This is a genomic window from Anaerococcus porci, assembly GCF_034090325.1.
Classification (GTDB): domain Bacteria; phylum Bacillota; class Clostridia; order Tissierellales; family Peptoniphilaceae; genus Anaerococcus; species Anaerococcus porci.
Map to the genome: position 1 here is coordinate 1 of NZ_JAXDSU010000010.1, position 57,671 is coordinate 57,671.

Sequence of the window (57,671 nt, forward strand, 5' to 3'; positions counted from 1 at the left end):
CAAACAAACATCTAGAAGAAGCAGCCTTAGCAGGAAGTGATATAGCAACAATACCAGGGACATTATTTGAGAAAATGTGGACCCACCCACTAACAAGTCAAGGAATAGAAAATTTCAAAAAAGACTGGGATAGCTTTGTTAAAAGAGAAAAGTAGGAGAAAGATATGTTTGATAAAAATGATGCTTTAGCTGTCTCTGCAGTAAGAAGCCTATCAATAGCACAAATAGAAAAAGCCAATAGTGGTCATCCAGGCATAGTAATGGGAGCAGGACCAATGGCCTATGTTCTATGGAATAAAATCTTAAATGTAAACCCAAAAAACTCTTCATGGTTTAATAGAGATAGATTTGTTTTATCAGCAGGCCATGGCTCTGCCTTGCTATATTCACTACTTCACCTTTCAGGATATGACTTGAGCATAGACGACTTAAAAAATTTTAGACAAATAGGATCAAAAACTCCAGGTCATCCAGAAAGGATGCATACAGATGGAGTAGAAGTCACAACCGGTCCTCTAGGACAAGGAATTGCTAATGCTGTAGGAATGGCAATTGCTGAAAAACATATGGCTTCCTTATATAATAAGCCAGAATTTCCAATAATTGATCACTACACTTACGCCTTATGTGGAGATGGTGACTTGATGGAAGGAATATCCTATGAATCTATGAGCCTTGCAGGACATTTAAAACTTGATAAGTTGATAGTATTATATGATTCTAATAATATATGCCTAGATGGAGATCTATCAACATCTTTCTCAGAAGACATAGAAAAAAGAATGGAATCTATTAACTGGAACTACATCAAAGTTGAAAATGGAGAAAATCTAGAGGATATATACAAGGCAATTGAAGATGCAAAAAAAGAAAATAAGCCAAGCCTAATAGAGATAAAAACAATAATTGGCTATGGTTCTCAAAATCAAGGTACAAATAAAGTTCATGGGGCACCCATAGGAAAAGAAGACTTTGACTTTGCAAAAAAATCTTATAAGTGGGAATATGAAGACTTCAAAATACCAAAAGAAGTATATAAAAAGTTTGAAGAAGAAATAATAAAAAGGGGAAAAGAAAAAAACAAAAAATGGAATGAACTTCTAAGCCAATATGAAATCTACTTCCCAGACAACTACAAATCACTAATAAATGGAATTGAAAGAAAAATTGATGAAAATCTATTTAGAAATGTAAAGAAATATGACTCAACAATGGATGCTCTAGCAAGTAGGGCATCAAGTGGACAAATAATTCAGGATATAGCCAAAAATGAAATAAACTTCTGGGGTGGAAGTGCAGATCTATTTTCATCTAATAAAACAGATATAAAGAAATCAAAATCTTTTAAAGATGATCCAAAAGGTAGAAATATTTGGTATGGGGTAAGAGAATTTGCAATGGCAGCTATTGGTAATGGAATAATAGCTCATGGGGGTAGCTTCCATCATGTATCTACATTTTTTGTATTTGCAGATTATCTAAAAGCTGCAATCAGATTGTCAGCCCTTTCAAAACTACCACTAACATATGTATTTACCCATGATTCTATAGCAGTTGGAGAAGATGGTCCTACGCATGAAGCAGTAGAGCAATTAGCTATGTTAAGATCTATTCCAAACACTATAGTATTAAGGCCTGCAGATGCGAATGAAGTAAGGCTATCATGGAAAATAGCTCTAGAGAGCAAAGAAAGTCCAGTAGTGATAGTTCTATCACGCCAAAATTTAAAGAACCTAAAAGAAACAGAGGAAATTGAAACAATCGAAAAGGGAGCCTATATAATAAAAGACAGTGAAAAAGTTGATGGAATACTTATAGCAACGGGTTCAGAAGTAGATCTTGCTCTAAAAGCACAAGAAAAATTAAAAGAAAAAGGCAAATATGTAAGAGTAGTAAGTATGCCTTCAATGGAATTATTTAGAAAACAAGATAAAGAATATAAGGAAAAAATCTTGCCATCAAATATTAAAAATAGGATAAGTATAGAAATGGCTTCATCATTTGGTTGGAGTGAATTTACGGGTGACAAAGGAATAAATGTTTCTATAAATGACTTTGGAATTTCAGGCAAAGGTGAGGAAGTTACTAAAGAGTTAGGATTTAATATAGATAATATAGTAAATCTATTTATTGAAAAATTTGATAATTAGTAAAACAAGCTAAAAATTGTAAAATAGTTTGTAGATGAAAAATGGGACTGTTGTAAAATTGTGAATTTCTAACACTCTATCATTACAAGTAAGCCATAGATAATTTGAAAATATGCTGAGTTCATTGAGAAAATTTTCGTTGTAATGATTTTAGAACAATTAATTCATTCTGCAACAGCCCCATTTTAATATTCCAAAAAAGCAGAAACAAAACAATATTTTCAAATAATTATATCCTAGAAAAAAGTAGAAAGTATATAAAATATCTGCAAATTTTCATAAATTTTGACGGCTTATTAGCTTAAGTAAAATTAAGCCAAGTTCTATTTCATGGGAATGGATAAAAATTGATACATAAAAATGTATTAACCCTTACCTTCTTATAAGGATTTAGGTTGATACACCAAACTTTTCATAGACTCTCACTATTTTGTTGTTTATTCTTTGTTAATTTCATTTAATTTTTTATTAATCTTTTGAACCTCCATTTTCTCCGTCCTATAGATTATATACCATATAAGTGCATATATAAGAGTGAAGCTTATTAATGACATTATAAGACTTGATATTGAAGTAAACCATTTTAGATATAAGCCTGTTATAGAAAAGTAAATGACCATACCTAGAAAGTGGATTATGGTATTTTTGGTTAAGTTTTCATAAGTGATTTTTTCTCCGAAAAATCTTGCCACTATTCCAAAACCACCATATAGTATTGTTTCAATTATTTTTGCCGTAAGAACTGAACTTTGACCATTTACAAATTCTGGTACACCCATTGTAAGTTTTCCTAGTATTATTGATACAAAAAGTTCAATCAAATTACCTATGCCAACTCCGATTACAAAAGAAATAATATATTTAAAAAATTTATTCATAATATCCTCCTAAAATCCTAAAATTTTTTTAAATTCTTTCAAATACCTTCTAGATACATATGAAACTTCTCCATTTTTAAATTCTATTGCTATAGTTCCTTTAAAGGATAGGTCTAGTCTTTTTACATATTCTATATTTATAATTTCATACCTAGATATCTTTAAAAAATACTTATTATCTACCCTTTCTTCTATTTGATAAAGTCTAAGCCTTGTCATAAATCTATTATCTAAAGTTTCTATATATATTTTCTTATCATTTGTAGTAAATCTTACTATGTCCTTATAATCAAGTATATAGACCTCACCATCTTTAAAACCCACTAGGACATTTTTATTTAAATTTTCAAGTGACTTTTGAATACTTTCTATATCTTTGGAATAGGAAGGTGTATATATTTTTACCAAGGTATCATCTAGTGACTTGTCTATGATTATCTCAACTTTCAAATTAACCTCCTTAAAATATTTGATATATATATCTTGATATTATTATAAGACCTATAATTTAATTTTCATCATATTTTGGACAAGTGGCAAAAATATTAGGATAAGTGGTCAAATAAAAAAAGGAAATGTTGCAGAATTATGAATTTCTAACGTTTAATAATTACAAGTTACTCATAGACAATTTGAGAATAGCCTGCCGGCTCATGGAGTCCAAATTGTTGTGGAGAAATTTGTAATAATTTTTAAACAATTAATTTATTCTGCAACAGTCCCTGTTTTGTCTCTATTTAAATAGGTCTTTAAATTTTTCTATAAAGTTTTTATCTTCTTTCTTTTCTTTAATACTTTCAGTTTTTTCTTCTTCTTTTTCGATTTTTTCTGTTTGGATTACAAATTGTAAACTTTTTATTTCACCATTTTTGTCTGATGAGAATGATTTGGTTGGAGTGTTTTTATCTCCTAAGGATTTTTTTATCTCATCAATTTTTTTATTTAGATCTTTGTCCATATCAGAAGTTTCATTATAGAATTCATTTATTCCATTATTAAGCTTACCAACACCATTGGTATATTGGTTTATACCTTCATTTAGCTTATTTGTACCATCTTTTAAGTCATTAGATCCTTTAACAAGTTTTGAATTTGCAGTAGATAGGTCTTCAACTCCTTTTAAGATTTGCATATTTCCTCTTTCTATCTTAGCAAGGGAAGATGTGTAGGATATGATTCCTTGATTTAAGAGCTTATAGTTAGCATTAAGCTTTCTTATAGCATCACTTAATCTTTGACTTTGGATTTTAAGTTCAGTTAATTTTGATGAAATATTTTGGATTTCCTTATCAAATTTCTCATAGTTTGTATTTAATATGTTTGCTCCATTTTTTATTTGAGAAAATGAATCGTTTACTCCTTTAAGATAGACATTTGTACCATCTATATTGGCGTTATTTGCTTGTAGAAGTTTTTTAGTATTTTCAAGCATATATATTTGTTGCCTTATCATATCAGCATTTTGATTTGAAGTTTTAATAGCAGTTATGGCCTTGGTTTTTTTATTTTCACTTTCTTTATTATTATCATCATTACTTTTTATATTGTCATCATTTTCGCCTGGTGTTTTTTCCTTTGCTTTATCTGTATCTTTATTTTCATCTTTTTGAGGACTTTGTTCTTTATTATTACCTGAATTAGGATTTTCACTTGGAATATTTTTGGTGTTATTTTCCTTATTTTGATTATTCTCTTTGTTTTCGGAAGTATTATTAAGTTCAGCTAAGGCTAATTGTTGTTTTAATAATTTTATAGTTTCATCTATCTCTCCAATTGCTTGATCGTTTGAAGCCCTTAGTTTTTCTTGGTCAAGTCTCTTACTTTTTAAAGTGTTTTGATAGCTTTTAGGATTTGTTGCATCAATTGCCAATGATAGAGATTCATCAAGTGTTTTTATCCCATCCCTTATATCGCTTGAAGCTTTTGATAATTCCCCAGTCCTATCTGAGTCTGTTGGCATATTATTTAAAGACTTTTCGATTTCATTTAGGGCATTTTGAACTTCATTTGATCCATTTACTAAAGATTCAGACTTATTATTAAGGCTTGTTAGCCCATTTTGAACTGTACTTATAGATTTATATAGTGTATCTACTCCTTTTGAAAAGTCGGCATTTCCCCTAGAAAGATTTTCCATGCCATCGTTTAGGGCTGATGAAGCTGATTTTAAGTCGTCTGATTTGTTATTTAAGTCATTAGATCCATCATTTAGCTGTTTTGTAGCATCAATTAGTTCGTTGATTTTACTATCTATATCACCCTTATCTATATCTACATCAAGTGAAAGTTTAACAGCATTTATTGAAAAACCAGGATAGGAAAAATCTTTAGCATCAAATGTAATCTCCTTATCAAGCCCCTTACCAGCAAGAGCAGTATAAGTTATTAATTTATTCGAGCCTTCATTTGCAAGTGTTGCTCCTTCTGCATTTATATTTTCTATTTTTTCTGTATCAAGCTTTGTATTTACTTGAAGGGCGTAATTATCAAAATAGTCATTTTTTACACTTGTATTTTTACTGATTTTTATTCTGATTTTAATTTTGCCATTTTTACCTTTTATATCTTTTGCATCTATTTCTTTATCATTTAAATAGTATTTTATAACTATATCCCAAGGAGATTGATTGTTTTTAAGTTCACCTTGGTAGTAGGTTCTTTCTTTATCAGCTTCAAACTTTATCTCTCCTTTATTATTTTCTATTTTTTTGTTGGAGTTTAGAAGTTTAACCTCATCATAATCTCCATAATCGACTACATTTCCTTTAGAAAATATATTTACAACATTCATTTTATCTACATCTCCATTCTCTTTAGTGTTAATGTAGACAACTTCTTCTTTTTTGTTTTCCTCACTTGCAATAGCTGGACTTATACTTGAGCCTACTATGGCAAGAGCTAGAGCAAGGGATGTTAATTTTTTGTTCATATGACCTCCTTAAAGTCTAAATCTTTTGATGTTTTTTGTATTATTTTATCAAATATGGATAAAAGTCCTGGTAAGACAAATAAAACTATTATTAGAGAAATTGAAGTACCAAAACCTAGAAAATATCCTAATTGGGATAAAATTCCATGACTTGATAACTTTCCAAGTAAGAAGCCTACAACTGTAAGGGTTGATGCTGATGTAAGAATTGATACTGTGGAAGATTTAATAGTTTCTATTATAGCTTCTTTTTTATTATAAATTTTTCTAGTTTCACAATATCTTTCAGTAAACAAAATAGCATAGTCAACAGTCGCTCCAAGTTGGATTGTTGATATTATAAGATAAGAGATATAAAACACTGTAGATGACATGAAATATGGGATAGATAGGTTTATAAATATAGCTGTTTCTATAGCAAGAACCAATATAACTGGTATAGATATACTTTTTTCTGTCAAAAGTAGGACTATAAATACTGCTACTATTGCTATTATATTAACCATTTTCATATCTTCTGTTATAGTTTTTCTCAAATCATCGGTAGAGATTCCTTCTCCAACTAGGTGGTAGTCATTTTTGTAATATTTACTTGTTTTACTTTGGATCTTTTCTATAAGTTTTGTTGTCTTTTCACCTTCAAAGTCTGCCTTAACAGATATAATCATTCTTGTGTAGTCCTTGGAGTTAAATTTCTCTTCTATATCCTTATCCAAAAACTCAGATGGGATGGTTTCTCCAACTGTATCAACATAAGAAAGAATCGTATCAACTTCACTTATTTTTTTTAATTCCTTGCTAAGTTCTTTTTCTTTTTCAAGCTCTCTTTTAGGAAGCAGTAAAACATAATTATCATTTTTTCCAAAGACATCATCTATTTCTTTAGTATCTTGTCCAAGTTTTGTTTCTTCATTAAAAATCCTACTTGATCCATAAAAATATGAGTTGGAATTTGATGCAAGATAGGATGGAATTACAAGGATGACAAAAATTGCAACAAATACATACATATGTTTGGTGACAAGTTTTCCAAACCTTTCAAATGAAGGAACAAATGATCTGTGTTCAGTTTTTTCTATTAGTTTATCCATATAAAGGATTAAAACTGGTGTTAGGGTAAAGACTGTTACAAGGGAGATTGTAATACCCTTCGCAAGGGCAAGTCCTAGGTCACGTCCTATACCAAAACGCATGAAACATAAGGCCAAAAATCCTATTATAGTAGTTGATGCTGATGAAATTATAGAAGAAAAAGAGTTGTTTAAGGCCTCATCCATCGCCTTTAAATGTTGCTTGTATTTTTTCTTCTCTTCCTTGTATCTGTGTAGGATAAATACCGAATAATCAAGAGATACTGCAAGTTGGAGTACATTTCCTGCAGCATTAGTTACAAAAGATATTTCTCCAAAAATAATATTAGTTCCTGCATTTATAATAACTGCAGAAAAAAGTCCTATTACTACAATAAGAGGTTCTATAAAAGATTCTGTAGTAAGTATTAATGCAAATATCATAAACATAACTCCAACAATAGTAATAATTCTTATTTCACTTACTGTAGATTCGGTAGCTACTGCGGTATTAACAGCAGAACCTGTCATATTATTATTTTCGCCGATGATTTTTCTAATCTCTTTTGTAGCAGAGATTGTTTCTTCTTCATCTATGCTTACATTTATAAGGGCGTTTTTATTTTTATAGTAGTTATCAATTAAGTTTTTATCATAAGTTTCTAAAGGTTTTTTAAGATCGATTATATCATCAAGCCAATTAATACTATTTACACCTTTTACATTTTCTATTTTTTCTATATAGGCTAAAGCCTCATTAATGCTAACATTTTTAATCATAATCCTAGCATTAGGAATGGGATCATCATATTCACTATTCATCTTATCAAGGGCAAGAGTTGAGTCACTATCTTCTGGCAGGTAATCATTAATATTGTAGTTTACCGAAATCTTGGGGTAAAAAAAGACAGATATGCCTATCATGAGAAGAAAAGATAGGATAACAGCCCTTGGATGTTTTATAATTTCTTTAAATATTTTTTTCATTAGATTAAACTACTCCTTTTATATTTATACATTTGTATTATAGGATTTTAAATCTCATTTAAAATGGTCAATTTATATACAAGTGAGTGATATGGGATAAAATTATATAAATTGACCATAAATTATTTTAGAAAAGATTTGGGATACTTGTATAATAAATAAAGGTGATAATATGAAAAATGAAGAAATATCTTATAATACAAAAAAGAAATTTGCTAAGGGACTTAAAAAACTTATGAAAGAAAAAAGTCTAAGTAAAATTTCTATATCAGAGATAGTAAGAGTTTGCGATGTAAATAGAAAAACTTTTTATTACCATTTTGAAAGTGTAGAAGACTTATTTAAGTGGATGTTGGAAGATGAGGCAGTACATGTAGTTAAAGAGTTTGACTTAAGCAAGGATTACAAGAAAGCCATATTTTTTGTAATGGACTATCTTGAAAATAATCAAGTTATCTTAAATTGTGCCTATGATTCCATTGGAAGTGAGGGTCTTAAGAAGTTTTTCTATGATGATTTTTTTGAAGTAACTTCTATATTGATAGAAAATATCGAAAAAAAGTTAGGTTATAATTGTCCAGATGATTATAAAAATTTTCTTTCTAAAATGTATGCTGGAGCTATAGCAAGTATAATTATTGACTATTTCTCCAATGATGAGATTTTGAGCAAAAATAAGCTTTCAAGCTACCTGTCCTTAATCCTATATTCATCTATTAGTGCATCTTTAGGAAATTTCAAAAACATATAAGCTCTTAATTTAACTTTTATAAGATTATTTATATATTTTTAATAAAAGATGTTTATGTGTGATATATTCGATTTATTTATGGTATACTTTTTATTATGAAAAAAGGGGTGATTATATGAGTGAAAATTTTGATAAGTACTCAGTTGTGCTTAAGGGAGTTTCAAAGTTTTATGATGATGATGAAATCCTTAAGTCTATTGATTTGGAGTTGGAAAAGGGAAAATTTTATACCCTTTTAGGGCCTTCAGGATGTGGAAAGACCACTATCCTTAACTTAATAGCAGGTTTCTTGGAACCTAATAAGGGAGAAGTTTATATTAATGGGAAAAATGTAGGTAATGTTCCTGCCAATAAGAGAACTGTAAATACTGTTTTTCAAAATTATTCTCTATTTCCCCATATGAATGTATATGACAATGTGGCATTTGGCCTTGAGGTAAAAAAGACCGACAAAAAAATCATAAGAGAAGAGGTAAAAAAAGCTCTTGATATGGTAAACCTATCCGGTTTTGAAAAGCGTGAGGTATCCCAGATGTCGGGAGGACAAATGCAAAGAGTTGCTATAGCTCGTGCTATAGTAAATAAGCCTGATGTGCTTCTTCTAGATGAACCACTTTCAGCGCTGGATATGAAACTTAGAAAGTCAATGCAAGTTCTACTTCGTGACCTTCAATGGGAGCTTGGAATAACTTTTGTTTTTGTAACTCATGACCAAGAAGAAGCTCTTGCTATGAGTGATTGGATTTTTGTAATGGATAAGGGAAAGATTGTCCAACAAGGCCCTCCTACAGATATCTATGATGAGCCAATAAATCGCTATGTAGCAGAGTTTATTGGAGAAAGTAATATCCTAAAAGCTAGGATGGTTGATGATTATAAGGTAGAATTTTCTGGAAAAGTTTTTGACTGTTCTGACGCAGGTATTGCAAAAGATGAAAGAGTAGAGGTTGTTATAAGACCTGAAGATATAAAAATAGTTTCTGTAAATGATGCTGATATAGTTGTAAATATTGATAATATCTTATTTCGCGGCGTTTTTAATGAGCTTATTTGTTTTGATTCATCTGATTTTAGGTGGAAGATTCACACAACTGAGGTTTTTGAAGAAGGTGATGATATAGGAATTTCTATAGAGGCAGATAATATACATGTTATGCGTTATAACGAAAGTGAAGATGACTTTGACAAGAGAATTGAGAAGTATGCACAAGGAGAAAGTGATGGCTAAAAAATACCAAAGATTATCGTTTATTTATTATATATGGATTTTGATATTTATAGTAGCACCTATACTTCTTCTTCTATACCAATCATTTTATGATATATATGGAAATTTAACTCTTGATAATTATAGGGCATATTTTTCAAACAAAAACTATATAATTATGACCCTCAATTCATTTTTGACAGCCTTTTTGATTACGGCTTTTACGCTTTTATGGGCCTATCCTTTTTCATATTTTTTGACAAAGGCCAAGCACAAAGATTTGATTCTACTTTTGGTAATACTTCCTACTTGGATAAATCTTGTTTTAAAGGCTTATGCCTTTATAGGACTTTTTAATAAAAATGGCAGCATAGCAGGTTTTTTGGGTCTTGCTAGTGAAGGAATCTTGTTTACAAATCCTGCCTTTATATTGGTTGCATCATATGTTGAACTTCCATTTATGATTCTTCCTATCTTTAGGTCTATTGATTCTATACCTAATGAATATATTATAGCTAGCGAAGACTTAGGTGCAAATAAGATTCAAACCTTTAGGAAAGTAATCTTGCCACTTTCTATGGATGGGATAGTTGCAGGAGTTCAGGCGGTTTTTATTCCGTCTTTATCGCTTTTTCTTATCACAAGAATAATCGGAGGAAATAAGATTATAACCTTGGGAACAGCAGTAGAACAACACTATCTTGTAACCCAAAATTGGGGCATGGGTTCAACTATAGGGCTTGTCTTAATATTTATGATGTTTGTAGTGATTTCTATCTTAAATAGGAGAGGGGTGGAAAATGAGAAATAAAAAAACTAAGTTTTCAAATATATATCTTGTATTTGTCTTTATAATAATGTATCTTCCCTTAGTCTATCTGATTTTCTACTCCTTTAATAGTGGTGGAAATATGACAAGCTTTGAAGGCTTTACCTTTGACCATTATATAAGTGTATTTGAAGATAAAAGACTTATAAATATAGTTTTTAATACTGCAATTCTCGCTCTTTTATCCTCTCTTATAGCAACTATTATAGGTACTCTTGGGGCGATTTCCATATATTATATGAGAAGCAACAAATTGAGAAAGAAAGTCTTGAGCTTAAATAGTGTCCTTATGGTTCTTCCTGATGTAATGATGGGGGCATCATTTCTAATATTATTTAGCTTTCTTTTAAAGATTCCTATGGGGTTTTTCTCTGTACTACTATCACATATTGCTTTTTCAATACCTATAGTCGTCCTTATGGTTCTTCCAAGATTATATGCCCTAAATCGTGATATGATGAAAGCTGCTGAGGACTTAGGGGCAAGTGATATGACAATTTTAAATAGGATAATTTTGCCTAACATAGCAAGTGGAATTTTTTCGGGGTTTTTTATGGCCCTAACATATTCTCTTGATGATTTTGCAGTAACATTTTTCGTTACAGGATCAGGTTTTTCAACTCTTTCAGTTGAAATTTATTCAAGAGTAAGAACAGGTATTTCTCTTGAGATAAATGCTTTATCATCCTTGATATTCCTTATATCCCTACTTATGGTTATTGGATATTATTTAATACAAAGAAAAGAAAAGAGGCTAAGCTATGAATAAGGTATATAAATTTATTATTGGAATCATCCTTTTACTTAGCCTACTTATTCTTGGACAAAATAGGTTAAATGCAAATAATGATGGGATAAGTTCGAAAAATATCTACTTTTATAATTGGGGAGATTATATCGACCCTGAGATTTTAAGGGATTTTGAGAAGGAAACAGGATATCATATAATATATGAAACTTTTGATTCAAATGAGGCCATGATGGCAAAGATTGAACAGGGTAAAACCTCTTATGATCTTGCCTTCCCATCAGAATATACAGTTGAGATGATGAGAGATAAGGGTATGCTCAAAGAACTTGATCATTCTAAAATTAAGGGTCTTTCAAACATAGATCAAAGATTTTTAAATCTTTCTTATGACCCTAACAATAAGTATTCTATTCCATATTTTTGGGGTTCCTTTGGTGTAATTTACAACAACAAAAAATATGATGAAAGTGACTTTGACTCATGGAAAAAGCTCTGGGATAAAAAATATGAGGGAGAAATTTTATCCTTTGACGGGGCAAGAGAAACCCTTGGAATTGGACTTTTGGCAAAGGGAAGAAGTTTAAATGAAAAAGATGAAAAGATATTAAGAGAGACAAAAAATGACCTAGTACCCTTTATGAAAAATGTAAAAGCCCTACTTGCAGATGAGATAAGGATGTATATGGCTCAAGAAGAGGCGGATATAGGAATAACATTCTCAGGTGAGGCTGCTATGGCACAGGAAATAAATGAAAACTTATCCTATACCATACCTAAGGAGGGGTCAAATATTTGGTTTGACAATATAGTTATTCCAAAAACAAGTAAAAATACTAAGGGAGCCTATGAGCTAATAAATTATCTTTTAAGACCTGATGTTGCAGCTAAAAATGCTGATTATGTTTGGTATTCTACTCCAAACAAAAAGGCAATGGAACTAATAAGTCCTGAGGCACGTGAGAATAAGACTCTTTATCCAGATGATGATATTATAAATAAGCTTGAAGTCTTTAAAGACTTGGGTAAAGAGACCACAATTTTATATAACGATTTATTTTTAGATCTTAAAATATCGCCTCAAGCAGAATAATCTTTATAAAGATAGACTCTTTTGTAAGCTTTGTTAGTTTCTTTGTAAAGGATTTTGAGAAAAAGTATCTTATAAAATTTTCTAATATAAAAATAAGTAAAGCTTTTGCAAGTTTCAATTAAGCCTGCAAAAGCTTTTTATTTATAATATTTTATATACTAAAATGTTATTTATAATATTTTATATACTAAAATGAAAAAATCAGTTTGAAATTTCATTATCTTCTATATTTATTTCTTTAGATAAATTAACTATAGTTTCTATAGTTGAAGTCCAATTTCTAACAAGGGACTTTTTAGACTTCTCTAGCTTACCCTCTTCTAAGGATTCTATTATTTTAAGATGCTCTATATAAGTTGTGAAGTTACTTTCAGAGTTTTCAAAAAAGTAAAGCTCCATTCTTTCTACCCTTCTTTTTAACTTTTGTAAAATGGGACCAATTTCTTCATTACCTGATAAGTTTGTTATGTAGTTATGAAACTCATTGTCTTTCTTTATTATCCCTAATTGGTCACTTTTGTCATGTAAGTCCTTTATTCTATCATTTATTTCCCTTAGTTTACTAATTTCTTTTGGGCCAATTTTATCAAAAGCTTCTTCTAAGGCTAGCTCTTCTAGGCTGTATATTATAGGATATATATTTAAAGCTTCTTTTGGATTGATTGGTGCGACAATTGTCCACCTATTGGCCTTAGTCAAAACAAGCCCCTCACTTTCAAGTTGAAGTAGAGCTTCTCTTACAGGAGTCCTTGAAATACCAAGTTCATCTGAAAGTTCCTTTACCCTAAGTCTTTGACAAGGTCTTAAATCTCCACTAATAATTTTTTGGGAAAGAAGATTATAAGTCTCATCCTTTATAAAAGTCCTATTTATTTTTCCGATTTTTGATTCTGTCTTAATTTTATTCATAATCCCCTCTTCTTTACTTCTTTATATATATAATAACATAATATGATAAATCAAGTTAAGAAAAACGTTTTATTGAACTTGGAAATGTAATATGTTATACTTTACTTATGGAAGGGGGATTTATGAATGTTGTTGTAGGTTTTGATACTACAAGTGAAGCTATTATAACAGAAGAATTTTTTAAGGATAAGGATTTAAAAGGAGAACTTATACCCATCCCTGATGAACTTGGAGCAGGGTGTGGTCTTTGTTATAAGTTCTTCACTGATAATGAAGAACAAATAAGAAAAATTATGGAAGAAAATGAACTCTCTTTTAGTATTATAAAAGTTATGGAGGTTTAGTACTTGTACTACGTAGGTATAGATATAGGCTCAACAGCTGCCAAGGTTTGTGTAAAAGGAGATGAAAATTTTATATTTTCTTTACCAACAGGCTGGTCTAGCAAGGAGACTAGTGAGCTTATATATAAAAATTTATTAAAAAAAAATATTGACTTAAAAAGTAAGGATACAAGGGTCCTTGCTACAGGTTATGGAAGAGTTGCAGTTGATTATGCTGACTTTACTGTAACGGAGATAAGCTGTCATGCTAGAGGTGGGAAATTTCTCTCTAAACAGGATGATATAGGTCTTATAGATGTTGGAGGCCAAGATACAAAAATAATAATTATAGAAAAAGGTATGGTTAAAGATTTTTTGATGAATGATAAGTGTTCTGCTGGTACTGGGAAATTTATAGAAATTATGGCAAATAGGCTTGGCCTATCTATAGATGAATTATTTAACTTATCTAAAAATGGAAAAATCTTACCAATCTCATCCTTATGTACAGTATTTGCTGAATCAGAGATTATAAATTACATAGGAGAAGGCCGCAAAAAAGAAGACATAGCGGCAGGAGTTGTAGATTCGGTTGCAGATAAGGTTAGCAAGATGTGCCTTAAAATGGAGCTTCCAAAAGATATTATTCTTACAGGTGGCTTATCAAAGATTGATTATTTTATAGAAATTCTTTCAAAAAAGACCGGAAAAAATGTTTATGGTCATGAAGATGGAATTTATGCAGGAGCTATTGGAGCAAGTTTACTCGCAAAGGAGAAGAAAAAAAGATGAAATTAGTAAAAGATTTACCAGAAGTATTTGAAGAGTTTGCAGAACAGAGGAAAAATTCTTTCCTAGCTGTTAAGAAAGTAAAAGACAACGGAAAACCAGTTGTGGGAATGTATTGTACATATTTTCCAAGAGAAATAGCCCAAGCCGCAGGTGCTGCTACAGTAAGCTTGTGTTCAACCTCAGATGAAACAACGGCAGAAGCTGAAAAAGAACTACCTAAAAACTTATGTCCACTTATAAAATCATCATATGGTTTTGCAATAACAGATAAATGTCCATTCTTTCACTTTTCAGATTTAGTAATAGGAGAGACAACCTGTGATGGTAAGAAAAAGATGTATGAATTGATGGCTAGGTTTAAAGCAGTTCATGTTATGCAGCTTCCACATAATCAATCAGAAGATTCTCTTGACTTGTGGGAAAAAGAAGTTATCAGAGTAAAAGATATTATAGAAGAAAAGTTTGAAACTAAAATTACAGAAGAAAGATTAGAAGAACAAATAAAGCTTGAAAACAGGATAAGAAAGGCTTTCAAAAAGCTTGCATCTACAATGGCATATGACCCAACACCTATGTCAGGCTATGATTATTTTAAGGTTTTATTTGGCTCAACATTTAGATTTGATAGGGAAAACCTACCAGAAGAGCTAGAGAGTTTGGCTGATAAAGTTATGGAAGAATATGATGAAACTCGTGAGAAAAAGCCAAGAATTCTTATTACAGGTTGTCCAATAGGTGGAGCAACTGAAAAAGTTATAAAAGCAGTTGAAGACAATGGTGGAGTTGTTGTAAGCTATGAAAATTGTTCTGGTGAGAAAAATTATGACAGGTTTGTGGAAGAAAATACAGGAAATCCATTAAAGGCAATTGCCAAAAGATATATTAATATAGGATGTTCTGTAATGAGTCCTAATGAAAATAGATACAAGCTTTTGGGTGAACTAATAGATAAGTATAAGGTTGACGGAGTTCTTGATATGGAACTTCAATCATGCCATACCTATGCAATAGAAACAACAAGCATTAGAAAATATATTACAGAAGAAAAAAATATCCCATATATATCCTTAGAAACAGACTTTTCACAAGCTGATATAGGTCAAATAAATACAAGAGTCCAAGCATTTTTAGAAATGCTTTAAAACTAAGCAATAATAATTTAACAATACCTCCAAAGTAGATAGTCTAACAAATTAAAATTAGCTAAATACTTGGAGGTGATTTTTTAGAAAAAGAGCCTAGGCATGTGAAAGGTGCAAATCTTTGTTTAGGATAAGCTAATTAAGTCATAAGAGATATGTTAATAGATGGTATAATGTATATAGAAATACAAGCTAAAGGAAATATTGATACCATAGGATATATAAAAATCATATAAGTACAAAAGGCTTAAAAAAATCAAAGTTTATAAATAATAATATATAAACTAAAAGAAGTATAAAGTAAAAACTAAAAAATATTAACTAAGATATAATCTCTTTTCAATAAATTCAGCACAAAGAGAAGATGTTTTTAGGATTTCTATATTAATTATAAAATATATACAAAAATCTAGTTGTAATAATAATTTGCTAAAGTGTCTAATAATTAAGATAGAAGCAATAATTCTAATATCAAGTATAGTTTGGATAGGAGTATAAATATTAGAATTTCAATTGATTTTGCTAGTAATGCTAAAAAATACCCTATCAAAGATGTAATTATATGTGAAATTATTTATTTGGTTTTGGGTATTGTTATGTGATGGGTAGGGGTTATAAATGAAAAATATAAGAATATCAGATATAGCAAAAAAATTAAATGTCAGTACAGCAACAGTATCCAGAGCTTTAAATAATAAAGAAGGTGTAGGAGAAAAAACAAGAAGAAGGGTAATTGCTTTAGTAAATGAACTTGATTATAAAGTAAATTTTAATGCTAAAGCCATTAGAAAAGAATTTAATGTATTAGTTATTTTTCCAATTAAAGATAAAAACTCAAAATATTATACAGATTTATTGTGGGAAGGATATCAACAGGGCAGGAGTGAATTTGACGATGCTAAAATAAATTTTCATGAGCTATACTATAGTGGATCTTCATTTGAGGAAGTTGATAGAAAATGTCTCAAAAAACTAAATGAGTTAAAGCTAAAAGATGTAAAAATAGATGCTGCTATAATCTATGTTGTAGGTTCGAATAAAAAAATATCTTCATATATTAATAATCTATTTGATTTGAATATCCCTATTATTGCCTTACATAAATTAAAGTATGATATTAAAGCAAATATAATTGTTACAGATCAGGCAGAAAAAATTGGAAGACTTGCAGCTGAAATGATGACTTATTTCAATAAAAATATAAGTAATATATTGCTGATTGAAAATGAGAATGGAACTTTTTTTGGAGAAGATAAAACAAGTAAGGGATTTGTTGATTATATAAGTTCATATAAGAAAAACATCAATTTATATAGATTTGACCAGTTCGAGAAAAAACTAGGAAAGAAAATAAGAGATATATTTAAAACGGTGAACATAGATGCTTGTTTTGCAACCACTGCTAGATCGAGTATTTACTTAGCAAATATTATCAAGTTTCTAAATTATCAAGATAAGGTATTTTTCATCTGTGCTGGAAGAAATCAAGCTTCTGAAAATTTTCTTAAAGATGGGGTTTGTAAATGTATTATTGATAATAACCCAATATTAGAAGGAAAAGAAGCTGTGAGAGTAGCAATAAATTCATTGATTAATAATAGCATTTATCAAAAAAATGAAGAAAAATCTCAAATGGTTAAAAAAGAAATAGAATGTCGAATAATTTTTAAGTCAAATATGTGATAAATATTTGACTTATTTTTTATATATAGTATAAATTAATTAACGTAATCGTTTACGTAATAATTTTAAGGAGAACGTATGCAAGATAAAAATATTAGTAGAGACAAAGAATATATTGTTTATGTCGAGAGTGCTTCAAGTTTTTCTATAAAAGATAAACTAGGATATATGTTTGGTGATTTAGGTGGAAATACTTTACAAGTAATAGTTAATACATATTTGTTATTATTTATGACATCGATTGTAGGTATAAGAGCAGGCCACTTTGCAATAATAGTAGCAGTCTGTAAAGCATTAGATTCACTTAATGATCCTTTTATAGGTAGGTTTACAGATAAAGCTGCTGGAACAAAATATGGGAAATATAATAATATAATAAGAAAAGTATCTGTGCCAATGGCAATAATGACAGTAATGTTATTTATAGACGTTTCAGGATTTCCTTATGGACTAAAAGTGGCTTGGTGCTTGATAATTTATTTTTTGTGGGGAGTTATATCCTCGTTTTGGAATATTCCTTATGGAACTATGCTAAATTCTATATCTCAAAATCAAGAGCAAAGAGCAGAATTATCTAACTTTAGATCTATAGGGTCGCTTGGTGCAAATGTTATTGTTCAAACAGCAGCCCCTTTATTAATTTTTAACAACTTGAATGAAGCTACTGCACAAGGATTCTTAATATTATCAATAATAGGTGGTGTTTTTTCTATAATATGCTTATTTTTCACAACAAGATGGGCGAGAGAAAGAATTGTTATAACAACATCTAGTGAGAAAAAGCAAGCTGTTAATTATAAAAAATTATTCTTGTCATTTTTAAAAAATAGACCAATGATATCAATAATTTTAGCTTATATTATAGTAAAATTTTTTATACAAACTACAGGAATTACAAATCAATATGTGTTTCAAGTTTATTTTGGTGAAACTAAAACCTTAGCTTATGCAGGAATTGCTCAAATGATTCCTATGATAATGTGTATGCCCTTACTAAAACCTTTACTTAAAAAATTTGGTAAAAAGAATTTAATAACATGGCCGATGATAATTGCGGCTGTCTTATATGGTCTTCTCGCATTTGTGAAAGTAAGTCCTATGGCTTGGGTTATTATACAAGGAATAGCTTCATTTTTTACTGGATTTTATTCATTGCTAATCTGGTCACTTATAGCAGATGGTGTAGACTATCATGTATGGCTAACAGGTGAAAGAAATGATGGAATGGTTTATTCTATTGTAACATTTGTAGTATTTTTAGTGGCTAGTTTATCTACTACATTTATTACACTGCTTTTATCATCAGTAGGATTTCAGCCGCTTTTACAAGCTATGCAAGCACCAGGTGTTGCAGAAAATATTAGACATCTTTCAGCTATTTTACCAGCAATTGGATGTGTACTTATATTTTTAATATTTACACTAATTTATAATTTAAGTGATAAAGATATGGAAAAAATAAGTATAGAAGTTGGACACAAGGCAAAAATTAGAGAAGAAGAACTTGAAGAGGAGTTAGAAGATAAATAAAATGACTCAATTAAAAAAAGAGATAATTAAGTTAGCAGACAATGAATACTGTATCAGGGATTATAACTTAGACAATTATTATTTGATTGTTGGAGATAAAAAATCAGCTTTAATTGATACAGGCTCAGGTATTGGTGATCCTAGATTAGAGATTAGAGAGATAACTGACAAAGACATATTAGTACTATTAACCCATGGTCATCTAGATCATGCAGGAAATGCCTATTACTTTGATGATATATACATGAATGAAAGGGATGATGAACTCTTAGATGAACATTTTGGTAATCCAGATATGATCAAATGGTTTATTGAAACAAGAGGACCTGTAAGATTTCCTAAAGGAGATATCGAAGAATTAAAATCTTATGTTAATGAGAATATGCCTGATAAATTTAAATATAAAAATGTGAGTGAGGGTGATAAGTTTGAATTAGGGACAACAGTACTAACTACAATTGAAATACCAGGTCATACTAAAGGCTCTGTTGGATATTTAAGTAGCTCTACAAAGTACCTTTATGCAGGAGATGCCCTTAATCAAGGGATAATAATACCTTGTAAATCAAAAGAGAAAGGAACAACTAAAAAAGAAATTGAAACTATGAGAAGCTCATTAGAAAATCTTATGAATTACTATGAGGATATTGATAAAATCTGTATGGGACATGATGGCCCATTTAAAGATAAATCTATAATTAAAGATTATTTATCCTTATGTAAAGACTTACTTTCAGGTAAAATAAAAGGTCAATATGAATCTCAAGAGATAAGAGAAGGATATGTTGTAAGACGCGGACTTGCTGAATTTTGGTATGAAGCTTATAGATAAAATTTAATATGGGAATGAAGTATTATACCTCCAAAGTAGATAGTCTAAAATTAGCTAACTAAGTGGAGGTGTTTTTTTGAAAAAAAGAGCCTAACTATATAAAAAATGTAAATACTTTGTTTAGGATAAGGACGTTAAATTATTTGAAAATATTGCAAAAATTAGGATTATATTCCAAAATAATTTGTAGTAACTACTTAAAATTGGGATGATTATTTTTATCTTAAAGCATAAGATAAGACCATCTTCCAAATGAACATGAGCAAGTAAGCCATAAGATATATGCTAATATGTGATATAATATAAATATATAATATAATATAAAACATAAGATAAAGAAAATATTGATATAATTAAATATATATAAAGCATATAAGTACAAAAATTTAAAAAAAGAAAAGTTTAAAAATAAATACAAAAACTAAGAGAAGTAGAAAGTTATAAAACTAGGAAGAAAATAAGATTAACTAAAATGTAACAGAATTTAGTGTATAGTATGAATCTAAAAAGCTAAAATAATCTTTTATAGCAGTAGATGTTTTCAATATATAAGTAATATTAAGATAAAAGATTGAAGGTCAAGGTATTATTTTAATCTAATTTAGATTAATGCATCTTGGTGGAAAAACTTTAATTTAATTATTTATCTACTTTAGAAGGATTGGTTTATAATGTCTATTTTTATTTTGTGAAAATGTTTTTTTAATTTTTAAAAAAATGTTATACTTGGTATAGTAATATATTATATACAAAAGAAAGTAGTGATTAATTGTTAGATAAATTTAATAGGAGAATAGATTATCTTAGGATATCTGTTACTGATAGATGTAACCTAAGGTGTGCTTATTGTATGCCTGATGGAATAAATAAAAAAGACCACAGCGATATTTTATCTTTTGAGGATATAAGAAATATAGTGGAAGTGTTCGTAGAGAAGGGGATAAGAAAGGTAAGGCTTACAGGTGGAGAACCACTAGTTCGTAAAAATATAGAAACTTTGGTAAAGTACCTTTCTTCATTTGAAGAAATTAAAGACTTATCAATGACCAGTAATGGCTTTTTTTTAGAAGAAAAGGTACAAGTTTTAAAGGATAATGGATTAGATAGGTTTAATATATCTCTTGATAGTCTTGACTTTGAAAAGTATAAAAAGATTAGCAAAAATGGAGACTTAAAAAAAGTTCTCAGAGGAATATATAAAGCTAAGTCACTTGGTATGGGAGTTAAGATAAATTGCGTTCTTATAAAGGGAATAAATGAGGATGAAGTTTTAGATTTTATAGAGTTTTCTAAAAAAAATGACCTAGGATTAAGGTTTATAGAACTTATGCCTATAGGCAAAACCCAAGATTTTGCTAGGGATAATTTTCTATCAAGTGATGATATAGTAAAAAAATATGGACTAAAAAGGATTGAAAATCCTGATAAAAACTCTCCAACGAGCTTGTATAAAATGAAGGACTCTGACTTTAAGATAGGCTTTATAGATCCGCTTTCTCATAGGTTCTGTTCAACATGTAACAGGTTAAGAATAACGTCAGATGGATTTATAAGACCATGTCTTCATTCAGATGTGAAAATAGATTTAAAAGAAGGTCTAGATGATAGGGAGAAATTGAGTGAGCTTATTGATATAAGCCTATACAAAAAGCCTTTAAGACATCACTTGGAAGAAGGAAGTATAAGTGAATCAATGAATAGGATAGGAGGATAGATGTTTACACACCTAGATAAGTCTGGAAGAGGTCAAATGGTTGATATTTCACAAAAACAAATCAGCCAAAGGGAAGCTCTTGCCAAAGGTTCAATAAAATTAAAATATGAGACCATAAATGCTATAAAGGATGAAAAGATAAAAAAGGGAGATGTTCTTGCTATTGCCCAAGTAGCAGCAATACAAGCTGTAAAAAACACTTCTTCAATAATACCTATGGCTCATCCACTGTTATTAAATGGGATAAATGTAGACTTTTACTTTGAAGGTGAGAATTTATTCTGTGAAGTTTTAGTTAAATGTCAGGGTAAAACTGGTGTTGAGATGGAAGCTTTAACAGGGGTTTCTGCTGGACTTTTGACAGTATATGATATGTGTAAAGCACTTGATAAGTCAATGGTTATTGAGGATATATATTTAGTTTCAAAAAAGGGAGGAAAGTCTGGTGACTACAAAAGAGAAGGTTTATAAGTATGCTTTTATTGTTCTATCCGACTCAAGAAGTGGTGGAGAAAAAAAGGATAAGTGCAAAGATGCTCTTCTTGATTCAATGGATAAGGATTATAAAATGGAGTACTTTAATATTATTCCTGATGATAAAGAAAAAATAGTAGATGAATTAAAAAAATTAGTAGACAAAAATATTCCCCTAATTCTTACATCAGGAGGAACTGGTTTTTCAAAAAGAGATAATACACCAGAGGCCACAAGAGAGTTGATAGAGAAAAATGCTCCGGGAATTTCTGAAGCTATAAGGTTTTATTCTAAGGAAATCACACCAATGTGGGCTCTTTCAAGGGCGGTTTCTGGAATAGCTAAGAATTCTTTAATTATTAATCTTCCTGGCTCTCCGAAGGCTGTGAGTGAAGCCATTAATGCCATAAGACCATTTTTAGGTCACGGACTTGATATTTTGAAAGGAGATTTTACAGATCATGACTGATGGAAAGATTATATCGATAAATATATCAAAGACTAAGGGAGTTAAAAAAATCCCACAAGATAAAGGTGTTTTTATAGAAAATTTTGGACTTAAAGATGATGCTCATGCTGGAAATTGGCACAGGCAAGTATCTCTTTTAGCTATAGAGTCAATAAATAAGATGGAAAATGAAAATGTTAAGTTTAATCCTGGAGATTTTGCAGAAAATTTAACTACAGAGGGAATTAAACTTTATGATTTTCCATTAGGGACAAAATTTGAAATCGGAGAGTGTCTACTTGAGATTACCCAAATAGGTAAAAAGTGCCATGATGGCTGTGAAATTAAGAAGATGACAGGACACTGTATAATGCCAAAAGAGGGGATATTTGCCAAGGTTTTGAGGGGAGGGTTAATAAAAAGTGACGATTTCATTAAAGTGCTAGTCTAAGTCAATAAAAAAGGAGAAAATTATGAAATTAAGAAATATAGGAAAGTTAATACTAGGATTAGCTTTATGCCTTACAGCAGTAGGCTGTCAAAACAACGAAAGTAATAATAAAGAATCAAACAAAGATTCTGCTTCTAAGGTAGAATCAAATAAAAGCAGTAATGAAGCTAAAAAAGCTGGCAATTTGACAATATTTGCAGCTACATCAATGACTGATGTGCTAGATGAATTAAAGTCAGAATTTCAAAAAGAAAACCCTGGTAGTGAATTAACATTTAACTTCGATTCTTCAGGAACACTTAAAACCCAAATTGACTCTGGGGCTAAGGCAGATGTATTCATATCGGCAGCTCAAAAACAAATGAATGGGCTTGAAGAAGAAAATAAACTTGAAAATGATACAAGAATAGATTTATTAGAAAATGAGGTAACTTTAGCAGCAGCTAAGGGAAATGATAAAAAAATCACAGATTTTAAAGACCTTTCATCAGATAAGGTAGAGAAAATTGCCCTAGGCAATTCTGATGTACCAGTTGGACAATATTCTGAAGAAATCCTAAAGAAATTAGGAATCTGGGATCAAATTCAAGACAAAATTACTTTCGGTTCAAATGTAAGAGAAGTTACAACATGGGTAAGTGAAAAAACTGTAGATTGTGGAATAGTTTATAAAACAGATGCGATTATAGCCGACCTTGATGTAGTAGCAGTAGCAGATGATTCAATGCTTGAAAATAAGGTAATATATCCTGCAGCAGTTCTTAAAGATTCTCAAAATAAAGAATTGGCTAAGAAATATATTGAATTCTTACAATCAGAAAAAGCTTCTGAAATCTTCAAGAAATACGGTTTTAAACCATTAGGAAAATAAAATGGATTTATTTCCTTTATATAACTCTGTTAGAATAGCCTTAATATCTTCGGTAATTATATTCTTTCTAGGTATTTTTGCAGCTTACTATATAAGGAAATTACCTGCAAAAGTAAAGGGGGCGATTGATGTAATACTAACCCTCCCCCTGGTCTTGCCTCCTACTGTTGTAGGTTTTTTTCTAATTAAAATTTTAGGACCTAATTCAAGCTTAGGCTCTATTGCTGTAGATTATTTTAACCTACCTCTTATCATGAATTGGTATTCAGCAATTTTTGCAACAGTTATAGTAACATTTCCCCTTATGTATAGAACAACAAGAGGAGCTTTTGAAGCCTACAATGAAAACTTATCCTTTGCTGCTCAAACCTTGGGAAAGTCTAATACTTGGATATTTTGGAAAGTTATTCTTCCAAATTGTAAGAAGGGAGTTATGGCAGGACTTGTCTTATCCTTTGCTAGAGCTTTGGGAGAATATGGTGCAACTTCGATGGTTTCAGGTTATACTCCAGGAAAGACGGCTACAATTTCAACCTCGGTTTACCAATATTGGAGAATAGGACAAGATGAACTAGCCTATAAGTGGGTTTTAATAAATGTATTGATATCATTTGTAGTATTAGTTGCCATAAATTTCTTAGAAGATAAGACACCTGAAAAAAAGGAAATGTCCCATGCTTAAATTAGATATTAGAAAAGATTTTGGAAATTTTAAACTAGATATAAGCTTTGAAAGTGAAAAAGGAGTTTTGGGAATCCTAGGAGCATCTGGATCTGGAAAAAGTCTTAGCCTAAAAGCTATAGCAGGGATTGTAAAACCTGATAAGGGAAAGATTATCTTAAATAATAGGGTTTTATTTGACTCTGATAAAAAGATAAATATTCCCACTAAAGATAGGAAGGTTGCCTATTTATTTCAAGATTATGCTCTATTTCCTAATATGACAGTCTATGAAAATATAAAATGTGGTTTTAGGGAAAAAAAGGAAAATTATCAAGAAATAATATATAAAAAGCTTGATGAACTTCACATATACCATATCAAAGATAAGATTCCTGATGAGATTTCAGGAGGGGAAAAGCAAAGGGCAGCACTTGCAAGAATTCTTGTAAATGAGCCTGAAATTCTTCTATTGGATGAGCCTTATTCTGCCATAGACGGTTATTTGAAGTGGTCAATAGAACTTGATATAAAAAATATAATAGAAGAGTATAAGATACCAACCCTATTTGTATCTCATGATAGGGATGAGATATATAGGATGTGTGATGAAATAGTCATAATGGATAAGGGAAAAAGTGAAGATAAGAAAGAAACTAAAGAACTTTTCCACAATCCAAAAACTATGGCTGCAGCAGAGCTTTCAGGTTGTAAAAATTTTTCAAAGATTAAAAAATCAGAAAAAGGTATTTATGCTATAGATTGGGACTTGGACTTGTCTATTGAAGATGTCAAAAATCGTGACTTTATCGGTATAAGAGCTCATAATATAAAAGTTTCAAGCGAGAAATTAGGAGAAAATTCTTTCGAATTAGAGCTTTTAAAGGAAATTGAACAGACTTTTAATATTTGTCTTATTCTTAGGAAGAAATCTGGAAAGGGAATATTATCGGCTTTTTTAGAAAAAGAAGATTGGAAAAAATTAAAAAATGAAAAAAACTTATATTTTTCTATAAGAAAAGAAGACATAATGTTTCTTAAAGAAAAAAATAGCTAGAATAGATAAACTATCCTACAAATTGCTTTTAAAACAATAGTGGAGTAAGTTTGTTTTCTAGCTATTTTTTTTGATTTTTTCAATTGCGCTTAAGGCTTTTTTTATTTCGTCTTTTGTATTGTAATATGAAAGACTCAACCTTACTATGCCTTGTTTTTCAGTTTTATAATTTTTATGAAAAAGTGGGGCACAGTGACTTCCTGCCCTTGTACATATAGAGTAGTCATCCCATAGCTTCATAGCTACATAATTTGCAGACAAATTTTTTATATTAAAGGATACAATAGGAACAGATTTTTTGCTAAAGTCCTTGTAAAAGATAAGATTATCTATATTTCTTAGTCCATCAGAAAGATATCTTGTAAGCTCATCAAGCTCTCTATAGTGGGGATTTTTAAGGGAGAGCTTAACAGCTTGGTTTAATCCTGCAAAAGAATGAACATTTTCTGTACCAGGCTCAAAAAGGTCTGGAAGGGATTGGGGTTGTTTTTTTGAAAAAGAATTAAAACCAGACCCGCCTGAAAAGACTTGTTTAAAGTCAAAATCCCCATTTACAACAAAACCCCCAGTTCCTTGGGGAGCGTGAAGTCCCTTATGGCCTGTAAATAAAAATATAGTATTATCATATTTACTTATGTCAAAGTCAACATATCCAGCAAGCTGAGCTCCATCTATGATTAAAATCAAATTATTTTTCTTACAAATATCATAAGCTTTGTCTATATCTGTGACCATACCAGATATATTTGATGCTCCAGTTAATATAAGTGCTTTGCTATTATCTCTTATATTATTTTCTATTTCAGAAAGTCTCAGGCTAAAATTGTCAAGCCCTATATAGGATATGGAAAGTCCATCTTCTTCTAGGTCATATAGGGGTCTTAGGACAGAGTTATGTTCTGAAATGCTTGTTATAATATGGTCATATTTTGAAAAAAGTGACTTTATAACAAAGTTAAGACCAAAAGTTACATTACTAGTTAAAACTACATTTAGTGGATTATCCATACCAAAAAGCCTTCCTACATTCTTTCTTGTTTCCATTAAAAGCTTCAAAGAATTTAAGCTTTGAATGTAGGCACCCCTTGAAGGATTTGCAAAATTTCTCGAATAAATTGCATTATAGACTGCTTTTGCAACAGACTCGTCCTTATCTATAGTTGTTGCAGCATTATCAAGATAAATCATAGTTTAAAACCTCAGGCTTTCTATCTTTATAAATAAGTCTATATCTTTCCTTATATAAAAGACTAGACTTTTCAATTATATTTTCTACTTTTTCTCTATCTTTTTCTTCAAACCTAAGGCAAAGACCACATCCTGCATCAATTTCAGCTAAGAGTGGGACAAGTCTTGCCCTTACAGAATTTTTCTCTATTAAGTCAAGGGCAAGGTAGGCTATATTGGAAGAATCAAATGTATAAATTATATAATCCATTATGGTCTGACAGTGTGGTGGGTTCTCATTAAGGAGCAGATTTCATACATATTTGAAATCCTGCCAACTTTTAAGTCTTCCTTAAGTCCGTAGTGGTCAAGACATAGGCCGCATGAGATAATCTCAACTCCGTTTTCTTCGAGTTTTTTGAAATCTTCAATTGTATTTTCTCTTTGAGTAGATAGGAAAACTCCTTTATTATAGCAGATTACATAGTCTGGAAGAACATCTTCTTCAGTAAGAGATACTAAAAAACTTTCAAGAAGTGACTTAGAAAATTCTTCATCTCCATCACCTATCCTATCAGAATCAAAAACTACAACATAGGAAGAAGATAGACTATCTTTACTTAGTTTTTCATCTTTGAATTCATCTAACTTATTGAAAGTAAGCTCGACATCTTCATTTTCAAGTTCTTTTAGTTCTGCTTCAAAACCAGTTTGTCTGGCAAGTTTCTTAAGATTTTCTACAGCTATATCTTCATTAACTAAAACTTTAAAGCTTTCTTCACCACTTTTTATAACTCTTTTTGCCATTATTACTGGCATTGGACATTCTATTCCTCTTGCATCTATTTCTTTCATTTCTTTCTCCTTTATTCTATAAACACGCTCTTATCATATTTATTATAAATTTTTCCAATAATATTTGCATCAATACCAAAATCTCTAAGCTCTTTTATGGCATACTTGGCATCATCTTCATTGATACTTACCAAAAGTCCACCTGAAGTTTGAGGATCAAAGAGAATTTCTTCAAGAGCAAAATCATCTTTTAAAAACTCAACTCTATCCTCAAAATACATCCTATTTCTTTGTCCACCCTTTGTAAATATAAATTCACTAGCTGCCTTATAGGCTCCATCAAGTATTGGAATTTTTGATGAATCTATTATGGCGGTAAACTTATCAGAAAGTATCTCTCCTAAGTGACCCAAAAATCCAAACCCTGTAACATCAGTTGCAGCAGATATCCTATATTTTTCAAAAATTTCCTTAGCATACTTATTTAAATAAGTCATTGAAGCTATAGCCTTATTAAGTTCCTCCTTTCCTAATATACCCACAGAATAGGCATTGGTAACAAGGGTAACCCCTAAAGGCTTGGTAAGAATTAAAACATCATTCTTTTTAACGGTATTATTTCTCCAAAGTTTTTTAATATCTACTCTTCCTGTAATAGATAGTCCATACTTGATTTTGGGATCATGGATTGAGTGCCCTCCGACAAGGCTTGCTTTAGCCTCAATCATCTTATCTGCACCTCCTCTTAAAATCTCTCTTAGGATTTCAAGATTATAATCTTCTGGAAAAAGTACAATATTTAAGCCTGCAATTGGCTCGGCTCCCATAGCATATATATCACTTAAAGCGTTTGCACAAGCTATCTGACCAAAGCTAAAAGCATCTTCTACCATAGGTGGGAAAAAATCCATAGTAGAAACCACTCCATTTTCCTCGTCTATTTTTATAACTGCAGCATCATCCATGGTATCAAAACCTACTAGGATATCATCTCTTTTATAATTATTAATTGAAGAAAGGGTGGTTTCAAGACTTTCTTGGGGAATTTTGGCGTTACACCCTCCACAAACTTCTAGTTTAATATTTGTCATAATTATCCTTTCTAAATGTTGCAAAATTAACAATTATTTTAATTATACTTAAAATACTGTCAAATTCAACGAAAAAACAAACAGAAGAAAATAAAATTTTTTTTAGAAAACATTTTTTTAAGCCTTGCTTTTCGATATGTGATATGTTACTATAATACTAGAATAAGTTCTAGAAAGGAGAAAAAGTTGAAAGAAAGTTTTAACATTGTTTTAAATCAGCCAAACAAAAACGAATTAGCTGATTTAAGTTTCATTAATGAAGAAGAATCTTCAAAGGCTCAAAAATTTCATGCTAGCTTTCCTCAATATTCAGTAACACCTCTTAGAAGGCTTAGCAATTTAGCTGATCTTTTTGGTGTTAAGGATATTTTTGTGAAAGATGAGTCATTTAGATTTGGCTTAAATGCCTTCAAAGTATTGGGAGGATCTTATGCAATGGCCAAATACATAGCTCAAAAATTAGATATGGATATAGATGACTTGCCTTATGAGAAATTGGTATCAGATGATATTAAAAAGAAATTAGGTAAGCTCACCTTTATAACAGCTACAGACGGCAATCATGGTAGGGGTGTAGCTTGGACTTGTCAACAACTTGAACAAAATTGTGTAGTATTAATGCCTGATGGTTCAGCACTTGAAAGACGTGACAATATAAGGAAGACTGGCGCAAAATGTGACATAATGGATGGACTTAACTATGACGCTTGTGTAAGGCTTGCAAGTAAATATGCTGATGAAAAGGGATATATTATGGTCCAAGACACAGCATGGGAAGGATATGAAGAAATACCAACTTGGATTATTCAAGGTTATTCAACTCTTGCAAAAGAAGCTTATGACCAACTACAAGAAGTAAATAGTAAGCCAACCCATATATTTCTTCAAGCAGGAGTAGGTTCTTTTGCTACAGGAGTTACTGGATTTTTCTCAGATGAATATAAGGCAGATGAGAAGCCTTTTATAGGACTTATAGAACCAGAAAAAGCTAACTGCAATTATTTAACAGCAAAGATTAATGATGGAAAAATTCATAATGTTGAAGGTGAGATGGACACCATTATGGCAGGACTTGCTTGTGGTGAACCTGTAACAGTTGGTTATCCTATCTTAAAATCATACGTAGATGCTTTCCTTTCAGTTCCAGATTCATCTGCGGCAAGGGGTATGAGAATATTAGGAAACCCACTTGGAAATGACGAAAGAGTAATATCTGGAGAGTCAGGAGCGGCAACACTCGGAGCTGTAAGTGAAATTCTTCAAAGAGAAGACTTAAAAGATATGAAAAAAGATTTGAAACTAGACGAAAATTCCGTAATACTTTTTATATCAACAGAAGGTGATACAGACTTTAAGCATTATAGACAAGTTTGTTGGGATGGATACTATACTAACGATGAAGAATATGAATATAAAAAAATAATAAGATAGGAGATAAAAAATGACACAAGATATAAACAAACTATTAGAAAAATTAGACAATTTAGACTTTAAAAACCTTTATCAAGATGATTTTTTCCATACATGGGATAAGTCACAAGATGAGCTTGAAGCAATCTTTACAGTAGCAGATACTTTAAGAGCAATGAGAGAAAAAAATATCTCTCCTAAGATTTTTGATTCTGGTCTTGCAATCTCACTTTTCAGAGATAACTCAACTAGAACAAGATTCTCTTTCTCATCAGCAGCAAACCTTCTAGGACTTGAAGTTCAAGATTTAGATGAAGGAAAATCACAACAAGCTCACGGCGAAACAGTAAAAGAAACAGCAAACATGATTTCATTTATGGCTGATGTTGTTGGTATAAGAGATGATATGTATATCGGAAAAGGCTACAAATACATGAAAGACTTTGCTGAATATGTACAAGAAGGATATGATCACGGTATACTTGAACAAAGACCACACCTTGTTAATCTTCAATGTGATATTGACCATCCAACTCAATCAATGGCTGACCTTTTACATGTAATCCACGAATTTGGTGGAGTAGAAAACCTTAAAGGTAAAAAAGTAGCTATGACATGGGCTTATTCACCATCATATGGTAAACCACTTTCAGTTCCTCAAGGAATCTCAGGACTATTTACAAGATTTGGAATGGATGTTGTACTAGCTCACCCAGAAGGATATGAAATAATGCCAGAAGTTGAGGAAATAGCAAAAGAAAATGCTAAGAAATATGGTGGTTCTTTCACAAAAACAAACTCAATGGAGGAAGCATTTAAGGATGCTGATATAGTTTATCCTAAATCTTGGGCTCCATTTGCTGCTATGGAAGAAAGAACAGAACTTTATGGTAAGGGTGATCAAAAAGGAATAGATGAACTTGAAAAAAGACTTCTAGAACAAAACAAAGAACACATGGATTGGGCTGCTACAGAAGAGATGATGAAGCTTACAAAAGATGGAAAAGCTTTATATATGCATTGTCTACCAGCAGATATAACAGGACTTTCTTGTGAAGATGGAGAAGTTGATGAATCTGTATTTGATAGATATAGAGATCCACTTTACAAAGAAGCAAGCTACAAACCATATATAATTGCAGCTATGATTTTCTTACAAAAAGTAAAAGATCCACAAGCCACAATCAAAAAACTATTAGAAGCTAATAAGGAAAGATTATTAGATAAAGAAGAAAATAAATAAGCTAGGATAATAGAAGGAGATTATAGAATAAATGACAAATATAAATTATGATTTAGTTAAAGAAACAGCTCAAAAATATTCAGAAGATATGAATGCCTTTTTAAGAGATTTAATCTTAAAACATGGTGAATCATGTGAAGAAGGTCCAAAAGCTAAAAGAATCAAAGAAGAGATGGAAAAACTTGGATTTGATAAGGCTTGGATTGATGGACAAGGGAATGTACTTGGTGAAATGGGTACAGGTAAAAAACAAATTGCCTTTGATGGACATATTGACACAGTTGGTATAGGAAATAGAGATAACTGGGACTTTGACCCATATGAAGGATTCGAAGATGAAAATCTTATAGGAGGACGTGGTGGTTCTGACCAATTAGGTGGAATAGTATCTGCTGTATATGGTGCAAAAATCATGAAAGACCTAGGATTTTTAAATGATGAATTTAGAGTATTGGTTACAGGAACAGTTCAAGAAGAAGACTGTGATGGTAACTGCTGGTTATATATGATAGAAGAAGAAGGAATAAAACCTGACTTTGTAGTATCAACTGAACCAACAGATGGTGGAATCTACAGAGGACAAAGAGGAAGAATGGAAATTCGTGTAGAAGTTGAAGGAGTATCATGCCACGGTTCAGCTCCAGAAAGAGGAGATAACGCAATCTATAAGATGGCAAAAATCCTTAATGAAATAGAGCAACTTAACGAAAACCCAGCAGATGATTCAGTAGAAATAAAAGGTCTTGTAAAGATGCTTGATGAAAAATACAATCCTGAATATAAAGAAGCAAACTTCTTAGGACGTGGAACAGTTACAACAAGCCAAATCTTCTTTACATCACCATCAAGATGTGCAGTTGCAGACTCATGTGCAATTTCACTTGATAGAAGAATGACAGCTGGAGAAACATGGCAATCTTGTATAAAAGAAATAGAAGATCTACCATCAGCTAAAAAATTTGGTGCAAAAGTTACTATGTATGATTATGAAAGAGAATCATGGACAGGAGTAAGCAAAAAACAAGAATGTTATTTCCCAACATGGGTAATTCCAGAAGATCATGAAGTAACACAAGCCTTAGAAAGAGCTTACAAGGGACTTTATGGAGATAAGAGAATTGCTCCAAATGTAGAAAAAGAACAAGCCAAGAGAGCAGACCTTCCATTAACAGATAAATGGACTTTCTCAACAAATGGTGTTGCTATAATGGGTAGACACAATATCCCAACAATTGGATTTGGTCCAGGAGCAGAAGACCAAGCTCATGCACCAAACGAAGTTACATTCAAACAAGATTTAGTAACATGTGCCGCAACATATGCAGTACTTCCATTAGAATATATTAAATAAGAAAAACTAATGTATCAAGGGATAGCTAACAAACTTAAAAGCTAATAGTTTCACAAGCTTCCCTTGATATAATTTTTTTAAGGAGAAGAATATGTCATATAAAATAGTAATTGCCCTAGGAGGTAATGCCCTAGGTTCAAATGTTGAAGAACAAAAAGAGGCAGTAAAAAAGACTTCTGAACATTTAGTAGACCTAGTTATGAATGGAAATAAAATTATAGTAGGTCATGGTAATGGTCCACAAGTTGGAATGATAAACCTTGCTATGGAAGAAGGACATAAAAATACAGATAAGATTCCTCTCATGCCATTTCCAGAATGTGGGGCAATGAGTCAAGGATACATTGGTTATCATCTACAAAATGCTATTCACTATGAATTTAAGGAAAGAGGAAGGGAAGTTCCAGTAGTTACAGTTATAACTCAAGTTATAGTTGATGAAAATGATGAAGCTTTCAAAAATCCAACCAAACCAATCGGCTCTTTTTACACAAAAGAAGAAGCAGAAGAGATAGCTAAAAAAACAGGCTATCAATTTAAAGAAGATTCTGGAAGAGGATATAGAAGAGTTGTAGCAAGTCCTTTCCCAAAAGATATTGTAGAAAAAGATTCCCTAAAATCACTTTATGATGCAAGAAATGTAATAATAGCTTGCGGAGGCGGTGGTATTCCACTTATAAAAGATGGTCTAAAATATAAGGGAGTAGATGCTGTTATAGATAAAGATTTTTCATGTGCACTACTTGCAGATTTAATGGAGGCAGATGTCCTGCTAATACTTACAGCAGTTGAAAAAGTAGCTATAAACTTCGGAAAAGAAGATGAAAAGTGGCTAGATAAGATGACAATTGATGATTGCAATAAATATATTGAACAAGGACAATTTGCACCAGGTTCTATGCTACCAAAGGTTGAGGCAGCTATGCAATTTGTAAAAGGAAAGTCTGGTAGAAAGGCAGTAATTACTTCACTTGAAAAGGCCTTAGATGCAATGAATGGTAAGACTGGTACTTGGATAGAGTAATAATAATTAAAAACTAAACTTTTTCTATAGCTTAAAATCAATAGGTCAATAAAGATTTAGACTATTTTCACTTTTATAAGGAGGAAAGTCGCACCTTTGATGGAAAGATTTTTAGCTATAGATAAAACTAAATATTATATAATTTAAAAACGTGAAAAAGAGAGGGAAGAACTCCTACCCTTATCGAAAAGTTTAACAAAATTATATAATATGAAAACGATACTCATTATTAGTATCCGAACCTGATCAAAAAATAAATTTAATTAAAGGAGTAAAAAATGAGCGAATTTATGAGACCAATTCCCTTTAAAGACCTAATTGAGTGGTCTTTAAAAGAATATAATAATGAGGGTTCTATATTTGGAATTAAAAAAGAAAAATTTTATATAAATAAAAAAGGTACAAAACTTAAGACGGTTTTTGGTGATGAGATATCATCAGCTGTTGGTCCTGCAGCAGGTCCACAGTCTCAACTTGCCCAAAATATCCTAGTTTCCTATCTTACAGGAGCAAGATTTATAGAACTTAAGACAGTTCAAAAACTTGATGGAGAAGATATACAAAAAGCAGTAGCAAAACCTTGTATAAACTCAGAAGATGAGTGCTATAACTGTGAATGGTCAACAGAGCTTACTGTAAAAGAAGCTTTTAATGAATATATTAAGGCATACTTTGCAATTATTGCTATAGCAAAAGAGCTTGATATTTCTGATAAAAAAGACTTTGCCTACAATATGTCAGTAGGTTATGATCTAGAAGGTATAAAATCTGAGAAAGTTGATACATATATCGAAAGCCTTAAAAATGCAGAAAATACTGATATATTCAAAGAATGTAAGTCATACCTTCTAGATAATATTTCAAAATTTGGAAAGTTTAACGAAAAAGACCTCGAAAGCATTGATCCTATTGTATGTGATTCTATTACCCTATCAACATTACATGGTTGTCCTGCAGAAGAAATTGAAAAAATAGCATCTTACTTAATAGAAGAAAAGCATATGTCAACCTTTATCAAATGTAATCCAACAATGTTAGGTTATGACTATGCTAGAAAAACCTTGGACGATATGGGATTTGATTATATATCTTTTACAGATTACCACTTTAAAAATGACCTTCAATATGAAGATGCAGTTGTAATGATTGAAAGATTATTGAAACTTGCAAAAGAAAAAGACCTAGCCTTTGGTGTAAAGCTCACAAATACCTTCCCAGTTGATACAAAGAGAGGAGAACTTCCATCAGAAGAGATGTATATGTCAGGAAGATCTCTCCTACCATTAACTCTTTCTATGGCAGCTATGCTTTCAGAAAAGTTTGATGGAAAACTTCCAATGTCATACTCAGGTGGAGCTGATGCTAGAAATATAAAAGATATATTCGAAGCTTTAGGTCAACCTATAACAGTTGCTACAACAATTCTTAAGCCAGGTGGATATTTAAGGTTTAACCAACTTGCAGAAGAAACCGAAGATCTTTTACAAGATGAATTAAGAGATGTAGATGTAGAAAAAATTGTAAAACTTAGAGATGATACTATAGCTTCTTGGGAAAATAACAAATTATATAGGGAAAAAGTTCATTCAAGAAAAACTGACTCAGTTCTTCCTCTTACTGACTGCTACAAGGCACCTTGTAAGGATGGAGGTTGTCCTATAGAACAACAAATACCAGAATATCTAAAACTTGTTGCAGAAGGAAATTTTGATAAGGCTATAGAAGTTATAGCAAATGATAATACAGCACCAACAATTCTTGGTAAGCTTTGTGCTCACTACTGTCAAGAACACTGTACAAGAGTTGACTATGAAAAGAGCCTTCAAATAAGGAATATGAAACTTATTGCAGCAGAAAATGCTCAAGAAGCTTATCTTGAAAAAATAGAAAAATCAGAAATAAAATCTGATAAGAAAGTTTTGGTAATTGGAGCAGGTCCTGGTGGAATTGCAGTGGCATCATATTTAAGACGTAATGGAATCAAGGTAGATGTACGTGAAAAACTTTCTAAAGCTTATGGTATAGTAAGCCATATTATTCCAGAGTTTAGAATTTCAGATAAAGATATAGATAAAGACTACCAAATAGCAGTAAAGCAAGGTGTAAATTTTATCTTTGATTCGGAAGTTACAGAATCATATGAAGAGCTAAAGAAAGACTATGACTATATAATTGCTGCCACAGGAGCTTGGGAAAAGGGAAGATCTCCAGTAAAAGAAGGTAGTGAGAATATTCTTGATGCTCTAGACTTCTTATGGGATGTAAGAATGAAAGGTAGTGCAAATGTAGGTAAAAAGGTTGCAGTAGTTGGTGCAGGAGATGTTGCAATGGATTGTACAAGAACTGCAGCAAGACTTGATGGAGTTGAAGAAGTAGCTCTAGTTTATAGAAGGACAGAAGCTTATATGCCAGCAACTCAAGAAGAGGTAAATGACGTAAAAGAAGAAGGTCATAAGATATATGAACTTGTAGCACCATATGCTTATGATGGAAAAGTTCTAAAGTGTGACAAGATGCAACTAGGTGAATTTGATGATTCAGGAAGAAGGTCAATACACACAACAGGTGAAAAACTTGAGCTAGAATTCGATACAGTAATAGGCGCTACTGGAGCAAGAGTAGATACTACAGCCTTTAAGGAAAATAAAATAAATCTTGATGACTGGGGTAATGTAAAAACTACAGATACTTATGAGACAAACATAGACAATGTTTATGTTATAGGAGACTGTAGAGCTGGAGCTAGCACTATAGTTAAGGCTATGGGAGAAGCAAAAGCAGTTTGCCTTGATATATTAGATAAAGAAAATCTTCCAAATGACTTTGTAAGATATGAAGAAAAAGAAGATAAGGAAAATATCTTTTCTAAGAGAGGAAAACTTACACCAGCCTTAGATGATAAAAGTGAAGGTCTTAGATGTTTAAAATGTGATCAAATCTGTGAAATATGTACTGAAGTTTGTCCAAATAGAGCAAATGTAGCTATCAATGTTGAGGGATTTGATAATCTTAACCAAATTATCCATCTTGATGGCATGTGTAATGAATGCGGAAACTGTGCTTTCTATTGTCCTCATTCAGGTCGTCCATATAAGGATAAACTAACAGTATTTTGGACTCGTGAAGACTTTGAAGATTCAACTAACACAGGTTTCTTAAAGCTAGGAGAAAATGACTACCTAGTAAGACTTGAAAATGGAAAAGTAATAGAAAGTAAAGATCTAGAAAAAGATTTATCAAAAAAAGTTCTTAAACTAGTTAGAACTATAGAAAAAGATTACAACTACTATATAAAGCCAACTGAAGCGATAAATGCATAATAAGGAGATATTATGATAATTAAAAATTGCCTTATAATAACAAATGATGAAAACAATTCATTTTATGAAAATGGAGCTGTTTATATAAAAGATAAGCTAATAGAAGATGTTGGAAACTCAAGTGATATCGTAAATAAATACGAAGACGAAGAAGTAATAGACTTTGAAGGTAAACTTCTTATGCCAGGAATGATATGTGCTCACTCACATATCTATTCTGCTTATGCTAGGGGTATGGGAGTTTCAAAGCCAACAGATAACTTCTTTAACGTATTAGAAAACCAATGGTGGGCTCTTGATAGGCAACTTACAACAGAAGATGTAAGGCTCAATGCTCTTACAACATATATGGAATCAATAGCGAATGGTGTAACAACAGTAATAGATCATCACTCAGGTCCGAATTCTGTTGAAAACTCACTCTTTACCCTAGGAGAGGCTGCAAAAGAAGTTGGTATTAGAACCAATCTTTGCTATGAGCTATCAGATAGGGATGGAAAAGAGATAAGAGATAAAGAAATAAAAGAAAATATTGATTGGATTAAACATTGCCAAAAAGAAGATGATGATATGCTAAGGGGTCTTTTTGGACTTCATGCATCATTTACCCTATCAGATGAAAGTTTAGAAAAGGCAGTTAAGGCCATGGATGGGGTCTATGACGGCTATCATGTTCATATAGCTGAAGGCATAGAAGACCAATGGGATTGCCAAAGAAAATATGGTAAAAGAATAGTTGAGAGACTTGAAGACTTTGGAATAATTACAGAAAATACCTTAGCTATTCACTGTGTTCATATAAATGGACGTGAGATGGATATTCTAAAAGAACACAATACTCCAGTAATCTTTAATCCAGAAAGCAATATGAACAACGCTGTTGGAGTACCACCAGTAAACCGCTTTATAGAAAAAGGACTAAAAGTTGGTCTTGGAACAGATGCTTATACAAATGATATGTTTGAATCAATGAAGGTTGCAAATATTATCCAAGCTCACAATACTCAAGATCCAACAAAAGGATTTGCTGAAACCTTGGATATGCAATTTAAGAACAACCCTGAAATAGTTTCACATTTTCTAAATCACGAAGTAGGAAGAATTAAAAAGGGAGCATATGCAGATCTTATAAGCTTTAAATATGATCCATACACCCCACTTAATGAAAACAACTGGGGAGGACATAGCCTATTTGGTCTAACAGGAAGACTTGTAAATGATACCATTATAAATGGTGAATTTGTAATGAGAGATAAGATAATAACAAAAGTAGACCAAGCAAAAATCCATGCTGATTCAAGACAAAGAGCAGAAAAAATTTGGTCTAAATTATAAAAACAAACTTATCTAGCTTTTTTTAAGCTAGGTAAGTTTATAATAAATATTAGATATAAATCTTGGACACATTTAATATTATTGTGAGGAATATATTAAGGAGAGAAAGTGAATGGTCAAGTATCTCAAATAATGAAGATGACAGCTGCTACGAAAAGAATATTGAAATATCACGAAATGGTAGAGTATACACCAGAATATTATGTAAATAGTATTAGTTTTGAAGTAAAGTGGATATTTGGAAAAACTAAGCAGCTTAAGTCTTTTAAGGATTGGGTGCGTCATATTCAAAAATTTAACTATAAAGATGTAAAGGTATATATAAATCCAGATGTTCAAGATCCAGGTTTACTAGGGTTTTCAAATACGAATGATATCAAAATTATATTGCATTTATTGAATGGCAAAATCATTGAATATAGACCTACATGGTATTTCGATGAAAACATAAGAAAATGGGACATAAGCTATGTTGAAGAGAAAATGGATAATCCCAAGATTTACGAAGATGGCACTACTTTTGATATATACAAATTTGACAGTATATTAGATGAGATATCTAAATTTGCATCAGACATAGGAGCTGAAAATTTTGCTAAAATTTTCAGCAATGCTAAAAATACTTTGAATAGAAATGATTTTCCTAGACAATATATGCATATTTTATTGGCTGCTTCAGAGTCTGATGTATTTGGTGCGATGGGTTCTTGGAATGATGATCCTTATGGAATGGCTGCAGAGAAAGGCTTGCTAAAAGAGTATGAACGATTATCTAAAGCGTTAGTTAGGCAGAACAGATTAGCGGCTATGTATTGTATCAATAATTGGTAGGTGTATATGAAAACTTTAGTATGTATAGTTATTGGCATTCTGTGTGCTTTTTTTGGATCATTATTTTTGACCAAGGTATTTGCTAAAAGAAAAATTGGTGGTACTTTGACAAGATTATTTGAAGCTAGATTCATGTGGGCATGGAGTATTATACACGCTCTAATTACTTTCTATTTAATAGAATCTGGATATCTTCCAAATCTGAAAAGTGGTTTATTTTTGATAGCCTTCTTTATTATAAGTTTTGTAGTATTTACACTCGTTGCCTTTTATTACAATCGCTATGAACTTTTAATTAAAAAAGATAAGATAATCTTAAATACACCTTTTGTAAAATCAAATATTATCACCCATGAAAATTTGATAAGTCACTTTTATACAAGCTATAAAGGAAAAAAATTTCATGTATTTGTAATAAACAATGGTGGCAAAGCTAAACATGTGTCTATCTATAATCACAAGAATTCTCTTGACGAGTTTTTCTTTGGTAAAGAAGTTCAACGAATAAAATAATAGTATCCTTTAAATACTATACTTATTGACACAAAAATAATTTATTTTTTAACAAAATAGTTAAAAATATTTAATTTCTAATAAAAAATATTTAAGAATTTGTAAGACTTGTGCTTACAAGAACTAGACTTTTAAAGATATCAATATATGTTGGAAATGATATTGAAAATATATTGTTAATGAAGATAAGAAAGCATTATCATTTGTATATGATTGATTTCAAAAAAATCAAACTTTTTAGAGCTGATTTGGATATTAAAGTATATAATATGAAGTGGAGGTTTTAAGTTTCTAGTAAATAAGACAATTGTAAATGGAAAAATCATATATAAGAAAAAAACACTTTATAGTGATAAAAATTTACTAATAAAAAAGCTAGAAAAAAAGTATATCAGTTACTAAAAACTACAAAATAAGGAGAAAAATATGACAGACGTTAACGAAAAAGCGGGAGTATCAAAGTCACTTTTTGACATTGATGGAAACCCAGACATCAAAAGAGCGTTTCCAATAGCACTTCAACATCTTTTGGCTATGATAGTAGGAAATACTCTACCAGCTATTGTTTTAACAGGTCAGCTTGCAAATACGCCTCATGCCATAAGTGCAACTGATGCGGTTTATCTAATTCAAGCAGGAATGTTTATTGCAGCAATAGCAACATTTTTACAACTATATCCAGTAATTAAAGTTGGAGCAAAGCTTCCAGTAATAATGGGAGTATCATTTGCCTACATACCTGTACTTACATCAATTGGAATAAAATATGGAATTGGAGCAGTGTATGGAGCCCAACTTGTAGGTGGTGTAGTTGCCTTTATAGTTGGTATGAATATTAAAAGAATCTATAAATACTTTCCACCAATGGTTTCAGGAACAGTAGTACTTACAATAGGACTATCCCTTTACTCGGTTGCCCTAAATTATATGGCAGGAGGAAATGGAAATCCTAATCAAGGAGACTTGGTTTATTGGGGAGTTGCTTTTTTGACACTTGCAGTAACTTTAATTTGTAATATGTTTGGAAAGGGTTTAATAAAGCTTGCAGCAATACTTATAGGTATAGCAGTAGGATATATTGCTTCTGTATTTTTTGGCATAGTTAATTTTCAAAATGTAGGTCAAGCTGCATGGTTTACCCTACCTAGGTTAATGCCATTTAAACTAGAATTTCCAGTAGATGCTGTTATTACAATGTCAGTAATGTTTGTGGTAAACTCAATTCAAGCAGTAGGTGATTTATCTTCAACCACAGCTGGAGGACTTGGAAGAGTTCCAACAGGTGATGAGCTTGAAGGTGGAATAAAAGCTAATGGTCTTGCATCAGTTATAGGCTCATTTATAGGTGGACTCCCTACAGCAACTTATAGCCAAAACGTTGGTATAGTTTCATTAACAAAGGTAGTAGCAAGGAAGGTATTTGCTATTACAGCAGCATTAATTCTTGTATCAGGCTTTATGCCAAAATTTGGGGCTGTTATGCTATCTGTTCCTCAAGCGGTTATAGGTGGAGCTACAATAACAGTATTTGCTCAAATTACAATGAGTGGCATGAAACTTATAATGAGTGATGAAATGAGTTCAAGAAACCTTACAATAGTTGGACTTGGTATAGCTTTAGGTATGGGAATAGTTCAATTAGGAGATCAAGCTTTAGCACAATTTCCTGAATGGTTTAAAATGGTATTTACATCAAGTCCGGTAGTTTTAGCTACTCTTGTAGTATTTGTTTTAAACATAGTTTTACCTAAAAAAACATTGGCAGAAGAAGAAGCTGAAAGAAATGCAATGGATGATTAGCGCATAATTAGTTATAAAGTTAATATCTTAGGGTATTAACTTTATTTTTTAAATAAGATTGTTTTTTATATAAAAATACAAAGGAAATAAAATGACAGAAAAAAGTAAATTTAAGGGATTATTCAATTTTGATGGAAAAGTAACTTTTAAAGAGGCACTTCCTCTTGCATTTCAACACGTTGTAGCTATGATTGCAGGTTGTATTACACCTCCAATCATGCTTGCAGCAGCTACAGGATTATCGCCTGAGAATACAATTATACTTATACAAATTGCTCTTATAGGTTCAGCTCTCACATCACTACTTATGATTTATCCGATAAAAATTATTGGATCAAGACTTCCTATGATTTTTGGTGTAAGCTTTGCCTATGTTCCAACGATGATTGCCCTTGCTGGACAATTTGGAGCAAGAGGACCAATGGAAGTTGTTGCAATTATTTTAGGAGCTCAACTTATAGGAGGGATATTTTCTATATTATTTGGATTAGGGCTTAAGTATATTTTGCCACTTTTTCCACCTCTTGTTTCAGGAACAGTTGTCCTAGTAATAGGGCTATCCTTATATCCTGTAGCTATGAATTATATGGGAGGAGCAGGATCAGTAGATATGGCTGGTTGGGGAGCTTGGCAAAACTGGCTTGTAGGAGGGATAACTTTAATTTTATCATTAGGGTTTACCCATTTTGGCAAGGGAATGTTTAAACTTGCAAATGTACTTTTTGCAATGATTATAGGCTATATTATATCAATGTTTTTTGGGATGGTAGACTTTAGCCCAGTAAGAGATGCTGGATGGATATCAGTAGTTGAACCACTACATTTTGGTATTTCTTTTGAACCATCAGCTATAGTTTCTATAAGCATAATTTTTATAGTTACAGCAATTGAAGGAATTGGGGATATGACCTCAACAACAGTAGGTGGTATGGATAGGGTCCCAACACAAAAAGAATTAAGGGGAGGAATTATAGGATATGGTGTAGCCAATGTAATAGGTGCATTTTTAGGATGCTTACCAACAGCTACATTTTCACAAAATGCAGGAATAGTTTCAATAAATAAGGTAGTAAATAAGAAAGTATTTACCATAGCGTCTCTTATAATTCTTATTTCAGGTCTTGTGCCAAAACTATCATCTATACTTACAACTATTCCATATCCAGTTTTGGGAGGAGCTACTCTTTCTGTATTTGCAGCAATTACTATGAATGGAATAAGAATGATAACAAGCCAACCTTTAACAGGAAGAAATACATCCATAGTTGGTGTATCTGTTGCTTTGGGCGTAGGATTTACATCAGTTGTAGCAAGTGCCCAAAATTCTGGAGTTAATTTTATGCCAGAAGCCTTAACTATAGCAATAGGCTCATCACCAGTAGTACTTGCAACTATATCTTCTGTTTTGATGAATTTAATTATTCCTGAAAAAGAAGAAGATAGACCAAAAGATGATTCCATCTTTGAAAAAGACTTAATAGAGATAGAAAAATAAGAAACAGAAAGACTCGTTTTTACTACAAAAGCCTTGTAAATGTTAGGCGTTTTGTGGTAATATATTATATACAATATACAGGAATATTGCATTACATAAAAAGACTTTTTAATCATTTAGGAGGTTAAAATGTACGTAGGTAAAAGCGTTAATAGAGTAGATGCTTATGATAAGGTAACTGGCAGAGCAAAGTATACAGAAGACTTTATCAGAAACGGCTCCTATACAGCAAAAATATTACATTCGACTATAGCTCATGGAAAGGTTATCTCAATTGACACAAGCAAGGCTGAAAAGCTTGAGGGAATAATTAAAATAATCACATGTTTTGATGTGCCAAAACATTCTTTCCCAACAGCAGGTCATCCTTGGTCAGTAGATGAAAACCATCAAGATATAGCAGATAGAAGACTATTAAATGAGCATGTAAGATATTATGGAGATGATATAGCAGTTGTTATAGCTGAAAATGAAGTGCAAGCCTTACAAGCTTTAAAACTAATTGAAGTTGAATATGAAGAATATGAAGCGGTTTTTGACCCTATAGAGTCTATGAATTCAAATTCTATACCAATTCATGAACAGACTCCTAACAATATTATAGGACATACAAAAAATCGTTTTGGAAATTATGAAGAGGCTATAAAAGAAAAGGGACTTATAAAGATTGATACTTGGTATGAAACACCAATTGTCCAACACTCTCACATAGAAAATCACATAGCTTATGCTTATGAGGAACAAGGAAAGATTGTTGTAGTAGCTTCAACTCAAATTCCTCATATAGTAAGGCGTGTTTGCGGACAAGCTCTAGGTATTTCTTGGGGGAAAATAAGAATAGTTAAACCATATATTGGAGGTGGGTTTGGTAACAAACAAGATGCTTTATATGAGCCATTAGCAGCTTATCTTACAACACAAGTTGGTGGGCATCCTGTAAAACTTGACTCAACAAGAGAAGAAACTTTTGTATCATCAAGAACACGACACTCCGAAAAAATCCATATTATATCTTATGTTAGATCAGATGGAACTTTTGTAGCTAGAAAGCTAGAATTATATGCAAATAATGGTGGGTATGCATCCCATGGCCATTCTATAGCAGCAAAAGGGACAAATTGCTTCCACCAACTATATCCATGTGATAATATCGAGGCAGATGGCTATACAGTATATACAAATCTTCCTACAGCAGGAGCTATGAGAGGTTATGGTATACCTCAAACCATGTTTGCTTTTGAATCTCATCTAGATGATGTAGCCTTAAAACTTGGCTTAGATCCAATAGAACTTAGAATACAAAATATTATGCCTAAGGGCTTTAAGGATGGATTTTCAAGAAATGAAAACTACTATGATTCATTTAGGGAAGCTATTGCAGTTGGAAGACGTGCAATAGACTATGACAAGAAAAGAGAAGAGTATAAAAACCAAAGTGGAAATATAAGAAGAGGAGTAGGATTAGGATGCTTCTGGTATAATACAGGAGTTTATCCAATATCAGTTGAAACATCTTCATGTAGGATGGTACTAAATCAAGATGGATCAGTTCAAGTTCAACTTGGTGAAACAGAAATTGGCCAAGGTGGAGACACAGCTTTCTCACAAATGGCAGCAGACTCTATAGGAGTTCCTTTAGATGATATACATATAGTATCAACTCAAGATACTGATGTAACACCATTTGGATTAGGTGCTTATGCATCAAGGCAAACCTATATGGCAAGTTTTTCAATAACAAATACTGCCAAGATATTTAAGGAAAAAATAATAGACAGGGCAAGGAAAGAATTAGAATTTGCTCCACATAACCTTGACTTAGTAGATGGCATGATAATTAGAAAAACAGATAATAGACAGTTAATGAGCTTAGGAGAACTTGCTACAATAGCTCTTTATGATAATAAGGATAGTGATCATATATCAGCTGAATCAACCTATACTATTAGAAATAACGCCTTCTCTTTTGGTGCATCATTTGCAGAGGTAGAAGTAGATATTGCTCTAGGTAAGGTTAAAATCTTAAGGCTTGTAAATGTTCATGATTGCGGAAAACTTATAAATCCAAGGCTTGCTGAAGCCCAAGCTCATGGAGGTATGAGCATGGCAGTAGGATTTGCCCTATCAGAAGAGTTAAAATACAATGATAAGGGAAAAATCTTAAATAATAACCTACTTGATTACAAACTTTCAACAACAATGGATCATCCGAATTTTGAAGTTTACTTTATTGAGAATCCCGAACCAACTTCACCATATAATACTAAGTCACTAGGAGAACCACCAACATGTTCTCCAGCTCCAGCTATTAGAAATGCAATCTTAAATGCAACAGGAGTGAGAGTAAACCAATGTCCTATGACACCACATGTCTTATTCCCATTATTTAAAGAGGCTGGACTTATAGAAAATGACTATGAAAAAGAGATGAAATATGAAAATAAGGCTTGGAGTGTAGAAAATGTATGATATAAAAAATATTTATGAAGCATATACAGTAGATGAGGCCATAAAACTAAAACAAGAACACCCAGATGCAAGCTTCATAGCTGGTGGATCTGATGTTTTAGTTAAGATAAGAGAAGGAAAAATGGCTGGACTTGAGCTTATTTCTCTCCAACTTATAGATGAACTTAAGGGAGTAAGTATGGAAGAAGACGGAACTTTAAGAATAGGTGCTCTTACAAGTTTTAGCCATATAACAGCTGATCCTTTAGTAAAAAAATATTGTAAGACCCTAGGAGAGGCAGTAGATACAGCAGGTGGACCACAACTTAGAAACATAGCTACAATTGGTGGAAATATTTGTAATGGTGCCCCATCAGCAGACTCTGCACCTACAGTATTTGCTTATGATTGCATAATTGAGTTAAAGGGAGTTGATGGTATAAGAGAGCTTCCAGTTAGAGATTTTTATGTAGGTTTTTCTACAGTTGACCTAAAAGATACTGAAGTAATGACTGCAGTAAAAATAAAAAAAGAGTCCTATGAAGGATATTTTGGACACTACTTTAAATATGCAATGAGAAATGCTATGGATATAGCAACTTCATCTTGTTCATGTAATGTGAAATTTGAAGATGGCTTTGTAAAAGATGTTAGAGTAGCTTACGGAGTTGCAAGTTCAATCCCAGTAAGAGCTCCAAAAGCAGAAGAGAGTCTAAAAGGTCTAAAACTTACAGATAACAATATAAATGTATTTGCCAAAAAGTGCCTTGATGAACTTTCACCAAGAGATTCATGGAGAGCAACAAAGGCTTTAAGAAAGCAAGTTTTATATGAAATAACAGTAAGATGTCTAAAAGAGATAAGAAAAGAACATGAGGAGGCTGTCTATGCATAGTAAAGAATTTGGACCTTTTGCCCCAAGAAAAGAAGACGTACTTCACTATGAACCTCAATACAAGATAGTAAGCTGTTGGATAAATGGGATAAAAGTTACAAAAATGACTGATGTTAGAGCATCTCTTACAGACTTTCTAAGAAATGACTTTGGTCTAACTTCGGTTAAAAAGGGATGTGAAGTTGGAGAATGTGGAGCTTGTGCAGTATTAATAGATGGAGAAAGTTTTAACTCATGTATCTACCTTGCTATATGGGCTGAGGGAAAAGATATATGGACAACAGAAGGACTAACTGCAAGTGATGGTTCACTTTCAATAATCCAACAAGCCTTTGTAGATGAGGCTGCAGTCCAATGTGGATTTTGTACACCTGGTTTTATAGTTTCTGCAACGGAAATTATAGCTAGGGGAAAATATTACACAATAGATGAGCTTAGAAAAGAACTTGCAAATCATATGTGTAGATGTACAGGTTATGAAAATATACTTATAGCAGTTCAAAAGGCCAATAATATAGAAAATGGATTTGAACTTGAAGAAGAACATGTAGTAAATAGGATTAGCCAAGAAAATAAAAAAGACTATATGTAAATTTAAGAGGCTATTGCAAAATAAATTAATCCTTAAAATATTATTTTAAGATTTATCAAATGTCTAATTCTAAATGATAAGTTAAGATTTATGAATAGTTAGATATATCTTTGGAAGTCATTAAACTGACTTTAATTATATAGGAGAAGTTTGAAATGATAAAAAAGAGAAAACCCTTATTTTGTAATAGTCACTTATAAACAAATAAATAAGATGGTGGTATTATGAAAACGCTTATAAAAAATGGCAAAGTAGTTTTAAAGGATAAAGTAGACTTTCTTGATATCTTATTAGAAGGAAGAAAAATATCAAAAATAGGAAAAAACATAGAAGAGAAAGTAGATAAAATAATAGATGCAAAAGATAAATTAGTTATACCAGGTGGTGTTGATGTGCATACACATATGTCACTTGACTTAGGTAAATTTATAGCTTGTGATGATTTTGCTAGTGGAACTTATGCAGCAAGCTTTGGAGCTACTACCACCATTTGTGACCATATTGGAGATTTAGGAAAAGGTGCAAGTCTTCATAGCCTAATAGATCATTATCATGATATAGCAGATGGAAAAGCTTATATAGACTACTCCTTTCATGGAGCTATGTATGAAGAAAATGAAAGTCTTTTATCTGAAATTGAAGACTTAAAAAATGAGGGTATCCCTTCCATTAAAATTTATACAACATATGGGGGAAAACTTAACGATGACCAAATACTCAGGGTTCTAAAGACTGCAAAAAAAACAGGCTCTATTGTTTGTGTCCACTGCGAAAATGATGGACTTATATATGAGCTAAGAAATGAGGCCATAAGAGATAATAAGCTATCCCCAAAATACCATGCTCTAACCAGACCAAACCAAAGTGAAGCTGAGGCTATAAATAGGTTAATCTATCTTTCAGAAACTGCAGGATATCCTAAATTATATATTGTTCATACCTCAACAAGAGAGGGGCTTGACGAGATAAAAAGAGCAAGAGAAAGAGGGGCGAAAAACCTCTATTGTGAAACATGTACCCAATATTTAACTTATGATGAGTCAAAATATATGGACAACCCAAATGATGAGGCTGTTAAATATATTTGTGCTCCTCCTTTAAGGAAAAAAGATGACATAGAAGCTTTGTGGGATGGGATAAGAAATGGAGATGTTGATGTTGTTGCAACAGACCATTGTCCATTTATATATGAAAGTGAAAAAAAACCATATGCCGATAATTTTATCAAGGCTCCAGGAGGAATACCAGGAGTTGAAGAAAGAATAGAAGTTGTATTAACACTTGGACTTCAAAGAAAGATAAGTTTTGTTAGACTTATGGAAGTCTTGTCCTTAAATCCTTCAAAAATATTTGGATTTTATCCAAATAAGGGAAGTATAGAAGAAGGAACAGATGCTGATTTAGCTATCTTAACTAAGAATGGATATACTATAAAACAAGAAAATAGACATTCAAGATGTGATTATACAAGCTATGAAGGATTCAATACTGATTTTAAAGTAGATACAGTAATCTCAAAGGGAAAAATAATATTGGATGAGAAGGGTTACTATGCAAAAGCTGGGATGGGAGAATTTATAAAAAGAATTTTAAGTAAGGAATAAACTATGACAAAAACGATACGAATAGGTGAGAAAAATGATAGTAAAGCCCTTTTTGTAAGGGTAAATGGTAAGGTCTATGAAACATATGAGGATAAGACTCTCCTTAGATTTTTAAGAGATGATTTAAAACTAACATCAGTAAAGGATGGATGTAGTCAAGGAGCTTGTGGTACATGTACAGTTTTAGTAGGAGATGCATCCAAAAAAGCCTGTGTAGTTAGACTTTCAAAATTAAATGACCAAGAGGTAATAACAAGTGAAGGTCTCAAGGATGAAGAAAAAGAAGCCTTCACTTATGCCTTTACTAAGGCGGGAGCTGTCCAATGTGGATTTTGCATACCTGGTATGGTGATGAGCGGAGTAAGTGTTATAAGATCCAATCCTAATCCTACAGAAGATGATATAAGAAAAGGAATAAGAGGAAATATCTGCAGGTGTACAGGATATAAGAAAATTGTAGAAGGAATAATGCTTGCAAGTGCCATACTTAGGGGAGATGAAAAAATAAATGATGAGGAATCAGAAGCCTTTGTAGGGGCAAGAGCAGATAGAATTGATGCTCGCGATAAGATACTAGGAACTGGTATTTATGCTGATGATATAGAATTAGATAATATGCTTTATGGCTCATGTGTAAGAACAAAATATCCTAGGGCTAAGCTATTAAAACTTGATCCAAGTAAGGCTTTAGAGCTTGATGGAGTAGTTGGAGTCTTAACTGCAAAAGATGTACCAGTAAATCTTATAGGACATATCCAAAGAGACTGGCCAGTTTTTATAGATGTGGGAGAGGAAACAAAATCTCTTGCGGATGCTTTCTGTTTTGTAGTGGCAGAAGATGAAAAAACTTTGGAAAAGGCAAAAAAACTTGTAGAAGTGGAGCTGGAGGAGCTAAAACCTGTAAGTACTATTGAAGAAGCTATGGCAGAAGATGCTCCAAAAATTCATCCTGATGGAAATCTTTGTCAAAAAAGACATGTAAGCCGTGGAGATGCTAAGAAAGCCTTAGAAAACTCTAAGTACATAGCAAGCTTTACCTACAAAACTCCTTTAGGAGAGCATGCTTATCTAGAACCAGAATGTTGTGTAGCAGAACCTTATAAAGATGGGGTAAGAGTATATTCATCAGATCAATCAGTATACGATACAAGAAGAGAGTTATCTATAATGTTTAATTGGGAAGATACTCCAGAAAGGATTGTTGTAGTCAATCCTTTTGTAGGAGGAGCATTTGGTGGAAAAGAAGACATGAGTGTCCAACCACCAGCAGCCCTTGCAGCCTACCTATATCAAAGACCAGTTAAACATAAATTTACCAGAGATGAGTCTTTAAGATGGCATCCAAAACGTCACCCTATGGAGGGAAAATTTACCATTGGCTGTGATGAGAATGGAATTTTCCAAGGTATGGAATGTGAAATCTACTTTGATACTGGAGCTTATGCTTCCCTTTGTGGACCAGTTTTAGAAAGAGCCTGTACTCATTCGGTAGGACCTTACAACTATCAAAACACAGATATAAAGGGATTTGGTTATTATACAAACAATCCACCATCAGGAGCTTTCAGAGGATTTGGAGTTTGCCAATCAAACTTTGCAATGGAAAGCAATATTAATATATTAGCTGAAAAAGTAGGTATATCACCTTGGGAGATAAGATACAGAAATGCTATAAAACCAGGAGAAGTCCTACCTAATGGACAAATTGCAGACAGATCTACAGCTCTTGTAGAATGTCTTGAAGCAGTAAAAGACATATATGAAGAAAATAAAGACCATGCAGGTATAGCAGTAGCTATGAAAAATGCAGGGGTTGGTGTTGGATTAAAGGACATAGGAAGGGTTAAAATAGTAGTAGATGGTGATATGGTAAAAGTCTATTCTGGAGCAACTTGCATAGGACAAGGAGTAGGAACTATAATTCTTCAAATGATTGGAAAAGCAACATCTCTTCCATATCATAAGATAAAAATTATGCCACCAAATACCCTAACAAGCCCTGACTCTGGAACTACATCAGGATCAAGACACACCTTGATAACAGGTGAAGCTGCCAAAAAATGTGCAGAAAAACTTGCAAAAGACTTAGAAAATCATAGTCTAGAAGAGTTAGATAAAAAAGAATATTTCTATGAATATGATGACCCAACAGATCCATTAGGATCAGATAAGCCAAATCCAAAATCCCACTTAGCCTATGGTTTTGCAGCTCATGTAGTAGTCCTTGATGATAATGGAAAAGTTACTGATGTATATGCAGCCCATGATTCAGGAAAAGTAGTCAACCCAACCACCATTGAAGGTCAAATAGAAGGTGGGGTAGTGATGAGCTTAGGCTATGCCCTAACAGAAGATCTTAAATTAAAAGATTCTGTTATAAAGGCAAAATATGGTAACATGGGACTTTGGAGGTCTACAGATACTCCTAGAATTCACCCTATTTTGATAGAAAAAGAAGAATTACTAGATCTTGCCTATGGGGCAAAGGGAATTGGAGAAATAGCGACTATTCCTACAGCTCCAGCAGTTCAAGGAGCCTACTATGCTCTTGATGGGGACTTAAGACTTGAACTACCACTTAGGGATACCTTCTATAAAAAGACAAAAAAAATTGAAAAATAGGAGATTATAGCTGTAGCGACAAAAGATTGCTACAGCTTTTTTTATGAAAAAAGATATATTAGACATATTAGATATAAAAAAAAATGACATAATATCCATTACAGGATCAGCAGGAAAAACAAGCCTTATGTTCTACCTTGCAAAAAGACTTAGAGATAAGGGGAAAGTCTTAGTAACTACATCAACTAAGATAAAAGTACCTGAAAATGATGAATATGATTTTTTGTATACATCAAAAAAGGATTATAAAAGGCCAATAAATAATAAACTTGTAGTAATAGGTAAGCTTATAAAAGATAAAAATAAACTTAAGTCTATAGATAAGGATATTCTCTTAGAAAAAATCAAAGATTTTGACTTTACTCTAATAGAAGCAGATGGGTCTAGAAATCTTCCCTTAAAATATTGGAAAGATTATGAACCAGTAATCTATAAAGAAACTTCCAAGGCTATAGGGATTTTTCCGATAAAGGTTCTTGGAAAAAAACCTAGTAATGACTTTATTTATAACTATGAATACTATATTAAAAATATAGGTAAGGACATAATTAGCAAAGAAATAATCTTAAAACTAATTAAATCAAAGCCTGGAATATTTAAAGGCTTTGAGGGTAAAAAAATAATATATATAAACCAAGTAGAAAGTAATGAAGAAAAAGAAAAAGCTTATGACTTAGCCAAATACCTTAAGGATAATTTGGATCAAGTTATGGTCTTTTATGGTTCTATCTTAAAGGAGGAATATTATGAAAATTAGTGCAATAATTATGGCATCTGGTCTTTCAAAAAGAATGGGTGAAAACAAACTTTTACTAGATTTTAATGGTAAAAAGCTCTACCAATGGACTTTTGATATGATAGAAAAAGTTGGATTTTATGATGTAATCTTAGTTTCATCATATGAAGAAATCTTAAATGATGCTAAAAAAAGAGGATTCAAGGCAATATTTAATGACAAAAATGAAGTAGGCAAGTCAGCATCTATAAAATATGGGGTTCTAAATTGTGATAAGGACTCAGCTATGATGTTTTTTGTCGCAGATCAACCTTTACTCACACTTGAAACTGTAAATAAACTCATAGAAGCTTACAAGAAAAATGAGTATGTAACCTATCCAAGGACTGAAAAAAGAAGAGGAGCACCTGTTATATTCTCAAACGAATTTAGAGAAGGACTTTTAGCCTTAGAATTTGATCAAGGTGGAATGCTTCTTGTTAAAGATAATGACAAAAATGAAGTATATATAGATGACATAAAAGAACTATGGGATGTAGATACCTATAGAAACCTAGAGGAGTTAGAAGATGCTAGAAAATGATATAGTAGTTTTTAGAGGGGGTGGAGATGTAGCCACAGGTTCTATCCAAAAGCTTCATAGAACTGGTTTTAAAGTTTTAGTTCTTGAAATGGAGAAACCTCTTTGTATAAGAAGATATGTATCTTGCGCCCAAGCAATATTCGATGGTGAAATTCAAATAGAAGACTTTATAGCTAAAAAGGTAACTAATATTGATGAAATAAAAGAATGCTGGAAGGATGGAAAAGTTCCAGTATATATTGACCCAAAGGCTGAAATTATAAAAAAATTAAAACCTATGGCTTTAGTTGATGGAACTCTAGCTAAGAAAAATATTGGGACAAATAAGCAAATGGCAGACATAACTATAGCCTTAGGTCCTGGATATGAGGCAGGGATAGATGTAGATGTAGTTATAGAAACAAATAGGGGGCATGATTTGGGAAGGCTAATCTTTGAAGGAAATGCTCAAAAAAACACAGGTATTCCAGGTAATATAAATGGATATACAACTGAAAGAATCCTAAGATCTCCTGATGATGGAGAAATTGAAGTAATAAAAGATATAGGATCAATTGTGAAAAAAGGAGAAGTTTTAGCCTATGTAAATGATAAAGAAGTTAGATCAGAACTTGATGGTATGGTAAGGGGTATGATTGGAAATAAATCAAAGGTTACAAAAGACCTTAAAATAGGAGATGTAGATCCAAGAGTAAATAAAAGAAACACAAAAACCATATCTGATAAGGCAAGACTTATAGGTGGAGGAACTCTTGAAGCAATCCTCATATGTAAAAGGAGAATAGAAGATGGATTTAGAAATTCTTAGAGAAGTTGTTAAGGAATTAGAAAAGGGAAAAAATGTAGCTCTTGCTATACTTACAGAAACAAAGGGGTCAGCCCCAGGCAAGGATAACTCTACTATGGCTGTTTTTGAAAATGGAAAAACTTTTGGAACTATAGGAGGCGGTCCTATTGAATATGACTTGACAAAAAAGGCCTTAAAAGCTCTTAAAGAAGACAAAGAAAAATCTTTTGACTACACTCTCAATGAGAAGCAAGAGGTAAAAATGCTTTGTGGTGGTCAAAACAAAGGTTATATAAAAATATTTAGGGCAAATCCCAGGCTTTTAATATTTGGAGCAGGTCATGTCGGACAAAAACTTGCAAGAATTGCAACAAAAACAGGGTTTAATGTAGTAGTTATAGACCAAAGGGAAGACTTTAAAAACAAAAAAGATTTAGAAGATATAGACCAATTTGTCCTTAAAAAGCCAAAAGAATTTTCTGAAAATTTTGATTTTAATAAAAATACCTATATATTAATAGCAACTCCTGACTATGATGAAGAAGTTTTAGAAAATGTTATAGACAAAGACTACAAGTTTTTGGGAATGATAGGATCAAAAAGAAAGGTTAAGAGAGTTTTTGATAATCTAAGAGAAAAGGGTGTGGATAAAAAACTACTAGATAAAGTCCATGCTCCTGTAGGTTATCCTATTGATGATGGCAGTGTGGAAGAGATAGCCATATCAATAATTTCACAAATAATATCCATAAAAAACAATAAAGAAATCAATAAGTAGGAGAGAATATGCTAAGGAAAGTTAAGGTTGAAGAAGCAATAGGAAAGCCTCTATTTCATGATTTGACAGGAATAATGGCAGATGGTTTCAAAGGAGTTGTTTTTAAAAGAGGTCACATAGTAGAAGAAAGCGACATAGAAAAGCTTAAGAATATAGGCAAGGAAAATCTCTTTGTAGGGGAGCTTGATTATGGCTTTGTTCACGAAGAAGATGCCATAAAAGAAGTTGCAGATGATTTAATTGGGGAAAATATATGCTATAAAGATCCATCTGAGGGAAAAATCACATTTAAGGCAAATAGTGATGGAATATTTGTTATAAATAGAAAGGGATTATTTGAATTAAACAATGAAGGTGATTACACCTTTGCTACTATTCCTTCCTATACTAAGGTTTTTAGTGGAGATAATCTAGTTGGAGGAAGGATAGTTCCGCTTTTTACTAAGAGAGAAGAAGTAGAAAACATAAAGAGAATAGGACAAAGCTATAGACCTATATTCGAAGTAAAGAAATTTCATAAGCTTAGGGTAGGAATTATAATTACAGGAAATGAAATTTATACAGCTAGGATAGATGACTTATTTGAACCGGTTATAAGAGAAAAACTATCTTTTTATGACCATGAAATTTTAGGAATTGAGAAATGCCCTGATGATATGAATTATATAAAAAATGTTGCAAAAGGCTACCTTGAAAGAAAAGCTGATCTTATAGTATTTTCTGGTGGAATGAGTGTAGACCCAGATGATATTACACCAACAATAATAAAAGATATGTCAGATAAGTTGATAATACAAGGTATACCAGTTCAACCAGGTAATATGCTTACAGTAGGAATTAAAGATAAGACTTATCTAGTAGGAGTTCCTGGTGCATCCATACATTCTAAATTTACAAGCTTTGATATATTTCTCCCTAGATTTTTTGCAAAACTTGATCTTAAAAAAGAAGACTTCACAGAACTAGGTGAGGGTGGTCTTTTGGCAGGTAGAAAATGTTAAGAATATCAAATCAAGATTTAAAAATTATAACAGACATAAGGCATGATATACACAAGCATCCAGAAAAATCAGGAGAAGAATTCAGAACGACAGAGATTATTAGGAATTATATTTCCCAATTTAAAGATATAGAAATAATAGAATTTCCTATAAAAACAGGTCTTGTAGCAAGACTAAAAACTGGAAAAAATGGAAAGGTCATAGCAATTAGATCTGACATAGATGCTCTTTTACAGAAGGAAGAAACAGAAGTAGACTATAAGTCCCTAGATGATAAACTTATGCATGCTTGTGGACATGATTATCATACCGCTGTTAACCTTGGTCTTGTAAAATTATTATCATCTAATAAGAAGCTATTAAAGGGCGATGTGGTTTTTATTTTCCAAAGATCAGAAGAGATTACTAAAGGTGCTAAGGAACTTATAGACTTAGGTCTTTTTGAAAAAGTAAAAATTGACTATATATTTGGTTTTCACAATTGGCCTTTAATAGATTATGGAAAGGTGATTGTAAAAAAGGGAGCCTTGATGTCTACAAAGACAAATTTTAAGATAAAAATAATAGGTCACGGTCAACATGGTTCCATGCCAGAACTTAATATTGACCCTATAGTTTGTGCATCAAATATAGTAATGAGCCTTCAAACAATTATTTCAAGAAATACAAATCCTTTTGATAATACAGTTCTTTCTGTAAATTCCATAAATGGAGGAAGTGAGGATAATCTTGTGGTAGATAGGGTAGATTTAAGTGCAACTATTAGAAGTCTTTCGGAAAAAAGCCTAGAAAATTCTATAAAAAGAATGGAAGAGATAGTTGAATATACTGCAAAATCCTACCGATGCAAATATAAAATAGAATATGAGGATCTTATTCCCTTAGTATATAATCCTGAAAAAATGTATGAATTTGTCTTAAAATCCGTCCTAAAAACTTTAGACAAGTCCAATATAATAAGAGATGGTCAAACTATGGCAAGTGAAGATTTTGCTTTTTATATGAAAAAAGTACCAGGATTTTTCTACTGGTTTGGAAGTGGAGAAGAAGGTCATAACAAAGAAGCCCTCCACAGTAGAAAATTTTACTGCTCAGATAAGGCTATAAAAACTGCTGTAGAAGTAATAGCAAATACAGTAATAGATGGACAAGATTACTTTAATTAAGGAGATTTATGTTAAAAAGTAAAGAATATTATAAACTTATACTATCTGAGCTTAAAAAAGACAACATCATAGAAAACTTTGAAAAAGTCAATGGTAAGATTACAAAAATAATGGAAATCGATGTGACAGATTCTCCAGAAAATATAGACCAAAAAACAGACCTTGATAAGGGAATATACGCCTTTTTGGCGAGTTTTGACTATTTGGATATAGAAGTAGGAATAGTAGTTGATATAAACAAGCTAAAGCCCCTATCACCATTTTGGATAGTAAAATAAGAGAACTCAAAGGGCAAAATTGACAAAAAAGCCATGAAATTTTTCCTAGAAACACTTATAGAAAACCTAGAAGAAGGAAAAACAAACTTCCCACTTTTTGTATTTTACAATAACAAAAATAAATTTTCAGTATCTCCCAATGTAATAGATCCTCTTGATATAATGAAAAAATAAGAAGGTTAGTAGCTTATCTCCTTCTTATTTTTTATCAAAAAAATATCTTATTTTCTTTATTAAAATTGAAATTATATATCCTCCTATAAGGATAAAAAAGTTAAAAGAAAAACTCTTAAAATCACCAAATTTATTTACATCAATCTCATATAAACTAAGATTATTTACACGATGAGTATACTTAGTACTGAAATTAATATGGATATTAAAAACTTTGACCTGTATATATTAGTCAAAGTAATAATCAAATCATAATATAAAATATCAGGTGTAAACATCCAAATTAAAAAGCAGAAAAAAGGACCAAAACCTATAAAAATTTGTTAGCAAGGCATATAATAGGAGGTCATTATGAAATGTTTTACCATAAAATTAATAGAAACACCAAGCAAAGGTAAAATATTAAAGAATTTTTTAGGTGTGAACTTGAAAAATCAGATAGTCAACTACTAAAGCATGAATTAATAGTATTTTTAGATTATAAAAAATATAATCCTATAGGATACAATTTCCAGAAATTTTATAAATTGGTATTACAATAGCAAAATAAATACATCATATGAGTACTAAATATAGAAATATCACCTGATAGAATCAGAGAGTTTATTAAGGTCCACTACTATAATACAAAAGAATAAATGATGATTTAGAAACAACCATCGTAAAAATTTACAAAAATAGTATAACAACTAGAGAAATAGCTTCTTTAATATCCAGAATGTATGGTCATTATTATTTAGCAAGCACAAAATTAAATATATCTAAACTAGTTGACAAAGATATAAAAACATTTCATCAAATAATGAAGACTCATTAGATTGCATAATCTGCATGATATGTTTAGAATACAATGAAAAATTTGATAATAGAATAAATAAAGGATTTGGAAAAATTCAAGATAAAAATAGAAGAAATATTTAATAAATTAGAAAAATAAAAAAATGAAAAGGTTTTCTATCTTAAAAGGGAGAAGTAGTAGATGTTAGCAAAATATTATAGGGGAGTTTGCAAAATGATTTGACACTACCTGTATGCTAAAATATATGTATAAATCTAATAAGTTTTTAATAAATATTAAATAATATTTGCACAAATAGTTTAAT

The 57,671-nt window shown here is 31.6% G+C and carries 52 protein-coding genes; 43 read left to right on the forward strand and 9 right to left on the reverse strand.

All coding sequences use genetic code 11. The features are described 5' to 3' along the window. The first annotated feature begins 164 nt into the window (after positions 1-164). A complete protein-coding gene (gene tkt / locus SOR60_RS01495; protein ID WP_320595018.1) occupies positions 165-2,150 on the forward strand; it encodes a transketolase in 1,986 nt (661 codons plus the stop codon). A 437-nt stretch (positions 2,151-2,587) separates the two neighbouring features. Here the strand turns inward: tkt and SOR60_RS01500 are convergent, their stop codons facing one another. The 4 genes from SOR60_RS01500 to SOR60_RS01515 all read right to left on the reverse strand — a co-directional run bounded on the left by SOR60_RS01500 (position 2,588) and on the right by SOR60_RS01515 (position 8,014). Beyond that, complete coding sequence (locus SOR60_RS01500; RefSeq protein WP_320595019.1) at positions 2,588-3,028, reverse strand: DUF3021 domain-containing protein; 441 nt, start codon at positions 3,026-3,028, stop codon at positions 2,588-2,590. Between the two features lie 9 nt (positions 3,029-3,037). Then, complete coding sequence (locus SOR60_RS01505; RefSeq protein WP_320595020.1) at positions 3,038-3,478, reverse strand: LytTR family DNA-binding domain-containing protein; 441 nt, start codon at positions 3,476-3,478, stop codon at positions 3,038-3,040. 283 nt (positions 3,479-3,761) lie between these two features. After that, positions 3,762-5,957 (reverse strand): hypothetical protein, encoded by a 2,196-nt coding sequence (locus SOR60_RS01510; protein WP_320595021.1) that lies wholly within the window; start codon positions 5,955-5,957, stop codon positions 3,762-3,764. Then, positions 5,954-8,014: an efflux RND transporter permease subunit gene (locus SOR60_RS01515; RefSeq protein ID WP_320595022.1), complete on the reverse strand. Its 2,061-nt coding sequence runs from the start codon at positions 8,012-8,014 to the stop codon at positions 5,954-5,956. The genes SOR60_RS01510 and SOR60_RS01515 overlap by 4 nt, the downstream gene beginning before the upstream one ends. 172 nt (positions 8,015-8,186) lie before the next feature. On the opposite strand from SOR60_RS01515, the gene SOR60_RS01520 reads away from it, so the two are divergent. From SOR60_RS01520 to SOR60_RS01540, 5 genes are all read left to right on the forward strand, one after another. Further along, the gene (locus SOR60_RS01520; RefSeq protein ID WP_320595023.1) at positions 8,187-8,765 is read left to right on the forward strand and encodes a TetR/AcrR family transcriptional regulator C-terminal domain-containing protein; all 579 of its coding nucleotides are present in this window, start codon (positions 8,187-8,189) and stop codon (positions 8,763-8,765) included. Positions 8,766-8,880: 115 nt separating this feature from the next. Next, a complete protein-coding gene (locus SOR60_RS01525) occupies positions 8,881-9,993 on the forward strand; it encodes an ABC transporter ATP-binding protein (protein WP_154540213.1) in 1,113 nt (370 codons plus the stop codon). Then, positions 9,986-10,783 (forward strand): ABC transporter permease, encoded by a 798-nt coding sequence (locus SOR60_RS01530; RefSeq protein ID WP_154540215.1) that lies wholly within the window; start codon positions 9,986-9,988, stop codon positions 10,781-10,783. The genes SOR60_RS01525 and SOR60_RS01530 overlap by 8 nt, the downstream gene beginning before the upstream one ends. Continuing rightward, on the forward strand, positions 10,773-11,570 hold the full coding sequence (locus tag SOR60_RS01535; RefSeq protein WP_176269760.1) for an ABC transporter permease: 798 nt from the start codon (positions 10,773-10,775) through the stop codon (positions 11,568-11,570). The genes SOR60_RS01530 and SOR60_RS01535 overlap by 11 nt, the downstream gene beginning before the upstream one ends. Beyond that, on the forward strand, positions 11,563-12,642 hold the full coding sequence (locus tag SOR60_RS01540; protein ID WP_320595024.1) for an ABC transporter substrate-binding protein: 1,080 nt from the start codon (positions 11,563-11,565) through the stop codon (positions 12,640-12,642). Before SOR60_RS01535 ends, SOR60_RS01540 begins: the two co-directional genes overlap by 8 nt. A gap of 201 nt (positions 12,643-12,843) precedes the next feature. Here SOR60_RS01540 and SOR60_RS01545 read toward each other — a convergent pair whose 3' ends face one another. Next, positions 12,844-13,551, reverse strand: coding sequence for a GntR family transcriptional regulator (locus tag SOR60_RS01545; protein ID WP_320595025.1), 708 nt, complete (start codon positions 13,549-13,551; stop codon positions 12,844-12,846). Between the two features lie 122 nt (positions 13,552-13,673). On the opposite strand from SOR60_RS01545, the gene SOR60_RS01550 reads away from it, so the two are divergent. The 13 genes from SOR60_RS01550 to SOR60_RS01610 all read left to right on the forward strand — a co-directional run bounded on the left by SOR60_RS01550 (position 13,674) and on the right by SOR60_RS01610 (position 25,529). Continuing rightward, entirely contained in the window at positions 13,674-13,895 is a 222-nt protein-coding gene (locus tag SOR60_RS01550) for a DUF3343 domain-containing protein (RefSeq protein WP_320595026.1), read from the forward strand. Positions 13,896-13,898: 3 nt separating this feature from the next. After that, the gene (locus tag SOR60_RS01555) at positions 13,899-14,666 is read left to right on the forward strand and encodes an acyl-CoA dehydratase activase (RefSeq protein ID WP_320595027.1); all 768 of its coding nucleotides are present in this window, start codon (positions 13,899-13,901) and stop codon (positions 14,664-14,666) included. Then, on the forward strand, positions 14,663-15,808 hold the full coding sequence (locus tag SOR60_RS01560) for a double-cubane-cluster-containing anaerobic reductase (protein ID WP_320595028.1): 1,146 nt from the start codon (positions 14,663-14,665) through the stop codon (positions 15,806-15,808). Before SOR60_RS01555 ends, SOR60_RS01560 begins: the two co-directional genes overlap by 4 nt. Before the next feature lie 618 nt (positions 15,809-16,426). After that, complete coding sequence (locus tag SOR60_RS01565; RefSeq protein WP_320595029.1) at positions 16,427-17,491, forward strand: LacI family DNA-binding transcriptional regulator; 1,065 nt, start codon at positions 16,427-16,429, stop codon at positions 17,489-17,491. 78 nt (positions 17,492-17,569) lie between these two features. After that, positions 17,570-19,021, forward strand: coding sequence for an MFS transporter (locus SOR60_RS01570; RefSeq protein WP_320595030.1), 1,452 nt, complete (start codon positions 17,570-17,572; stop codon positions 19,019-19,021). Position 19,022: 1 nt separating this feature from the next. Beyond that, positions 19,023-19,853: an MBL fold metallo-hydrolase gene (locus SOR60_RS01575; RefSeq protein ID WP_320595031.1), complete on the forward strand. Its 831-nt coding sequence runs from the start codon at positions 19,023-19,025 to the stop codon at positions 19,851-19,853. Positions 19,854-20,622: 769 nt separating this feature from the next. Further along, positions 20,623-21,567 carry a GTP 3',8-cyclase MoaA gene (gene moaA, locus SOR60_RS01580; protein ID WP_320595032.1) on the forward strand — a complete coding sequence of 315 codons (945 nt, stop codon included), beginning with the start codon at positions 20,623-20,625 and terminating at the stop codon, positions 21,565-21,567. Continuing rightward, the gene (gene moaC / locus SOR60_RS01585) at positions 21,568-22,038 is read left to right on the forward strand and encodes a cyclic pyranopterin monophosphate synthase MoaC (RefSeq protein WP_320595033.1); all 471 of its coding nucleotides are present in this window, start codon (positions 21,568-21,570) and stop codon (positions 22,036-22,038) included. After that, positions 22,013-22,510 (forward strand): MogA/MoaB family molybdenum cofactor biosynthesis protein, encoded by a 498-nt coding sequence (locus SOR60_RS01590; protein ID WP_320595034.1) that lies wholly within the window; start codon positions 22,013-22,015, stop codon positions 22,508-22,510. The genes moaC and SOR60_RS01590 overlap by 26 nt, the downstream gene beginning before the upstream one ends. Further along, positions 22,503-22,940, forward strand: a complete 438-nt coding sequence (locus SOR60_RS01595; RefSeq protein ID WP_320595035.1) for an MOSC domain-containing protein — start codon at positions 22,503-22,505, stop codon at positions 22,938-22,940. Before SOR60_RS01590 ends, SOR60_RS01595 begins: the two co-directional genes overlap by 8 nt. A 22-nt stretch (positions 22,941-22,962) precedes the next feature. After that, positions 22,963-23,811, forward strand: a complete 849-nt coding sequence (gene modA, locus SOR60_RS01600; RefSeq protein ID WP_320595036.1) for a molybdate ABC transporter substrate-binding protein — start codon at positions 22,963-22,965, stop codon at positions 23,809-23,811. Position 23,812: 1 nt separating this feature from the next. Next, positions 23,813-24,493 carry a molybdate ABC transporter permease subunit gene (modB, locus tag SOR60_RS01605; protein ID WP_320595037.1) on the forward strand — a complete coding sequence of 227 codons (681 nt, stop codon included), beginning with the start codon at positions 23,813-23,815 and terminating at the stop codon, positions 24,491-24,493. Further along, positions 24,486-25,529, forward strand: coding sequence for a sulfate/molybdate ABC transporter ATP-binding protein (locus tag SOR60_RS01610; protein ID WP_320595038.1), 1,044 nt, complete (start codon positions 24,486-24,488; stop codon positions 25,527-25,529). Before modB ends, SOR60_RS01610 begins: the two co-directional genes overlap by 8 nt. A 57-nt stretch (positions 25,530-25,586) precedes the next feature. Here the strand turns inward: SOR60_RS01610 and SOR60_RS01615 are convergent, their stop codons facing one another. Genes SOR60_RS01615 through selD form a run of 4 tightly spaced genes read right to left on the reverse strand, consistent with a single transcriptional unit; the run spans position 25,587 to position 28,582 of the window. After that, positions 25,587-26,717: an aminotransferase class V-fold PLP-dependent enzyme gene (locus SOR60_RS01615; protein WP_320595039.1), complete on the reverse strand. Its 1,131-nt coding sequence runs from the start codon at positions 26,715-26,717 to the stop codon at positions 25,587-25,589. Further along, positions 26,704-26,967 carry a DUF3343 domain-containing protein gene (locus SOR60_RS01620; protein WP_154540543.1) on the reverse strand — a complete coding sequence of 88 codons (264 nt, stop codon included), beginning with the start codon at positions 26,965-26,967 and terminating at the stop codon, positions 26,704-26,706. Before SOR60_RS01620 ends, SOR60_RS01615 begins: the two co-directional genes overlap by 14 nt. Beyond that, the gene (gene yedF, locus SOR60_RS01625) at positions 26,967-27,551 is read right to left on the reverse strand and encodes a sulfurtransferase-like selenium metabolism protein YedF (protein ID WP_154540545.1); all 585 of its coding nucleotides are present in this window, start codon (positions 27,549-27,551) and stop codon (positions 26,967-26,969) included. The genes SOR60_RS01620 and yedF overlap by 1 nt, the downstream gene beginning before the upstream one ends. A gap of 11 nt (positions 27,552-27,562) precedes the next feature. Beyond that, entirely contained in the window at positions 27,563-28,582 is a 1,020-nt protein-coding gene (selD, locus tag SOR60_RS01630; protein WP_320595040.1) for a selenide, water dikinase SelD, read from the reverse strand. 186 nt (positions 28,583-28,768) lie between these two features. Between selD and dpaL the strand changes: the two genes are divergently transcribed. From dpaL to SOR60_RS10480, 24 genes are all read left to right on the forward strand, one after another. Beyond that, the gene (gene dpaL / locus SOR60_RS01635; RefSeq protein WP_154540549.1) at positions 28,769-30,013 is read left to right on the forward strand and encodes a diaminopropionate ammonia-lyase; all 1,245 of its coding nucleotides are present in this window, start codon (positions 28,769-28,771) and stop codon (positions 30,011-30,013) included. Positions 30,014-30,023: 10 nt separating this feature from the next. Beyond that, positions 30,024-31,235, forward strand: a complete 1,212-nt coding sequence (gene ygeW, locus SOR60_RS01640; RefSeq protein WP_154540551.1) for a knotted carbamoyltransferase YgeW — start codon at positions 30,024-30,026, stop codon at positions 31,233-31,235. A gap of 31 nt (positions 31,236-31,266) precedes the next feature. Next, a complete protein-coding gene (locus SOR60_RS01645) occupies positions 31,267-32,586 on the forward strand; it encodes a YgeY family selenium metabolism-linked hydrolase (RefSeq protein WP_154540553.1) in 1,320 nt (439 codons plus the stop codon). Positions 32,587-32,677: 91 nt separating this feature from the next. Further along, positions 32,678-33,610: a carbamate kinase gene (arcC, locus tag SOR60_RS01650; RefSeq protein ID WP_320595041.1), complete on the forward strand. Its 933-nt coding sequence runs from the start codon at positions 32,678-32,680 to the stop codon at positions 33,608-33,610. Positions 33,611-33,888: 278 nt separating this feature from the next. Continuing rightward, on the forward strand, positions 33,889-36,930 hold the full coding sequence (gene ygfK / locus SOR60_RS01655) for a putative selenate reductase subunit YgfK (RefSeq protein WP_320595042.1): 3,042 nt from the start codon (positions 33,889-33,891) through the stop codon (positions 36,928-36,930). Positions 36,931-36,942: 12 nt separating this feature from the next. Then, entirely contained in the window at positions 36,943-38,265 is a 1,323-nt protein-coding gene (gene ssnA, locus SOR60_RS01660; protein WP_154540560.1) for a putative aminohydrolase SsnA, read from the forward strand. Positions 38,266-38,373: 108 nt separating this feature from the next. After that, a complete protein-coding gene (locus SOR60_RS01665; protein WP_320595043.1) occupies positions 38,374-39,096 on the forward strand; it encodes a hypothetical protein in 723 nt (240 codons plus the stop codon). 6 nt (positions 39,097-39,102) lie between these two features. Next, a complete protein-coding gene (locus tag SOR60_RS01670; protein WP_154540564.1) occupies positions 39,103-39,609 on the forward strand; it encodes a hypothetical protein in 507 nt (168 codons plus the stop codon). Between the two features lie 426 nt (positions 39,610-40,035). Next, positions 40,036-41,409: a uracil-xanthine permease family protein gene (locus SOR60_RS01675; RefSeq protein ID WP_154540566.1), complete on the forward strand. Its 1,374-nt coding sequence runs from the start codon at positions 40,036-40,038 to the stop codon at positions 41,407-41,409. A gap of 91 nt (positions 41,410-41,500) precedes the next feature. After that, positions 41,501-42,904 carry a uracil-xanthine permease family protein gene (locus SOR60_RS01680; RefSeq protein ID WP_154540568.1) on the forward strand — a complete coding sequence of 468 codons (1,404 nt, stop codon included), beginning with the start codon at positions 41,501-41,503 and terminating at the stop codon, positions 42,902-42,904. A 129-nt stretch (positions 42,905-43,033) separates the two neighbouring features. Then, positions 43,034-45,373 carry a xanthine dehydrogenase subunit XdhA gene (gene xdhA / locus SOR60_RS01685; protein ID WP_320595044.1) on the forward strand — a complete coding sequence of 780 codons (2,340 nt, stop codon included), beginning with the start codon at positions 43,034-43,036 and terminating at the stop codon, positions 45,371-45,373. Then, entirely contained in the window at positions 45,366-46,247 is an 882-nt protein-coding gene (gene xdhB / locus SOR60_RS01690) for a xanthine dehydrogenase subunit XdhB (protein WP_320595045.1), read from the forward strand. The genes xdhA and xdhB overlap by 8 nt, the downstream gene beginning before the upstream one ends. After that, entirely contained in the window at positions 46,240-46,839 is a 600-nt protein-coding gene (gene xdhC / locus SOR60_RS01695; RefSeq protein ID WP_320595046.1) for a xanthine dehydrogenase subunit XdhC, read from the forward strand. The genes xdhB and xdhC overlap by 8 nt, the downstream gene beginning before the upstream one ends. A 224-nt stretch (positions 46,840-47,063) precedes the next feature. Continuing rightward, the gene (hydA, locus tag SOR60_RS01700) at positions 47,064-48,443 is read left to right on the forward strand and encodes a dihydropyrimidinase (RefSeq protein WP_320595048.1); all 1,380 of its coding nucleotides are present in this window, start codon (positions 47,064-47,066) and stop codon (positions 48,441-48,443) included. A gap of 3 nt (positions 48,444-48,446) precedes the next feature. Continuing rightward, the gene (gene xdh / locus SOR60_RS01705; RefSeq protein WP_320595049.1) at positions 48,447-51,065 is read left to right on the forward strand and encodes a selenium-dependent xanthine dehydrogenase; all 2,619 of its coding nucleotides are present in this window, start codon (positions 48,447-48,449) and stop codon (positions 51,063-51,065) included. A gap of 43 nt (positions 51,066-51,108) precedes the next feature. Next, entirely contained in the window at positions 51,109-51,822 is a 714-nt protein-coding gene (gene yqeC, locus SOR60_RS01710; protein WP_320595050.1) for a selenium cofactor biosynthesis protein YqeC, read from the forward strand. Continuing rightward, the gene (locus SOR60_RS01715) at positions 51,812-52,384 is read left to right on the forward strand and encodes a nucleotidyltransferase family protein (protein WP_320595051.1); all 573 of its coding nucleotides are present in this window, start codon (positions 51,812-51,814) and stop codon (positions 52,382-52,384) included. Before yqeC ends, SOR60_RS01715 begins: the two co-directional genes overlap by 11 nt. Continuing rightward, entirely contained in the window at positions 52,371-53,192 is an 822-nt protein-coding gene (yqeB, locus tag SOR60_RS01720) for a selenium-dependent molybdenum cofactor biosynthesis protein YqeB (protein ID WP_154540584.1), read from the forward strand. Before SOR60_RS01715 ends, yqeB begins: the two co-directional genes overlap by 14 nt. Beyond that, the gene (locus SOR60_RS01725) at positions 53,173-53,949 is read left to right on the forward strand and encodes an XdhC family protein (RefSeq protein WP_320595052.1); all 777 of its coding nucleotides are present in this window, start codon (positions 53,173-53,175) and stop codon (positions 53,947-53,949) included. The genes yqeB and SOR60_RS01725 overlap by 20 nt, the downstream gene beginning before the upstream one ends. A gap of 8 nt (positions 53,950-53,957) precedes the next feature. After that, a complete protein-coding gene (locus SOR60_RS01730) occupies positions 53,958-54,950 on the forward strand; it encodes a molybdopterin-binding protein (protein ID WP_320595053.1) in 993 nt (330 codons plus the stop codon). Further along, positions 54,944-56,116 carry a M20 metallopeptidase family protein gene (locus SOR60_RS01735; protein ID WP_154540590.1) on the forward strand — a complete coding sequence of 391 codons (1,173 nt, stop codon included), beginning with the start codon at positions 54,944-54,946 and terminating at the stop codon, positions 56,114-56,116. Before SOR60_RS01730 ends, SOR60_RS01735 begins: the two co-directional genes overlap by 7 nt. A gap of 8 nt (positions 56,117-56,124) precedes the next feature. After that, a complete protein-coding gene (locus tag SOR60_RS01740; protein WP_229771216.1) occupies positions 56,125-56,394 on the forward strand; it encodes a hypothetical protein in 270 nt (89 codons plus the stop codon). Positions 56,395-56,427: 33 nt separating this feature from the next. Next, positions 56,428-56,568: a hypothetical protein gene (locus SOR60_RS01745; protein WP_229771217.1), complete on the forward strand. Its 141-nt coding sequence runs from the start codon at positions 56,428-56,430 to the stop codon at positions 56,566-56,568. A 634-nt stretch (positions 56,569-57,202) separates the two neighbouring features. Further along, positions 57,203-57,385: a transposase gene (locus SOR60_RS10480; RefSeq protein WP_407654214.1), complete on the forward strand. Its 183-nt coding sequence runs from the start codon at positions 57,203-57,205 to the stop codon at positions 57,383-57,385. The last annotated feature ends 286 nt before the right edge of the window (positions 57,386-57,671 follow it).

What these genes read in the sequence shown, in the direction of transcription:
- tkt (WP_320595018.1), top strand. Translation starts at nt 165, where the DNA reads ATGTTTGATAAAAATGATGCTTTAGCTGTCTCTGCAGTAAGAAGCCTA.
- SOR60_RS01500 (WP_320595019.1), bottom strand. Translation starts at nt 3,028, where the DNA reads ATGAATAAATTTTTTAAATATATTATTTCTTTTGTAATCGGAGTTGGC.
- SOR60_RS01510 (WP_320595021.1), bottom strand. Translation starts at nt 5,957, where the DNA reads ATGAACAAAAAATTAACATCCCTTGCTCTAGCTCTTGCCATAGTAGGC.
- SOR60_RS01515 (WP_320595022.1), bottom strand. Translation starts at nt 8,014, where the DNA reads ATGAAAAAAATATTTAAAGAAATTATAAAACATCCAAGGGCTGTTATC.
- SOR60_RS01520 (WP_320595023.1), top strand. Translation starts at nt 8,187, where the DNA reads ATGAAAAATGAAGAAATATCTTATAATACAAAAAAGAAATTTGCTAAG.
- SOR60_RS01525 (WP_154540213.1), top strand. Translation starts at nt 8,881, where the DNA reads ATGAGTGAAAATTTTGATAAGTACTCAGTTGTGCTTAAGGGAGTTTCA.
- SOR60_RS01530 (WP_154540215.1), top strand. Translation starts at nt 9,986, where the DNA reads ATGGCTAAAAAATACCAAAGATTATCGTTTATTTATTATATATGGATT.
- SOR60_RS01535 (WP_176269760.1), top strand. Translation starts at nt 10,773, where the DNA reads ATGAGAAATAAAAAAACTAAGTTTTCAAATATATATCTTGTATTTGTC.
- SOR60_RS01540 (WP_320595024.1), top strand. Translation starts at nt 11,563, where the DNA reads ATGAATAAGGTATATAAATTTATTATTGGAATCATCCTTTTACTTAGC.
- SOR60_RS01545 (WP_320595025.1), bottom strand. Translation starts at nt 13,551, where the DNA reads ATGAATAAAATTAAGACAGAATCAAAAATCGGAAAAATAAATAGGACT.
- SOR60_RS01550 (WP_320595026.1), top strand. Translation starts at nt 13,674, where the DNA reads ATGAATGTTGTTGTAGGTTTTGATACTACAAGTGAAGCTATTATAACA.
- SOR60_RS01560 (WP_320595028.1), top strand. Translation starts at nt 14,663, where the DNA reads ATGAAATTAGTAAAAGATTTACCAGAAGTATTTGAAGAGTTTGCAGAA.
- SOR60_RS01565 (WP_320595029.1), top strand. Translation starts at nt 16,427, where the DNA reads ATGAAAAATATAAGAATATCAGATATAGCAAAAAAATTAAATGTCAGT.
- SOR60_RS01570 (WP_320595030.1), top strand. Translation starts at nt 17,570, where the DNA reads ATGCAAGATAAAAATATTAGTAGAGACAAAGAATATATTGTTTATGTC.
- SOR60_RS01575 (WP_320595031.1), top strand. Translation starts at nt 19,023, where the DNA reads ATGACTCAATTAAAAAAAGAGATAATTAAGTTAGCAGACAATGAATAC.
- moaC (WP_320595033.1), top strand. Translation starts at nt 21,568, where the DNA reads ATGTTTACACACCTAGATAAGTCTGGAAGAGGTCAAATGGTTGATATT.
- SOR60_RS01595 (WP_320595035.1), top strand. Translation starts at nt 22,503, where the DNA reads ATGACTGATGGAAAGATTATATCGATAAATATATCAAAGACTAAGGGA.
- modA (WP_320595036.1), top strand. Translation starts at nt 22,963, where the DNA reads ATGAAATTAAGAAATATAGGAAAGTTAATACTAGGATTAGCTTTATGC.
- modB (WP_320595037.1), top strand. Translation starts at nt 23,813, where the DNA reads ATGGATTTATTTCCTTTATATAACTCTGTTAGAATAGCCTTAATATCT.
- SOR60_RS01610 (WP_320595038.1), top strand. Translation starts at nt 24,486, where the DNA reads ATGCTTAAATTAGATATTAGAAAAGATTTTGGAAATTTTAAACTAGAT.
- SOR60_RS01615 (WP_320595039.1), bottom strand. Translation starts at nt 26,717, where the DNA reads ATGATTTATCTTGATAATGCTGCAACAACTATAGATAAGGACGAGTCT.
- SOR60_RS01620 (WP_154540543.1), bottom strand. Translation starts at nt 26,967, where the DNA reads ATGGATTATATAATTTATACATTTGATTCTTCCAATATAGCCTACCTT.
- yedF (WP_154540545.1), bottom strand. Translation starts at nt 27,551, where the DNA reads ATGAAAGAAATAGATGCAAGAGGAATAGAATGTCCAATGCCAGTAATA.
- selD (WP_320595040.1), bottom strand. Translation starts at nt 28,582, where the DNA reads ATGACAAATATTAAACTAGAAGTTTGTGGAGGGTGTAACGCCAAAATT.
- ygeW (WP_154540551.1), top strand. Translation starts at nt 30,024, where the DNA reads ATGACACAAGATATAAACAAACTATTAGAAAAATTAGACAATTTAGAC.
- SOR60_RS01645 (WP_154540553.1), top strand. Translation starts at nt 31,267, where the DNA reads ATGACAAATATAAATTATGATTTAGTTAAAGAAACAGCTCAAAAATAT.
- arcC (WP_320595041.1), top strand. Translation starts at nt 32,678, where the DNA reads ATGTCATATAAAATAGTAATTGCCCTAGGAGGTAATGCCCTAGGTTCA.
- ygfK (WP_320595042.1), top strand. Translation starts at nt 33,889, where the DNA reads ATGAGCGAATTTATGAGACCAATTCCCTTTAAAGACCTAATTGAGTGG.
- ssnA (WP_154540560.1), top strand. Translation starts at nt 36,943, where the DNA reads ATGATAATTAAAAATTGCCTTATAATAACAAATGATGAAAACAATTCA.
- SOR60_RS01670 (WP_154540564.1), top strand. Translation starts at nt 39,103, where the DNA reads ATGAAAACTTTAGTATGTATAGTTATTGGCATTCTGTGTGCTTTTTTT.
- SOR60_RS01675 (WP_154540566.1), top strand. Translation starts at nt 40,036, where the DNA reads ATGACAGACGTTAACGAAAAAGCGGGAGTATCAAAGTCACTTTTTGAC.
- SOR60_RS01680 (WP_154540568.1), top strand. Translation starts at nt 41,501, where the DNA reads ATGACAGAAAAAAGTAAATTTAAGGGATTATTCAATTTTGATGGAAAA.
- xdhA (WP_320595044.1), top strand. Translation starts at nt 43,034, where the DNA reads ATGTACGTAGGTAAAAGCGTTAATAGAGTAGATGCTTATGATAAGGTA.
- xdhB (WP_320595045.1), top strand. Translation starts at nt 45,366, where the DNA reads ATGTATGATATAAAAAATATTTATGAAGCATATACAGTAGATGAGGCC.
- xdhC (WP_320595046.1), top strand. Translation starts at nt 46,240, where the DNA reads ATGCATAGTAAAGAATTTGGACCTTTTGCCCCAAGAAAAGAAGACGTA.
- hydA (WP_320595048.1), top strand. Translation starts at nt 47,064, where the DNA reads ATGAAAACGCTTATAAAAAATGGCAAAGTAGTTTTAAAGGATAAAGTA.
- xdh (WP_320595049.1), top strand. Translation starts at nt 48,447, where the DNA reads ATGACAAAAACGATACGAATAGGTGAGAAAAATGATAGTAAAGCCCTT.
- yqeC (WP_320595050.1), top strand. Translation starts at nt 51,109, where the DNA reads ATGAAAAAAGATATATTAGACATATTAGATATAAAAAAAAATGACATA.
- SOR60_RS01715 (WP_320595051.1), top strand. Translation starts at nt 51,812, where the DNA reads ATGAAAATTAGTGCAATAATTATGGCATCTGGTCTTTCAAAAAGAATG.
- yqeB (WP_154540584.1), top strand. Translation starts at nt 52,371, where the DNA reads ATGCTAGAAAATGATATAGTAGTTTTTAGAGGGGGTGGAGATGTAGCC.
- SOR60_RS01725 (WP_320595052.1), top strand. Translation starts at nt 53,173, where the DNA reads ATGGATTTAGAAATTCTTAGAGAAGTTGTTAAGGAATTAGAAAAGGGA.
- SOR60_RS01730 (WP_320595053.1), top strand. Translation starts at nt 53,958, where the DNA reads ATGCTAAGGAAAGTTAAGGTTGAAGAAGCAATAGGAAAGCCTCTATTT.
- SOR60_RS01735 (WP_154540590.1), top strand. Translation starts at nt 54,944, where the DNA reads ATGTTAAGAATATCAAATCAAGATTTAAAAATTATAACAGACATAAGG.
- SOR60_RS01740 (WP_229771216.1), top strand. Translation starts at nt 56,125, where the DNA reads ATGTTAAAAAGTAAAGAATATTATAAACTTATACTATCTGAGCTTAAA.
- SOR60_RS01745 (WP_229771217.1), top strand. Translation starts at nt 56,428, where the DNA reads ATGAAATTTTTCCTAGAAACACTTATAGAAAACCTAGAAGAAGGAAAA.